The organism is Hylemonella gracilis ATCC 19624, assembly GCF_000211835.1.
GTDB lineage: Bacteria > Pseudomonadota > Gammaproteobacteria > Burkholderiales > Burkholderiaceae_C > Hylemonella > Hylemonella gracilis.
The window spans coordinates 1-57671 of record NZ_AEGR01000109.1 but is presented as its reverse complement, the minus strand read 5'-3'; the positions used below and the strand labels follow the sequence as shown (position 1 = coordinate 57671).

Annotated in this window: 48 protein-coding genes (1 of these 48 running past the window's edge); 24 read left to right on the top strand and 24 right to left on the bottom strand. The window is 65.9% G+C overall.

The window, feature by feature from the left end:
- The 3 genes from HGR_RS16135 to HGR_RS16125 all read left to right on the top strand — a co-directional run.
- Nucleotides 1-606, top strand: the 3' portion of a protein-coding gene (locus tag HGR_RS16135) for an SDR family oxidoreductase (protein ID WP_006299453.1). 174 nt of this gene lie to the left of the window's left edge; 606 of the gene's 780 nt are visible here — the last part of the coding sequence; its start codon lies off the left edge, out of view; its stop codon occupies nucleotides 604-606.
- Nucleotides 607-691: 85 nt separating this feature from the next.
- Nucleotides 692-1693, top strand: coding sequence for a Bug family tripartite tricarboxylate transporter substrate binding protein (locus tag HGR_RS16130; RefSeq protein WP_006299452.1), 1002 nt, complete (start codon nucleotides 692-694; stop codon nucleotides 1691-1693).
- Between the two features lie 51 nt (nucleotides 1694-1744).
- On the top strand, nucleotides 1745-3007 hold the full coding sequence (locus tag HGR_RS16125) for a D-amino acid dehydrogenase (protein WP_006299451.1): 1263 nt from the start codon (nucleotides 1745-1747) through the stop codon (nucleotides 3005-3007).
- Nucleotides 3008-3052: 45 nt separating this feature from the next.
- Here the strand turns inward: HGR_RS16125 and HGR_RS16120 are convergent, their stop codons facing one another.
- The 3 genes from HGR_RS16120 to HGR_RS16110 form a co-directional block, all read right to left on the bottom strand.
- Nucleotides 3053-5344, bottom strand: coding sequence for a molybdopterin guanine dinucleotide-containing S/N-oxide reductase (locus tag HGR_RS16120; RefSeq protein WP_006299450.1), 2292 nt, complete (start codon nucleotides 5342-5344; stop codon nucleotides 3053-3055).
- A gap of 181 nt (nucleotides 5345-5525) precedes the next feature.
- Nucleotides 5526-8546 carry an excinuclease ABC subunit UvrA gene (gene uvrA, locus HGR_RS16115; protein WP_006299449.1) on the bottom strand — a complete coding sequence of 1007 codons (3021 nt, stop codon included), beginning with the start codon at nucleotides 8544-8546 and terminating at the stop codon, nucleotides 5526-5528.
- A 99-nt stretch (nucleotides 8547-8645) separates the two neighbouring features.
- Nucleotides 8646-10118, bottom strand: a complete 1473-nt coding sequence (locus HGR_RS16110; protein ID WP_006299447.1) for a chloride channel protein — start codon at nucleotides 10116-10118, stop codon at nucleotides 8646-8648.
- Nucleotides 10119-10384: 266 nt separating this feature from the next.
- Here HGR_RS16110 and HGR_RS16105 point away from each other — a divergent pair, with 266 nt between their 5' ends.
- Nucleotides 10385-11650: an MFS transporter gene (locus HGR_RS16105; protein ID WP_006299446.1), complete on the top strand. Its 1266-nt coding sequence runs from the start codon at nucleotides 10385-10387 to the stop codon at nucleotides 11648-11650.
- A gap of 137 nt (nucleotides 11651-11787) precedes the next feature.
- Nucleotides 11788-12342, top strand: coding sequence for a single-stranded DNA-binding protein (ssb, locus tag HGR_RS16100; RefSeq protein WP_006299445.1), 555 nt, complete (start codon nucleotides 11788-11790; stop codon nucleotides 12340-12342).
- Between the two features lie 75 nt (nucleotides 12343-12417).
- On the opposite strand, the gene msrA is transcribed toward ssb, so the two are convergent.
- The 3 genes from msrA to HGR_RS16085 form a co-directional block, all read right to left on the bottom strand.
- The gene (msrA, locus tag HGR_RS16095) at nucleotides 12418-12930 is read right to left on the bottom strand and encodes a peptide-methionine (S)-S-oxide reductase MsrA (RefSeq protein WP_006299444.1); all 513 of its coding nucleotides are present in this window, start codon (nucleotides 12928-12930) and stop codon (nucleotides 12418-12420) included.
- A 1-nt stretch (nucleotide 12931) separates the two neighbouring features.
- The gene (msrB, locus tag HGR_RS16090; RefSeq protein WP_006299443.1) at nucleotides 12932-13375 is read right to left on the bottom strand and encodes a peptide-methionine (R)-S-oxide reductase MsrB; all 444 of its coding nucleotides are present in this window, start codon (nucleotides 13373-13375) and stop codon (nucleotides 12932-12934) included.
- 196 nt (nucleotides 13376-13571) lie between these two features.
- Entirely contained in the window at nucleotides 13572-14204 is a 633-nt protein-coding gene (locus tag HGR_RS16085; RefSeq protein WP_006299442.1) for a pyridoxamine 5'-phosphate oxidase family protein, read from the bottom strand.
- Nucleotides 14205-14273: 69 nt separating this feature from the next.
- Between HGR_RS16085 and HGR_RS16080 the strand changes: the two genes are divergently transcribed.
- Nucleotides 14274-15206: a LysR family transcriptional regulator gene (locus HGR_RS16080; protein WP_006299441.1), complete on the top strand. Its 933-nt coding sequence runs from the start codon at nucleotides 14274-14276 to the stop codon at nucleotides 15204-15206.
- A gap of 162 nt (nucleotides 15207-15368) precedes the next feature.
- On the opposite strand, the gene HGR_RS16075 is transcribed toward HGR_RS16080, so the two are convergent.
- The 6 genes from HGR_RS16075 to HGR_RS16050 form a co-directional block, all read right to left on the bottom strand.
- Nucleotides 15369-16031 carry a YitT family protein gene (locus HGR_RS16075; RefSeq protein ID WP_006299440.1) on the bottom strand — a complete coding sequence of 221 codons (663 nt, stop codon included), beginning with the start codon at nucleotides 16029-16031 and terminating at the stop codon, nucleotides 15369-15371.
- A 173-nt stretch (nucleotides 16032-16204) separates the two neighbouring features.
- Nucleotides 16205-17929 (bottom strand): FMN-binding glutamate synthase family protein, encoded by a 1725-nt coding sequence (locus tag HGR_RS16070; RefSeq protein WP_006299439.1) that lies wholly within the window; start codon nucleotides 17927-17929, stop codon nucleotides 16205-16207.
- A gap of 31 nt (nucleotides 17930-17960) precedes the next feature.
- The gene (locus HGR_RS16065) at nucleotides 17961-18467 is read right to left on the bottom strand and encodes a CinA family protein (RefSeq protein ID WP_006299438.1); all 507 of its coding nucleotides are present in this window, start codon (nucleotides 18465-18467) and stop codon (nucleotides 17961-17963) included.
- 12 nt (nucleotides 18468-18479) lie between these two features.
- Nucleotides 18480-19091, bottom strand: a complete 612-nt coding sequence (locus HGR_RS16060) for a phosphatidylglycerophosphatase A family protein (protein ID WP_006299437.1) — start codon at nucleotides 19089-19091, stop codon at nucleotides 18480-18482.
- A 33-nt stretch (nucleotides 19092-19124) separates the two neighbouring features.
- A complete protein-coding gene (locus tag HGR_RS16055; RefSeq protein WP_006299436.1) occupies nucleotides 19125-19886 on the bottom strand; it encodes a class II glutamine amidotransferase in 762 nt (253 codons plus the stop codon).
- Between the two features lie 18 nt (nucleotides 19887-19904).
- Nucleotides 19905-21500, bottom strand: coding sequence for an MFS transporter (locus tag HGR_RS16050; RefSeq protein ID WP_006299435.1), 1596 nt, complete (start codon nucleotides 21498-21500; stop codon nucleotides 19905-19907).
- A 184-nt stretch (nucleotides 21501-21684) separates the two neighbouring features.
- Between HGR_RS16050 and HGR_RS16045 the strand changes: the two genes are divergently transcribed.
- The 5 genes from HGR_RS16045 to HGR_RS16925 all read left to right on the top strand — a co-directional run bounded on the left by HGR_RS16045 (nucleotide 21685) and on the right by HGR_RS16925 (nucleotide 30691).
- On the top strand, nucleotides 21685-21978 hold the full coding sequence (locus HGR_RS16045) for a KTSC domain-containing protein (RefSeq protein WP_006299434.1): 294 nt from the start codon (nucleotides 21685-21687) through the stop codon (nucleotides 21976-21978).
- Between the two features lie 90 nt (nucleotides 21979-22068).
- Entirely contained in the window at nucleotides 22069-25578 is a 3510-nt protein-coding gene (locus HGR_RS16040) for a BPTD_3080 family restriction endonuclease (protein ID WP_006299433.1), read from the top strand.
- Nucleotides 25579-25600: 22 nt separating this feature from the next.
- On the top strand, nucleotides 25601-26206 hold the full coding sequence (locus HGR_RS16035; RefSeq protein ID WP_138922574.1) for a hypothetical protein: 606 nt from the start codon (nucleotides 25601-25603) through the stop codon (nucleotides 26204-26206).
- A gap of 1 nt (nucleotide 26207) precedes the next feature.
- Nucleotides 26208-29180, top strand: coding sequence for a site-specific DNA-methyltransferase (locus tag HGR_RS16030; RefSeq protein ID WP_006299431.1), 2973 nt, complete (start codon nucleotides 26208-26210; stop codon nucleotides 29178-29180).
- Nucleotides 29181-29218: 38 nt separating this feature from the next.
- Nucleotides 29219-30691, top strand: a complete 1473-nt coding sequence (locus HGR_RS16925; RefSeq protein ID WP_006299430.1) for a S8 family peptidase — start codon at nucleotides 29219-29221, stop codon at nucleotides 30689-30691.
- A gap of 52 nt (nucleotides 30692-30743) precedes the next feature.
- Here HGR_RS16925 and HGR_RS16020 read toward each other — a convergent pair whose 3' ends face one another.
- From HGR_RS16020 to HGR_RS16010, 3 genes are all read right to left on the bottom strand, one after another.
- A complete protein-coding gene (locus HGR_RS16020; protein WP_006299429.1) occupies nucleotides 30744-31535 on the bottom strand; it encodes a DUF1624 domain-containing protein in 792 nt (263 codons plus the stop codon).
- Between the two features lie 71 nt (nucleotides 31536-31606).
- Complete coding sequence (locus HGR_RS16015) at nucleotides 31607-32215, bottom strand: class I SAM-dependent methyltransferase (RefSeq protein WP_006299428.1); 609 nt, start codon at nucleotides 32213-32215, stop codon at nucleotides 31607-31609.
- Nucleotides 32216-32356: 141 nt separating this feature from the next.
- A complete protein-coding gene (locus HGR_RS16010; RefSeq protein ID WP_006299427.1) occupies nucleotides 32357-34633 on the bottom strand; it encodes a malate synthase G in 2277 nt (758 codons plus the stop codon).
- 185 nt (nucleotides 34634-34818) lie between these two features.
- Here HGR_RS16010 and HGR_RS16005 point away from each other — a divergent pair, with 185 nt between their 5' ends.
- On the top strand, nucleotides 34819-35886 hold the full coding sequence (locus HGR_RS16005; RefSeq protein WP_006299426.1) for a LysR family transcriptional regulator: 1068 nt from the start codon (nucleotides 34819-34821) through the stop codon (nucleotides 35884-35886).
- Nucleotides 35887-35996: 110 nt separating this feature from the next.
- Here HGR_RS16005 and HGR_RS16000 read toward each other — a convergent pair whose 3' ends face one another.
- From HGR_RS16000 to HGR_RS15990, 3 genes are all read right to left on the bottom strand, one after another.
- Nucleotides 35997-36293 carry a hypothetical protein gene (locus HGR_RS16000; protein WP_006299419.1) on the bottom strand — a complete coding sequence of 99 codons (297 nt, stop codon included), beginning with the start codon at nucleotides 36291-36293 and terminating at the stop codon, nucleotides 35997-35999.
- A gap of 153 nt (nucleotides 36294-36446) precedes the next feature.
- Entirely contained in the window at nucleotides 36447-37103 is a 657-nt protein-coding gene (locus HGR_RS15995; RefSeq protein WP_138922573.1) for a dioxygenase family protein, read from the bottom strand.
- A 141-nt stretch (nucleotides 37104-37244) separates the two neighbouring features.
- The gene (locus tag HGR_RS15990; RefSeq protein ID WP_006299417.1) at nucleotides 37245-37892 is read right to left on the bottom strand and encodes a LysE/ArgO family amino acid transporter; all 648 of its coding nucleotides are present in this window, start codon (nucleotides 37890-37892) and stop codon (nucleotides 37245-37247) included.
- Nucleotides 37893-38054: 162 nt separating this feature from the next.
- Between HGR_RS15990 and argP the strand changes: the two genes are divergently transcribed.
- The 5 genes from argP to xdhC all read left to right on the top strand — a co-directional run bounded on the left by argP (nucleotide 38055) and on the right by xdhC (nucleotide 43380).
- Nucleotides 38055-38972, top strand: coding sequence for an HTH-type transcriptional regulator ArgP (gene argP / locus HGR_RS15985; protein ID WP_006299416.1), 918 nt, complete (start codon nucleotides 38055-38057; stop codon nucleotides 38970-38972).
- Between the two features lie 292 nt (nucleotides 38973-39264).
- Complete coding sequence (gene argS / locus HGR_RS15980) at nucleotides 39265-40950, top strand: arginine--tRNA ligase (RefSeq protein ID WP_006299415.1); 1686 nt, start codon at nucleotides 39265-39267, stop codon at nucleotides 40948-40950.
- Nucleotides 40951-41037: 87 nt separating this feature from the next.
- Nucleotides 41038-41631 (top strand): SPOR domain-containing protein, encoded by a 594-nt coding sequence (locus HGR_RS15975; RefSeq protein ID WP_006299414.1) that lies wholly within the window; start codon nucleotides 41038-41040, stop codon nucleotides 41629-41631.
- A 76-nt stretch (nucleotides 41632-41707) separates the two neighbouring features.
- Complete coding sequence (locus HGR_RS15970) at nucleotides 41708-42376, top strand: thiol:disulfide interchange protein DsbA/DsbL (RefSeq protein WP_006299413.1); 669 nt, start codon at nucleotides 41708-41710, stop codon at nucleotides 42374-42376.
- A 119-nt stretch (nucleotides 42377-42495) separates the two neighbouring features.
- Nucleotides 42496-43380 carry a xanthine dehydrogenase accessory protein XdhC gene (gene xdhC, locus HGR_RS15965; protein ID WP_006299412.1) on the top strand — a complete coding sequence of 295 codons (885 nt, stop codon included), beginning with the start codon at nucleotides 42496-42498 and terminating at the stop codon, nucleotides 43378-43380.
- A 37-nt stretch (nucleotides 43381-43417) separates the two neighbouring features.
- Here xdhC and lpoB read toward each other — a convergent pair whose 3' ends face one another.
- From lpoB to HGR_RS15950, 3 genes are read right to left on the bottom strand one after another with little or no spacing between them, the layout of a single operon-like run.
- A complete protein-coding gene (lpoB, locus tag HGR_RS15960) occupies nucleotides 43418-44050 on the bottom strand; it encodes a penicillin-binding protein activator LpoB (protein ID WP_006299411.1) in 633 nt (210 codons plus the stop codon).
- Nucleotides 44051-44058: 8 nt separating this feature from the next.
- Entirely contained in the window at nucleotides 44059-44466 is a 408-nt protein-coding gene (locus HGR_RS16920) for a YcfL family protein (protein ID WP_006299410.1), read from the bottom strand.
- Nucleotides 44467-44477: 11 nt separating this feature from the next.
- Entirely contained in the window at nucleotides 44478-45872 is a 1395-nt protein-coding gene (locus tag HGR_RS15950) for a COG3014 family protein (protein WP_006299409.1), read from the bottom strand.
- 245 nt (nucleotides 45873-46117) lie between these two features.
- Between HGR_RS15950 and HGR_RS15945 the strand changes: the two genes are divergently transcribed.
- The 6 genes from HGR_RS15945 to HGR_RS15920 all read left to right on the top strand — a co-directional run bounded on the left by HGR_RS15945 (nucleotide 46118) and on the right by HGR_RS15920 (nucleotide 50317).
- A complete protein-coding gene (locus HGR_RS15945) occupies nucleotides 46118-46663 on the top strand; it encodes a DUF6622 family protein (RefSeq protein WP_006299408.1) in 546 nt (181 codons plus the stop codon).
- 54 nt (nucleotides 46664-46717) lie between these two features.
- Nucleotides 46718-47011, top strand: coding sequence for a 2TM domain-containing protein (locus HGR_RS15940; protein ID WP_006299407.1), 294 nt, complete (start codon nucleotides 46718-46720; stop codon nucleotides 47009-47011).
- A complete protein-coding gene (locus HGR_RS15935) occupies nucleotides 47008-48066 on the top strand; it encodes an alpha/beta hydrolase family protein (RefSeq protein ID WP_006299406.1) in 1059 nt (352 codons plus the stop codon). Before HGR_RS15940 ends, HGR_RS15935 begins: the two co-directional genes overlap by 4 nt.
- 31 nt (nucleotides 48067-48097) lie before the next feature.
- On the top strand, nucleotides 48098-48388 hold the full coding sequence (locus HGR_RS15930; RefSeq protein WP_006299405.1) for a 2TM domain-containing protein: 291 nt from the start codon (nucleotides 48098-48100) through the stop codon (nucleotides 48386-48388).
- A complete protein-coding gene (locus HGR_RS15925; protein ID WP_006299404.1) occupies nucleotides 48385-49452 on the top strand; it encodes a sensor histidine kinase in 1068 nt (355 codons plus the stop codon). Before HGR_RS15930 ends, HGR_RS15925 begins: the two co-directional genes overlap by 4 nt.
- 64 nt (nucleotides 49453-49516) lie before the next feature.
- A complete protein-coding gene (locus tag HGR_RS15920) occupies nucleotides 49517-50317 on the top strand; it encodes a LytR/AlgR family response regulator transcription factor (RefSeq protein WP_006299403.1) in 801 nt (266 codons plus the stop codon).
- Between the two features lie 56 nt (nucleotides 50318-50373).
- Here HGR_RS15920 and HGR_RS15915 read toward each other — a convergent pair whose 3' ends face one another.
- The 3 genes from HGR_RS15915 to xdhA form a co-directional block, all read right to left on the bottom strand.
- Nucleotides 50374-51786: a hypothetical protein gene (locus HGR_RS15915; protein ID WP_006299402.1), complete on the bottom strand. Its 1413-nt coding sequence runs from the start codon at nucleotides 51784-51786 to the stop codon at nucleotides 50374-50376.
- 165 nt (nucleotides 51787-51951) lie between these two features.
- Complete coding sequence (gene xdhB / locus HGR_RS15910; protein WP_006299401.1) at nucleotides 51952-54384, bottom strand: xanthine dehydrogenase molybdopterin binding subunit; 2433 nt, start codon at nucleotides 54382-54384, stop codon at nucleotides 51952-51954.
- Nucleotides 54381-55973, bottom strand: coding sequence for a xanthine dehydrogenase small subunit (gene xdhA / locus HGR_RS15905; RefSeq protein ID WP_006299400.1), 1593 nt, complete (start codon nucleotides 55971-55973; stop codon nucleotides 54381-54383). Before xdhA ends, xdhB begins: the two co-directional genes overlap by 4 nt.
- 130 nt (nucleotides 55974-56103) lie before the next feature.
- On the opposite strand from xdhA, the gene HGR_RS15900 reads away from it, so the two are divergent.
- Nucleotides 56104-57671: ABC transporter ATP-binding protein (locus tag HGR_RS15900; protein WP_006299399.1), on the top strand; the 1568-nt coding region annotated here is incomplete at its 3' end.

Genomic DNA, 57671 nt, shown 5'->3' with positions numbered 1-57671 from the left:
GTGCGCTGGGTCTCGGCGGACATCACCACCGAAGCCGGGCGCGATGCGGCTCTGGCGGCCTGCCCCGCGCCGGACATCCTGATCAACAACGCCGATGGATTTCCTCCGGGCGACTTTCGCGACTGGACGCCCGCCATTTGGCATCAGGCCGTGGATGCCATGATGATCGGCCCCATCGAGATGATGCGTCGCACGGTCGACGGCATGATCGAGCGTCGCTTCGGGCGCATCGTCAACATCGTCTCGCGCAGCGTCAAAACGCCGCAGCTGGAGCTCGGCCTGTCGAACGGCGCACGCTCGGGCCTGGTGGGTTTTGTCGCCGGTCTGGCGCGACAGACCGTGCGCCACAACGTGACCATCAACAACCTGCTGCCCGGCGTCTTCGCCACCGACGCACAGCGTCAGCACATCCTGGGCATGGTGGAGTCCACCGGCAAATCGTTTGAGCAGCTCTGGCACGAGCGCGGCACGCAAAACCCCGCGGGTCGTTATGGAGAAGCGCACGAGCTCGCCGCGCTCTGCGGTTTCATCTGCTCGGCCCGCGCAGGCTACATCACCGGTCAAAACTTCCTCATCGACGGAGGCGCGTACCCCGGTACTTTCTAGATTCACTCCGAGCCGACGCAGATTGGCTGCTCATGGAGACATCCTTCATCCCTGTTTATCAAGCATCAACGACTTTAGGTATTCGATGACTCACCTCAACCGCCGCATGCTCGCCTTCTATGGCGCAGCCCTGGTCACCAGCCTGCTGCAGGCTCCAATCGCACACGCCCAAGCGGCTTGGCCCGCCGCCAAGACCATCACCATCGTGGTTCCTCATGCCGCCGGTGGCGCGGTGGACGGTGTGGCACGCTCCCTGGCGGAGCGCTTGAGCGCAGAGCTCAAACAGAGCGTGGTGGTGGATAACCGTCCCGGCGCTTCGGGCCTGATTGGCACCGCCCTGGTCGCACGCGCCGAACCCGATGGCTACACGCTGTACTTCAATGCCTCCATCCACGCGGCAGCGCCCCTGCTCTACAAGAGCCAGGTGAAGTTCGACCCGATCAAAGACTTCACTCCCATCGGCATGGTCGCGCAAGGCGCCTTGATCTTCAGCGTGAACCCGCAAGTGCCCGCGCACACCGTGCAAGAGCTGACGCAGCTTCTCAAGACGAACCCAAGCAAATACAGCTTTGCGACCAGCGGCTTTGGCTCCGCGGGTCACCTGGGTATCGCGCAGTTTGCAGCCGAAGCCGGTTTGAACGACAAGAACATCCCCATCGTGCTCTACAAGGGCGCGGCGCCTGCCTTGCAAGACCTGATTGGCGGCCAGGTGCACGCCATGATGGATCCCTTCCTTTCCTCGCTGCCGCAAGTGAAGAGCGGCAAGCTGCGCGCCATCGCGCAAACGGGCAGCACCCGCAGCGCCTTGCTGCCCGATGTACCCACCGTCAAGGAAGCCGGCTTCAAGGACTTTGAGTTCTATTCCTGGTATGGCATCTGGGCCCCGGCCAAGCTCCCTGCGCCGGTGCTCAAGGCACTGGAGAGCGCCACGGAGCAAGCCGTCAAATCAGAGCCCTTCAAAACCAAGCTCAACGGCTTGGGCTTCGACGCGGTCTTCCGCAATTCGGTGGACTTCAACAAGTACATCGTGAGCGAAACCGCCAAGTACCAAGCCATCATCGACAAAGCCGGCATCACCATTGAGTGAGTTGCATCGCCACCCAACGCGATCATTTCAAGCCCCCACGGAGGTTCATGCATGAAAGTGGTGGTGCTGGGAGCGGGTGTGGTGGGCATGACCACCGCCTATTACCTCGAGCGCGATGGCCATGAGGTGGCGGTGGTCGAGCGCCATGCGCGCGCAGCCAACGAAACCAGCTACGGGAATGCAGGCGGGCTGTGCCCCAGCTTCGCCGGCCCGTGGGCCGCGCCGGGCATGGTGTCCAAGGTGTTGCGGATGATGTGGCAGTCTCATGCGCCCATCCGCTTTCGCCCGCGGTGGAGTGCGCACCAGTGGCGCTGGATCGTGCGGTGGTTGGGCGAATGCAATGCCCAGAACTTCCGCCGCAACAAGCTGCGCATGCAGCGGGTGGCGCACTACAGCCTGGCCTGCCTGCGCTCGCTGGCCGAGCGCGAGGGGCTGCATGACTTTGATTTCCACGCCGATGGCACGCTTTGGCTCTTTCGAACACCGCAAGAGTTGGCCCATGGTCGGCTCGCCGCGTTGGCTCTGGATGAGTTCGGTGTGCCCTGGCGCTGGTTGGAGCCGCATGAAATCAACGCGCATCAGCCCGGTCTCGCCGCACGCAGCGCGGCGATCACGGGAGCCATCTTTCTCCCGGCTGATGCATCGGGTGACAGCCACCTCTTCACGCAATCCCTCACACGTCTCCTGAGCGCCCGTGGCGTGAAGCTGCGCTTCAACACCACGGTCGAGGGCTTCGACACCGAGGGCGATCGCATCATTGCGGTACGCACTTCGGCCGGACGCCTGACCGCCGACGCCTTCGTGCTGGCGCTGGGCAACCAAGCGCCCTTTCTGCTCCGTCCTTTGGGGCTGAACCTGCCGGTCTATCCGCTCAAGGGCTACTCAATCACCGTCCCCCTGGCGTCGTCGACAGCGCCCGACGTTCGTCCCGCGCTGATGGACGAGCACAACAAGGTCATGATCTCGCGCCTGGGCTCACGCATACGCGCCGCCGGCATGGCCGAGCTCGGCGGCTATGGCCTAGATGCCGACGTGGCCCAGCGCGACTTGCTGCTGCGCGTGGTGCGCGAATTCATCCCCACCGGGCTGGACGAGCGTCAAATTGAATTCTGGGCAGGCCTGCGACCGATGACACCCGATGGGCCGCCGATCTTGGGGCCGACCCGTTGGCGGGGCCTGTTCCTCAATGCGGGGCATGGATCGAATGGCTGGACGCAAGCCTGCGGCACCAGCCGCATCGTCGCCGACCTCGTGAGTGGGCGACGGCCCGAGGTGGGCCTGGAAGGTCTGACCGGGGAGCGCTACAAACTCTAGCGTGATCGGGTAAGTCCGCCGCGCTGATTGAGCTCGTGCCTCAGTTCACACCACCGGCGTCGCGTAAGCCCGCACCTCGGGCGCGGCATCGATCCAAGGCTCCACATCCACCAACGCCGACATGGCGGCGCAGCCCTGAGTGAGGCGCGAGGTACCCAAGTCGGCGGTCAGCACATTGGGGTTGCCGTGGCGTTCAAGCGCACCGACCTCGCCGTCGAACCACGCACCGGTCGACATCACGATCACGCCAGGCATCACCGTGTCGTCCACCACCGCGCCACCCAGGCAACCGCCCCGCTCGTTGTGTACGCGCACCAGTTGTCCGTGGGCAATGCCACGTGACTGGGCTTCAGAGGAATGCAGGCGCACCGCCTGCCGACCTTGCACCTTGGCCGCTCGCGAAAGCGTGCCCGCATCGAGCTGAGAATGCAGCTTGTCCGCGGGTTGCGAGCTGATCAGGTGCAGCGGCCAACGCCGAGCCGCAGGCGCACCCAGCCACTCATGCGGCGCCAGCCAGGCCGGATGCGGTGGGCAATCGTCGTAGCCAAAGCCCGCGATGGCTTGTGAATAAAGCTCAATGCGCCCCGAAGGCGTGGCCAGCGGCGCCTGCTCGGGCTGCGCGCGAAACGCTTCCATCAAGACCATGTGCCGCTCGGGCTCGGGCAAGACCACTTGCTCACGCGCCCAAAATTCTTCAAAGCTCGGCATGGCACAACCCGCGCGCTCCCAATCGACGGCAGTCTGCGCGTACAGATGGCGCACCCACGCGGCTTCGCTGCGCCCCTCGGTGAACACAGATTCGCAACCCAGGCGCGCAGCCAGCTCGCGGAAGATGTCGAAATCGTTGCGGCTTTGCGCCACGGGCGCGATGGCTTGCTTCATGGCGATCAAATACCGATCACGCGAAGAACCGCCCACATCGTCACGCTCCAGCGTGGTCGTGGCAGGCAGCACGATGTCGGCCCGGCGCGCGGTGGGCGTCCACCAGCTGTCGTGCACGACGATGGTCTCGGGCTTTTGCCAGGCACGCAGCAGGCGATTCAAATCCTGATGGTGGTGAAAGGGGTTGCCACCGGCCCAGTACACCAGCCGTATGTTCGGATAGGTATCGCGCTGGCCGTTGAACTCAAAAGCCTCCCCAGGGTGCAGCAGCATGTCGGCCAAGCGCGCGGCCGGGATGTTCCGGCGCAGGGGATTCGTTCCAGCGGACAAACGCGGCGCGGCCACATCGGGGCGTGGCGTGCCCGCGCCATTGATCGAGCCGTGCCCAAACGCAAAGCCACCCCCAGGCGAGCCGATCTGCCCCAGCACAGCCGCCAGCGCAATACTGGCCCAGTATGGCTGCTCGCCGTGGTGCGCGCGCTGCAGCGACCAGGTGCAGTTGATCATCGTGCGTTGGCGCGCGCAGGCGCGAGCCAGCTCAACAATGGTGGCTGCGTCAATGCCGCAGACCTTGGCAGCCCAGGCTGCGTCTTTCACCTGACCATCCACCGCACCATCGAGATAGCGTTTCCACGCATCGAAGCCGGTGCAGTGCGTGCGCAGAAACGCGGCATCGTGCAAGCCTTCCGCCACCAAGGTGTGGGCCATGGCCAGCATGAGCGCGGTGTCGGTGTTGGGGCGTATCGGTATCCAGCGCCCACGCACGCCCTCGGGCATGTCCGCACGGGTGGGGCTGATGACGACAAACTCAATACCCGCCTGCGCCGCTTGCGCGATCCACGCCGCACTGCTGTGCTCGCCCGCACCGCCGGAGGTCACCTGCAGATTGCGCATCGGCAAGCCGCCGAACGCCAGGAAGAGCTGGGTGTGCGCCAGCACATTGCGCCAATCGGTCACCCGCCCGGTCACCGGCGCAAAGGTGCCGATCACATGGGGCAAGAGAAACTGAGCCGCCCCCCAGCTGTAGTTACCTACCTGACCCACACAGCCGCCCGCGCCGTGCAAGAAGCGCTGCACCAGCGTGCGCGCGTGATGCAAGCCGCCCGCAGAGGACCAACCATACGAGCCGCCGAAGATCGCTTCGCCCCCATGCGCGCTGCGCACGCGGGCCAGCTCCTCGGCGACGAGTCCAAGCGCGGTGTCCCAGTCCACCTCGACGAAACGCTCAGACCCCCGCGCGGCGCGGTCGCTTTGCGCACGCTGACGCAACCAGCCCTCGCGAACCGCGGGCTTTTGAATGCGCAACGGTGAGTGCACCATGCCCGGCATGGACTGCAGGATGGGAGAAGGGTGCGTGTCGCCTGGAAAAGGATCGCAGCGCAGCAGCCGGCCGCTTTCAACCACCGCATGAAAAGCGCCCCAATGGGAGAGCGAGGGAAAACGTTGCTGAGACATGTGCGCAGGCTAAAAATCAGTATGCGAGTCTAGCGGGGGGCAAAAGCAGAGATGCCTCCAAGATTGCCTTCGAGAAGGCCTTGATCAATTGACCGTGGCTGTCGAGTCGCGCCACCCCTGAGGCGACGCGGCTTGTGCGACGAAGACGCTTGCATCTGCGCATCTGCTGTACTTTGCGCGCTCACTTGAGTAGCCGCGCCAAATACTTGCCCGTATGGCTGGCGGGGTTCGTCGCCAAATCTTCCGGCGTCCCCATCCCCACCACCATCCCGCCGCCCGAGCCGCCTTCCGGCCCCATGTCGATCAGCCAGTCCGCGGTCTTGATGACGTCGAGGTTGTGTTCGATGATGACGATGGTGTTGCCCGCGTCGCGCAGCTGGTGCAGCACCTTGAGCAGCAGTTCGATGTCGGCGAAGTGCAGGCCGGTGGTGGGTTCGTCCAGGATGTAGAGCGTGCGGCCGGTGTCGCGCTTGGACAGCTCGAGTGCGAGCTTGACGCGCTGCGCTTCGCCGCCCGACAGCGTGGTGGCGCTCTGGCCGAGCTGGATGTAGCTCAAGCCCACGTCCAGCAGGGTCTGCAGCTTGCGCGCGATGGCGGGCACGTCCTTGAAGAAGGCGTGGGCCTGTTCCACCGTCAGGTTGAGCACCTGCGCGATGTTCAGGCCCTTCCACTGCACTTCCAGGGTCTCGCGGTTGTAGCGCTGGCCATGGCAGACATCGCAGGGCACGTAGACGTCGGGCAGGAAGTGCATCTCCACCTTCACCACGCCGTCGCCCTGGCAGGCCTCGCAGCGGCCGCCCGCGACGTTGAAGGAGAAACGTCCCGGGCCGTAGCCGCGCTCGCGCGCCGTGGGCGTTTCGGCCATCAGGTCGCGGATGGCGGTGAACAGGCCGGTGTAGGTGGCCGGGTTGCTGCGTGGCGTGCGGCCGATGGGGGATTGGTCGACGTTGATGACCTTGTCGAAGCCATCCAGGCCTTCGATGGTTTCATGCGGCGCAGGTTCGTCGTGCGCGCGGTGGATCTGCTTGGCCGCCGCCGTGTAGAGCGTGTCGTTGACCAAGGTGCTCTTGCCCGAGCCGCTGACGCCCGTCACGCAGGTCAACAGGCCCACGGGAATCTCCACCGTCACGCCCTTGAGGTTGTTGCCCGTGGCGTTCACGATGCGCAGCACTTCCTTCGTGGCCTTGTGCCGTTCGGCGGGCACGGCAATGCCGCGCGCGCCGCTCAGGTACTGACCGGTCAGCGAGGCCGGGTTGGCTTCCACCTCGCCCGGCGTGCCCTGGGCCAGGATGCGGCCACCATGCACACCGGCACCGGGGCCGAGGTCGATCACGTGGTCGGCGGCGCGGATCATGTCTTCGTCGTGCTCGACCACCAGCACGCTGTTGCCCAGGTTGCGCAGGTGCTGCAGCGTGGCAATCAGGCGGTCGTTGTCGCGCTGGTGCAGGCCAATGCTGGGCTCGTCCAGCACGTACATCACGCCCGTGAGGCCGCTGCCGATCTGGCTGGCCAGGCGGATGCGTTGCGACTCGCCGCCCGACAGCGTGTCCGCGCTGCGGTCCAGGCTGAGGTAAGACAGTCCCACGTCGTTGAGGAACTGCAGGCGCAGGCGGATTTCGCGCACCACCTTGGCAGCGATCTCGGCCTTGGCGCCTTGCAGCTGCAGGGATTCAAAGTAGGTTTGCGCCTCGCGCAGGGTGGCGCGGCTGACCTCGTAGATGGCGCGAGATTGCTCGCCTTCGCCGATGCGCACGAAGCGTGCCTCGGTGCGCAGGCGCGTGCCCGCGCAGGCCGGGCAAGGCTGCATGCTGCGCAGCCGGCCCAGGTCCTCGCGCACCAGGGCCGAGTCGGTCTCGCGCCAGCGCCGCAGCATGTTCGGCAGGATGCCCTCGAAGGCGTGGGTCTTGCTGACCTTCTTGCCCGCGAAACTGCCGGAGCCCATGGTGTAGCTGAACTTGATTTCGTCCTCGCCCGAGCCGTGCAACAGCACATGTTGGACATGCGCGGGCAGTTCCTCGAAGGGCGCCTCGACGTTGAACTTGTAGTGCTTGGCCAGGCTTTCCACCATGGCGAAGGCCACGCTGTTGCGCCGGTCCCAGCCCTTGATGGCGCCACTCGCGAGGCTCAGGGACGGGAAGGCGACCACGCGTGCCGGGTCGAAGAACTCCTGCTGACCGATGCCGTCGCACTCCGGACAGGCGCCTTGCGGCGAGTTGAAGGAGAACAGGCGAGGTTCCAGCTCGCCGATGGAGTAGTTGCACAGCGGGCAGGCGTAGCGTGCGTTGAAGAGGTGCTCTTTCTGCGCCCCGTCCATCTCCACGACGATGGCGCGGCCCTCGGCCAGGTTGAGCGCCGCCTCGAAGCTCTCGGCCAGCCGCTGGCGCAGCGCCGCGGCTTCGCGGACCTGTTCGGCGTCATCGCCCTCCGCTGCCAAACGCACGCGCAGCCGATCGATCACCACGTCGATGTCGTGCTTCTCGGTTTTCTTGAGCGTGGGCAGATCGTTGAAGTCATGCACCTGGCCGTCGACGCGAAAGCGCACATAGCCCCGCGCCTGCATGTCGGTGAAGAGTTCGGTGAACTCGCCTTTCTTTTGCCGCGCGACGGGCGCGACCAACATGACCCTTAAGGATTGTTCGCCCCCACGCTCGGCACTGCCGTGTCCTCGCTGCCCCCCGAGGGGGCGCTCGTCGCTTGGGGCGGCCCGGCGCTCCTCGGGCGCCAGCCCCAGCACCGCGTCGACCATCTGGCTCACGGTCTGGGCCTGCAGCGGAAGGTTGTGCTCGGGGCAGTGCGGGGTGCCGGCGCGGGCGTAGAGCAGGCGCAGGTAGTCGTGGATTTCCGTCACCGTGCCGACGGTGGAGCGCGGGTTGTGGCTGGTGGCCTTCTGCTCGATGGCGATGGCGGGCGACAGACCTTCGATCAGGTCCACTTCCGGCTTGTCCATCATCTGCAAGAACTGCCGCGCGTAGGTCGACAGGCTTTCGACGTAACGGCGCTGGCCCTCGGCGTACAGCGTGTCGAAGGCCAGGCTGGACTTGCCCGAGCCCGACAGGCCGGTGATCACCACCAGCTGGTTGCGCGGGATGTCGAGGTCGATGTTCTTGAGGTTGTGCGTGCGCGCCCCACGGATGTGGATGGCCTGTTGCTGCAAGGCGCTGGCGAGGTAGCGCCCTTCATCGGGCGTGACAGGCTGGTTCATGGGGCGTGGGCGCAATTCGCACGGCGAACCGGGCGGTGGGTGGAGACGGCGAAACCCACCATGATAGAGACATCGCGGGCGCTCGGCACGCGCCGGGCTTCAACGGCGCGGCAGGTCCGCGCACGGGCGCGGTGGCGCCGAGGCCGGGGCGGCCGCAGTGGTCACAGTGTCCGGCGGCGGCCCCAGCACCGCCTTCACCATGTACTCTGCCAAGGCCAGGTAGAGCGAGCGGCTGATCAAGCGCGAAATCAGACTGGCCAGCATGGCCGCAGCCATCAGGCTGAGCACCATGGCGTGCCCGTCCACCATCTCCATCACGATGATGAAGGCGGTCAGCGGCGCTTGCGTCACGGCGGCCAGGAAGGCCGCCATGCCCATGGCGATCAGCGCCGGCGCCAAGCTGGTGGCGCCGTCCAGCGGAAACTGGGCCACGTTGTGGCCGATGCCCGCGCCGATGGACAAGGCCGGCGCGAAGATGCCGCCCGGCACCCCGGCCCAGGACGTGAGCCAGGTGGCGACGAACTTCAGCGTCACGTAAAAGGGCGCGGCCACGGCCTGCTCCTCGCCGGCTAGCATTTGGCGCACCGTTTCCGAGCCGGCGCCGAAGGTGGCGCCGCCGGTGACCAGGCCGATCACCGCCAGCACCAGGCCGAGCGCCATGCCGAAACGCACGGGCCAGCGCGCGCGCCAGCGGTTGAAGCGGCTGGGCGCGCCCGTGAGCGAGGCGATCAGCAGGCGGGCGAACAGCCCACCCAGCAGGCCACACGTCACCGTCACCAGCAGGCCGGGCAGTAGCATGTCCCAACCCTGGCGCGGCACGCGGATCACGCCGAAGTAGCTCAGGTTGCCGAAGGCCGACACGCTCATCAGCCCCGCCAGCACGATGGCCGCCAGCACCAAGCCGCTGCTGCGCGACTCCAGCTTGCGCGACAGTTCTTCGATGGCGAACACCACGCCGGCCAGCGGCGCGTTGAAGGCCGCCGCGATGCCGGCCGCGCCGCCCGCCACCAGAAGGGCCTGACGGTCGATGCCCGACCCCGGGCGCAACCACCGCTGCGCGTTCTGCATCACGCCCGCGGCCACCTGCACCGAGGGGCCCTCGCGGCCGAGCGACAGGCCGGCCAGCAGGCCTGCCGCGCCCAGTCCGATCTTGCTGATCGCCAAGCGGAGCGACACGAAACGGCGATGCGCGCCGGGCGGCAGCATCGGGTCCAGCGCCGCCATCACCTGAGGGATGCCCGAACCGGCCGCGCCCGGCGCGTAACGCCGGGTCAGCCAGACGATGCCGCCTGTGAGCAGCGGCATCCACAGCAGCACCGCCCAGGGCCAGGCGGCGTACAGGGCCTGAAAGAGGCTGAAGGCCCCGTCCGACAACAGCGTGAAGCCCACCACGGCCAGTCCCGCCACCACGGCGTGGGCCAGCACGATGGCGCGCTCCATCCACTGCCTGCCGTTGGACAGCTCGTTCTGGAAGTTCTGCAGGAAGTCGGTCTGCGGGTCGTGGTTCGGCGTGTCGTGCGCGCCGCTCAGGCGCTGGCCTGGGTTCGGACCGGGGGGCTGGGCGTCATGCATCGGGATCGGGGGAAACGGGCGAAATCGGATGGATGGGGGTGCTGCCGAGCCTCGGCGTCGATCCTCCGCGCAGGGCCCCTGCGCCGGTCCATTGTGACAGGCGAGATCATGGACAATGGCGGGCTGCGCTTTCGTCGCGCATCCGCGCCCCCGCTGTTCACCGTCTGCCCGTGTCGAGTTCTTCCCTGCCTCCCGTGTCTTCCGCGTCATCACCCGCCGCCTCCGTGCCAGCGGGCGATGCGGTGCCTGGGGCGGGGTCCAACGCCATGACGGCCACGGAGCGGCGCGCCAGCTTCTCACTGGCCGGCATCTTCGCCCTGCGCATGTTGGGCCTGTTCCTGGTGCTGCCCGTCTTCGCGCTGGAGGCCCGGCGCTATCCCGGCGGCGAGGACGTGGCCCTGGTCGGTCTGGCCATGGGCATCTATGGCCTCACGCAGGCCCTGCTGCAATTGCCCTACGGTCTGGCCTCGGACCGTTACGGTCGCAAGCGCGTCATCGTGCTGGGGCTGCTGGTGTTCGCGCTGGGCAGCTTGGTCGCCGCGTTGGCCGACCATTTGCTGGGCCTGCTGGTGGGCCGTGCCTTGCAAGGCGCGGGCGCGGTGTCGGCGGCCGTGTCGGCCCTGCTGGCCGACCAGACCCGCGACGCGGTGCGCACCAAGGCCATGGCCTTGGTCGGCGCCAGCATCGGGCTGATGTTCGCGCTGTCTCTCGTGCTGGCGCCGGTGCTCACGGCCTGGATCGGCCTGGGCGGCCTGTTCTGGTTCACCGCCCTGCTGGCCCTGGGCGGTGTGGCCGTGGTGATCTGGGTCGTGCCGCCCGAGGTGCCGGCTGTGCCCCAGGGCGCGCAGGCACGAGAAGGCGCGGCTGCCCCAGTGTCGTTGCGCGCGGGTCTGCGCGAGGTGTTGCGCCATCCCGGTCTGCTGAGGCTGGACGCGGGCGTCTTCCTCCTGCACGCCGTGCAACTCGCGATGTGGATGGCCGTGCCCGCCCTGCTGGTGCGCGCGGGCCTGGTGGCCGCTCACCATTGGTGGGTGTACCTGCCCGCGGTGCTGGCCTCCTTCTTCGTGATGATGGCCACCCTCTTTCCGCTCGAAAAACGCGGGTACCTGCGCGCGGTGTTCCTCGCCGCCATCGGCCTGATCGGCCTGACTCAATTGGGCCTGCTGGCGGCCGTCGCGGTGCTGCCCGAGTCCGTCTCGCTGGTCAGCGCCAGCGCCTGGCGCGAGTTGCTGGGCGTGCTCCTGCTGGGCTTGCTGCTGTTTGTTTTCTTCTGTGGTTTCAACGTGCTCGAAGCCACCCAGCCCAGCCTGGTCTCGCGCATCGCGCCGGCGCACGCGCGCGGCACGGCGCTGGGGGTCTACAACGCGGTGCAGTCGCTGGGCCTCTTCGTGGGGGGCGCGGGCGGGGGCTGGCTGGCCCGCCAGGGTGGGGCGTCGGCCCTGTTCATCGCCTGCACCGTGGCCATGGTCCTGTGGCTCTGGGTGGCCTGGCCCATGCAGGCGCCGGGGCGTGGCGACGCGGCAAACCGTTGAGGCCGCCGGCGCGGGCTCAAAGTGCGCCGAGTGTGAAACATCAGACCTGCCGGCCATCGGGCCGTTGGCGGGATAATCGCCCCCCATCACCCCAGACCCCGCATATTCAGGAATCCCGTAGGAATTAGGAGTTAGCCATGGCATCCGTCAACAAAGTCATCCTGGTCGGCAACTGCGGCCGCGACCCCGAAATCCGCTACCTGCCCTCGGGCGGTGCCGTGGCCAACATCAGCATCGCCACCACCAGCCGCCGCAAGGACCGCAATTCCGGGGAGATGGTGGAAGAAACGCAGTGGCACCGCGTCACCTTTTTCGAGCGCCTGGCCGAGATCGTGGGCGAATACGTCAAGAAGGGCACCCCCATCTACGTTGAAGGTCGCCTGACCTACCGCAAGTACACCGACAAGGACGGCATCGAGAAGAACGCCACCGACATCATCGCCAGCGAAATGCAGCTGCTCGGTGGGCGCCAAGGCATGGGCAGCCCGGACGAAGAAGGCGGGGGCGGGGGCTATGGTGGCGGCGCTAGCCGTGCACCCGCGCGCAGCGCGGCCCCGTCGGGGGGTGGTCAGCAGGGCGGCGGGTACCCCCGTCCCGCGGCCGCGCCCCAGCAGCGTCCGGCCCCCGCCGCCAAGCCCGCGCCGGCCGCGGGTTCGGGCTTTGATGACATGGACGACGATATCCCGTTCTAAGCCCAAGAGATCCGGCAGTTCGTCATCCGCCAAGCCCTTGCTCTGCACGAGCAAGGGCTTTTCTTTTTGACTGGCTCAGGCCGCTGCCGAGGTCCTGCGCGGCAGCACCCAGTCTGGCCGCGCGTAGTGGCAGGTGTAGCCCCCCGGGTGTTTTTCCAGGTAGTCCTGGTGCTCCGGCTCCGCTTCCCAGAAGTCGCCGACCGCTTCGACCTGCGTCACCACCTTGCCTGGCCACAGGCCCGAGGCCTCGACGTCCTGGATGGTGTCGAGCGCTTCGCGCCGTTGGGCGTCCGAGGTGAAATAGATCGCCGAGCGGTACGAGGTTCCGCGGTCATTGCCTTGCCGGTTGGGCGTGGTGGGGTCGTGGATCTGGAAGAAGAATTCCAGCAAGCGCCGGTAGCTCATCACGGCCGGGTCGAAGACGATCTCGATCGCCTCGGCATGCGTGCCGTGGTTGCGGTAGGTCGCGTTCGGCACGTCGCCGCCCGAGTAGCCCACCCGGGTCGACACCACACCAGGCATCTTGCGGATCAGGTCCTGCATGCCCCAGAAGCAGCCGCCAGCCAGCACCGCGCGTTCAGTCGCCATCTCAGATCTCCTTGACTTGGTTCAGGTAGTCGCCATAGCCCTGCGCTTGCATGTCGTCACGGTGGACGAAACGCAAGGAGGCCGAATTGATGCAGTATCGCAGCCCGCCGCGGTCTTTCGGACCATCGGGAAAGACATGGCCGAGATGGCTGTCGCCATGCGCCGAGCGCACCTCGGTGCGCACCATGCCGTGGCTGACGTCGCGCAGTTCGTTCACGTGCGCGGGAACGATGGGTTGTGTGAAGCTCGGCCAGCCGCAGCCCGACTCGAATTTGTCCGATGACGCGAACAAGGGCTCGCCCGAGACGATGTCGACGTAAATGCCCGGCTCGTGGTTGTGCAGGTATTCACCGGTGCCTGGGTACTCTGTTCCGTTGTGCTGGGTCACCCGGAATTGCTCCGGGGTGAGTCGGGCGATGGCTTCGGGTGACTTGGTGTACGTCATCTGGATTCCATTTCCTTTCGAGGTGGGGCGGAGTCTCTGCACATGGCCCCGCGCGGGGAATTTTCAAGCGGGTGTCTGGGGGTCTCTGCCTTGACGGGTGTGATCGTAGAACACGGCGGCGAGACACGCTCCGCCGTGCCGTGCTGAGCCCGACGCGCCAGTGTGAACAGGGGCGATCAAGCGTGATCAGGTGTGATCAGCCGCCCGGCGTAGAGCCCGCTTGGGCGAGCTGAGCCTCCAGCTGTGCGATGCGCTGGTCACGTTCGTCGAGCGCGCGCTGCACATCCTCGGCCTCGAATCGCTGCGGAATGTGCTGCGGGCAGTTCCAGTCGTAGGCCTCGATCCGGATCGTCATTTCGCGCCCGGGGTATTCTGGGTCCGTGGAGGCCTGCACGCTGAGTCGGCCCAGCAGTTTCAGGCGCCTGCGGCGCGTGTAGTCCATCAGCATCAGGGCCACGCGGTCATTGCGCGCGAGGTTGCCGACGCTGATGAACTGCCGGTTGCCGGGCACGTCGGTGAACACCAGGGTCCGCGCGTCGACCACGCGCAGGAAGCCTGGGCGGCCACCTCGGTGCTGCACATAGGGCCAACCCGTTTCCGACACGGTGGCCAGGTAGAAGCTGCGCTGGGCCTGGATGAAGGCGGCTTCCTGCGGCCCGAGTTCGGCATGGTCCAGCTCGCCGTCGGGCTCGAAGGCCCAAGCGTATTGCGCGCGGCTGCCGTCGCGGGCTTGGGCCGCGCGCACGGCGGGGGTGAACGTGATGTTGGCGTAGGCGTTGCTCATGTCGATCTCCAGGATGAATCCAGCAGGGGCGGGCGTCAGGAGCATTGTTTTTCATGCCGTCCAATTTGATAATTCGTCCAAATACAGAATCACTTTCTCATTACTTGGAAAGATATGGACCGCTTCGACGCCATCACCGCCTTTGTGGCGGTGGCCCGCAGTGGCGGCTTCTCGGCCGCGAGCCGTGCCTTGGGCATCCCGGTGGCCAATGTGAGCCGCAAGGTGGCCCTGCTCGAAGAGGCGCTGGGGGTGCGCTTATTCGTGCGGACCACCCGCCACGTGGCGCTGACCGACGGCGGCAAGCGTTACTTCGAGACCTGCAGCCGGGTCATCGATGCCATGCGGGAGGCCGACGAGGAGGTGAGCGGCGAGTACCGGGAACCCAAGGGTGATTTGGTGATCACGGCGCCGCTGGGCTTCGGCCAGCAGCATCTGCAGCCGGTGGTGCACGAGTTCTTGCGTGCCTACCCGCAGGTGAATGTCCAACTGCAATTGGATGACCGTGTCCTGCCGCTGGTGGAGGAGCATGTGGACTGTGCCTTGCGCATCGGCACCCTGGCCGACAGCAGTTTGGTGGCGCGCGAACTGGGCAGTATCCGGCTCGTGGTGTGTGCCGCGCCCGCGTACCTGGAAGCGCGCGGAACGCCGCTGGAGTTGTCAGCCCTCGCGGTCCACGACGGCATCAGCTGGACGGGCCTGGGCTTGCACAAGAGCTGGACGTTCACGCTGCGCCAGGGCGGCCAGCTCAGGGAGCAGCAAGTGCCGGTGCCGGTGCGCCTGGCCACGAGCACGCCGGAGTCCGCCCTGCAAGCCGCCATCGCCGGTCTGGGCCTGGTGCAGGCCACCAGCTACCAGGTGGCGCCGCACGTCGCGGCCGGACGTCTGGTGCCAGTGCTGACGGCCCATGACAGCGAGCCGCTGCCCGTGAGTTTGGTGTATCCCAGCAAACGGCTGATACCGCTGAAGTTGCGCGCCTTCCTGGACTTTGCCGCGCCGCGACTCGAACAACGTCTGACCGAAGTCAATGCCGTGATGGGTGGGCGCTGAGTCGCGGCCACGCGGCTCAGTGGCCAGTCGCCCTGCGGCACGACGGGACAGCACCACAGGTCAGCACGTCACTTCCACACGTCCATACGTCCACACACGTCTGATCGGCACCCGCGCTTGGGATGGAGGAGCGCACGAGAACGTGATGCCCCACGCGGGCCGTCACACACCCAGATAGCGCCCGGGCTTGTGGTTCAAGGCCAGGAAGGCCCCTAGCGCCAGCGCGCCCAGCACGGACTGCACCACGCGCTCGGGCGTGACGACGAAGAAGGCCATCAGCACGACGGGCAGGTCCACCGCGAGCTGCACCTTGCCGGCCGAGAAGCCGTGCTTCTGTTGCGCCCACTGGGCCAGGATGTTGACGCCGCCCACGCTGGCGTGGTGGCGCAGCAGGGCCAATAGGCCGAAGCCGATCAGCAGGCCGCCCAGCACGGCGGCCAGCCAGGGATTGATCTGGTCGAACTGCAGCACCTTGGGCGCCAGCGCCGTGAAGATGGACACCGCCGCCACCGAGCCCAGGCTCTTGAGCGTGAACTCCAGCCCCAATTGCTTCCAGGACAACCAGAAGAAGGGCAGGCTGAACAGGAAGAAGCACAGACCCAGGTTCCAGCCAAAGGCATAACTGGCCAGGAAGGCCAGACCGGCCACGCCGCCGATCAGGATGCCAGCGTGCTTGAACATCACCAGCCCCAGGGCGACGAAGAGCACGCCCGTGGTCAGGGCGATGGCGTCTTCCAGCCAGGTGTGGGGCACGGCGGGCAGGGGGCTGGGGGCGGCGTTGGGGGCCGAGCCTGGGGAGGCCGGGGACGCAGGGTCGATTTTCATGACGGGTTCGTGAGCCTGGGGCAGCTGCGGGATAAGCAACAGGGTGCGGCCGGGTGGGCCGCAGGTCGGACAACGGGGCACCCGTCCTGGGTTGCAGGGCGGGCACGGACGAAATTAGACACCGAAATCGCCGAGCCCGAAGGGTGCCCGCCCTGTACCGTCGCCGCGGCGTGTCAGAGCGTGAACCGGTCCGAGCGGGCGCGCGGCCAGTAGTAGCGGTAGACGTTGTGCAGTTTGTCCAGCTTGGACGCGTCCAGCAGGGCGCCCTCTTCCAGCTGGGTGACCAGGTTGGACAGCAGGCGCACGTCGTTCTCGTCCACCCGGCGCACGATGTGGTGGGCCGTGATTTCGTTGGGGTGCCGCAGCCCGGCGGCCTGCACCAGCTCCTTGAGCGCGTGCATCGTGTTGTGGTGGAAGCGGTAGACCCGCTCGGCCTTGTCCGGCACCACCAGGGCGCGCTGGCGCAGCGGGTCTTGCGTGGTCACGCCCGTGGGGCAATGGCCGGTGTGGCAGGCCTGCGCCTGGATGCAGCCCAGCGCGAACATGAAGCCGCGCGCCGCGTTGCACCAGTCCGCGCCCATGGCCAGGGTGCGCGCGATGTCAAAGGCGCTGACCACCTTGCCCGCCGCGCCCACGCGGATGCGCCCGCGCAGGCCCGCGCCCTTGAGTGTGTTGTGCACCAGCAGCAGGCCCTCTTGCAGCGGCGCGCCCACGTGGTCGGAAAACTCCAGCGGCGAAGCGCCCGTGCCGCCCTCGGCGCCATCGACCACGATGAAGTCCGGCAGGATGCCCGATTCCAGCATGGCCTTGACGATGCCGAACCACTCCCAGGGGTGGCCCACGCAGAACTTGAAGCCCACCGGCTTGCCGCCCGAAAGTTCACGCAACTGCTCGATGAACTGCAGCAGCCCCAGCGGCGACGAAAACGCGCTGTGCGACGGCGGTGAAATGCAGGCTTGGCCTTGTGGCACCCCGCGCGCGGCAGCGATTTCCGCCGTCACCTTGGCCGCCGGCAGGATGCCACCGTGCCCGGGCTTGGCGCCTTGGCTGAGCTTGACCTCGATCAGCTTCACCTGCGGGTCGCGTGCTTGGGCCGCGAAGCTCTGCGGGTCGAAGGTGCCATCGGGGTGGCGGCAGCCGAAGTAGCCCGAGGCGATCTGCCAGATCAGGTCACCGCCATGCACGCGGTGGTGCGCGGAGATGGAGCCCTCGCCCGTGTCGTGCGCGAAGCCGCCGCGCTGGGCGCCCGCGTTGAGCGCGAGGATGGCGTTGGCCGAGAGCGAGCCGAAGCTCATGGCCGAGATGTTGTAGACGCTGGCGTTGTAGGGGCGCTTGCGCCCCTCGCCGATGAGCACGCGGAAGTCTTGGCCCTCGATGCGCGTGGGCGCCATGGAGTGGTTGATCCACTCGTGCCCATTGCGCGACACGTCCAGCAGCGTGCCGAAGGGGCGGTTGTCCGGCACGCCCTTGGCGCGCTGGTAGACCAGGGAGCGCTGCGCGCGCGAAAAAGGCGCCGCCTCGTTCTCGCCCTCGATGAAGTACTGGCGGATCTCGGGCCGGATGAACTCCAGCAGAAAACGCAGATGGCCCAGCAGCGGGTAGTTGCGCAACACCGCGTGGCGCGTCTGCACCAGGTCGCGCAGGCCGATGGCCGACAGCACCCCGCCCACGATGGCGAGCCACAGCGGCCAGCCCAGCAGGCCCAGCACCTGCAGCCAGCCCAGCGCCGCCGCTCCGCTGCCCAGGCCCGCGTTGCCGGGGGCCTCGGCGCTGAACTCCATGAAAGCCGCCCAGTCCCGCGCGCACAGCCCCAGGCCGATCAGCAGGGCCAGCAGGCTCAGGCCGAGCGTGGCATGGCGCAGCAGCAGGCGGATGTGCTCGTTGATCGCTTGGCGCATGGCCATCTCCTTGCGCGTTGGGTGGGTGTTCTCAGGCAAATTCAGCCAGGGTGGCGAGCAGGCCACGCAAGGCGTGTTCGGTGGCGGCGGCGCGCACGGCGGCGCGATCCCCGGGCAGTTGCCGCCGCTCGGTGCGCAGCAGCAGGGGCGTGTCGGTACCTAGCCGGGCGCCCCAGCCGAACCAGACCGTGCCCACCGGCTTGTCGGCGCTGCCCCCCGTGGGGCCAGCAATGCCCGTGATGGCGACGGAGAGTTGGGCGCCCGAACGGGCCAGGGCCCCCGCCGCCATGGCCCGCGCCACCGGCTCGCTGACGGCGCCGTGCGCTTCGATCAGCGCCGCGTCCACGCCCAGCAGTTCGGTCTTGGCCGCGTTGGAATAAGTGACGAAGCCGCGTTCAAACCAAGCGCTCGACCCGGCCAGGTCCGTGCAGGCCGCGGCCACCAAGCCCCCGGTGCAGCTTTCCGCCGTGGCCAGCATCCAGCCGCGCGCCTGCAGTTGCGCCGCGACTTGTTCGACCAAGGTGGGCGGCAGGCTCATGCGTTCAGCCGTTCAGAAAAAGTAACGCCAGAGCGCCAACAGCATCAGCGTGCAGAAGGCCGCCACCAGGTCGTCGAGCAGGATGCCCCAGCCCACCTTGGTCCAGCCCCAGCGCGCCCGCGCGGGCTTGAGGTGCTCGTACAGGCGGTCGGCCCAGCCCACGGGGCCGGGCTTGACCGCGTCGAAGAAGCGGAACAGCCCGAAGGCCGCCAGTTGTTCCCAGATGTTGGCGGGCATCAGTAGCCACAGCACCAGCCAGAAGGCCACGATCTCGTCGATGACCACGCAGCGCGGGTCGCTGTTGTGCAGGTGCTTGGCCGTGAGCGCGCCCGCCCACCAAGCCACCGGCAAGGCAATCGCCAGCAGCAGGGCCCAGCGGGCCTCGGTCATCCAGGGCTGCAGCACCAGGAAGGCCGCCCAGGCCCAGAGCGTGCCCACCGTGCCGGGCGCCTTGGGCGACAAGCCCGAGCCCAGGCCCAGCGCCAGCACGTGGGCCGGGTGTGTCAGCAGAAAGCGCCCATTGGCGCGCACCGCGCGCAGTTGCGCGCCTTCATGCCAGTTCGGCAGCGTGGGCAGGGAATCTTGGAAGTCCGAATCCGGCGCGGATTCTTGGGGTGTAGCCATGGGGGTGAATTATGAAAGCGAAAACGGCCGTCTTCACACCGGTGCGCCGTCCACGAACACTTTCAATTCGCCTGGGGTCAGGGGTATCCAGGTTTCGTCCTGGGTCAGCGGCGTGGTCGCCACCACGGCCACCCGGTCGGCCGGCGTGGTCAGCTCGGCCAGGTTCAGGCTCAGGTCGTCGTCGCTCAGCGTCACGCGCCCGAAAGGGTGCTGGCGCAGCGCGTAGCAAAGCTTGGTCGAGGCATGCGCCCAGAGCGCTTCGCCGTTGCTGAACAGGAAGTTGAAGACGCCGTGGCGCGCGATGCGCGGCACCAGCTCGCCCAGGGTCAGGGTGAGGTCGGCCACGCTGGGCACGGTGGCGTGCGCCTTGGCCAGTTCCTGCATCAGCCAGCAAAAGGCGCGCTCGCTGTCGGTCTCGCCCACCGGGCGAAAGCCGCCGTGCAGGCGCGGCGCGTAGTCCTTCAGGTCCCCGTTATGGGCGAACACCCAGTAGCGGCCCCACAGCTCGCGCACGAAGGGGTGGCAGTTTTGCAGCGTCACCGCGCCCTGGGTGGCCTTGCGGATGTGGGCGATGACGTTGCGACTCTTGATGGGGTAACGGCGGATCAGCTCGGCCACGGGCGATTCGGCCGCGGCTTGATGGTCCACGAAATGGCGCACGCCCTTGTCTTCGAAGAAGGCGATGCCCCAGCCGTCCTTGTGGTGGTCGGTGCGCCCGCCGCGCTCGGCGAAGCCGGAAAAGCTGAACATCACGTCCGTGGGCGCGATGCAATTCATCCCCAAGAGCTGGCACATGGCGGACGGGTCTCGGTCTCAGTTCGCGCCAGATGGCGAGGTGGGTGTGGGCGGGGGTGCGGCCGGGCGCGGCGTGCTCTTCATGCGCCAGGCCGCCACCATGGCCACCACGCAGAGCAGGGCCAGCATCAGAAAGGCTTCGTCGAACGCCGCCAGCCGGGCCGGGCTGCTGCCCGCCTGCTTGAGGCTGTCGCCGTGCACGGCGATGCGCCACTCCAGCACGATGCCGCACAAGCTGACGCCGATGGAGCCGCCCAGCATGCGGATGAAGTTGATGGCGCTGGACGCCTGCGAGATCAGCTTGGGCTCCAGCCCGGACATGGCGCCGTTGTTCAGCGAGGGCAGGATGAAGCCCAGGCCAATGCGCCCCAGCACCGCCCAAGTCACCAGCGAGAAGATGGCCGCGCCCATGCCCAGCGTGAGCATCAGCGCGAAAGACGCCGCCAGCAGGCCCAGACCCGCGCAGATCAGCACGCGAATCGGCACGCGGTCCGACAGGCGCCCCGCCAGCGGAATCGTCACCGCCAGCACCAGACCTGCCGGCAGCATGATGGTGCCCACGTAGGCCGCCGACAGGCCCTGCGCCATCTGGATGTAGAGCGGCAGCAAGTAGGTGGAACCGAACAAGGCCGTGCCGTAGATGAAGGCCACCAGGCTGCCCGCCGCGAAAGAGCGTGAACTGAACAACGCCGGGTGCATCAGCGGTTGGCCACCGCCCTTGCCGCCACCCGCGCCGCCCGTTGTGGCCCCCGTTGCGCTACCTGTCGCGCTACCCACGGCGTCCCCCTGCGCGGCGCTCCGCACCTGCCGGTGCTGCCAAGCCCAAAAGACACTCAGGCAGACCGCGGCCAGGCCCAGCAGCGTCCAGGCCTGGGTGTGGTCCGTGCCATGCAGCGCCACCATGCCGTTGATCAGCGCCACCGTGCCCACGCCCGACACCAGCAGTCCCGGCCAATCCAGCCGGTTGCCGTGCCGGTCCGGCGCCACGCCGCCCGGCGCCGAGACGGGCACGTAACGGTAGGCCAACCACAGCGCCGCGATGCAGAAGGGCACGACCATGAAGAAGATGGAACGCCAGCCGAAGCCGCTGACCAACAAGCCGCCGATGCTGGGGCCAATGGCCGGCGCCAGCACCACGCCCATGCCGAAGATGCCGCCCGCTCGCCCGCGTTCGTGCGGCGCGAAAGCACGCATGATGATGATGGGTGGAATCGGCTGCACCACGCCCGCCGCGATGCCTTCCACCACGCGCGAGGCCAGCACCAGCTCAAAGGTGTTGGACAAGCCGCCCACCACGCCTCCGCCCAGCAGCATCACCATCGCGACCACGTAGGTGCGCCGGTAACCGAACGCCGAGAGCAGCCAGGGCGTGCACAGCATGGACACCGTGGTCGCGATCATGAAACCCGAGCTGGCCCATTGCGCGCGCTCCTGCCCCAGGTGGAAGTGGTGGCTCAGATCAGGAATCGCCACGTTGATGATGGTGGACGACATGATGGACGCCATCGTCCCGATCATCACGGCCAGCAGCAAGCGCCAGCGGTAGTTCTCGCCGTAATGGGCTTGCATCTCGGCCAGCGTGGCCGGGCGTGGGGTCGTTGGGGTGGTGCTCATGTGCAAGCCTCGGTTGCGCCGCCGCGGCCGATCCGCGCCTGCGGGGGGCGGTGTGGTTCGTCGTCACGGCGGGCCATGGTGGGGCGAGAGTTTGCCATGGCGGCGGAGAATGGCGGCCAAGTCCGATACAGCCCCTTTCAGCACCGCACAGCTTGCGCTCGACATCTAAACCCCTACACACCTCATGACCCTGCACACCCGCACCTTCACCAGCGGCCGCATCCGACGGGCCGATTACGACGACACCAGCCAGCAACTGGACCTGCACCGCGACGACAAGACGGTGCTGGTCTACAAACAAGTGCCGAAGGAAGTCTTCCGCCGGCTGTGCAGCGCGCCGAACCCGACCACGTATTGGGAGGACCGGATTGCGGAGGAGTATCCGAAGGAGGTGGCGATGGGGAGGAGTGACGGCAAGGGAGGTAGCGGCGAGGAATCGGAAGTGGCGCAGAAACTCAGAGGGTTGTTTGGGGAGTAAACGTAGGTCGTTTACTTAGAATGGAAAACAAAACAAACGATCTCATTTGGCGTCCGGGGTGGCGGCAAACTTTAAGGGAGTCAAATTCGCGTGTCGTCAGAATTCTTCAACAAGCCCATCCTCAACTCGCCGTACGCCTATCCTGGGCGGCATTGGGAGTTGGACGCCAGTGGGCAACCTACCCAGCGCATCAAGGATTCCCGGCGTAGGGCTGAGTTCATCACCCCCATTCCCAAACCCAAAAAGCTGAAGGGCCAGGCCCAGCAGACCGAGCTTGGGCTGGGCAGCGAGGTTTCGGATGAGCATCAGCAATATCACTCGGCCATCATCAACGGCGTGCGAGCCGAAGTGGACAAATGGCGCGCCATTCCCAATCCCGCCGATTGGGGTGTGACGCCCGAAACCGCCCGCCTGCTCCAGCACTGGCGGAGCCATCCATTCAGCGGGGTGCGGCCCTTCTTCTGCCAGGTGGAGGCGGTGGAAACCGCGATTTGGCTGACCGAAGTCGCCCCCAACCGGGGGAAGGCCGGGCAGACCTTTCTAGACCATCTGCAAGGCGCCAACGCCGACGCCAACCCAGGTTTGATGCGACTCGCGCTCAAGCTGGCCACCGGTGCCGGCAAGACCACGGTCATGGCCATGCTCATCGCCTGGCAGACCGTCAACGCCGTGCGGCGCCCCACCAGCAAGAAGTTCACGCGCGGATTCCTGGTGGTGGCTCCGGGACTCACCATCAAGGATCGGCTGCAAGTCCTGCAGCCGCATGACCCGAATAGCTACTACGCCAGCCGCGAACTCGTGCCCAGTGACATGATGGCCGACCTGGGCAAAGCCAAGATCGTCATCACCAACTACCACGCCTTCAAGTTGCGCGAGCGCATGGAGTTGTCCAAGGGCGGGCGCCTGCTGTTGCAAGGCCGAGGTGGTGAAGAGCTCAATACGCTGGAGACCGAGGGCCAGATGCTGCAACGTGTCATGCCTGAACTCATGGGCTTGTCCAGCGTCATGGTCATCAACGACGAGGCCCATCACTGCTACCGCGAAAAGCCTAAGGCGGAAGTCGCCGAGACGGACGAGGAACTTTCTGGCGACGAGAAGAAAGAAGCCGAGGAGAACAACGAAGCCGCTCGCCTGTGGATTTCCGGTTTGGAAGCCGTGAACCGCAAGCTGAGCGTCACGCGTGTCATGGACCTCTCGGCCACGCCCTTCTTCCTGCGCGGATCGGGTTATGTGGAGGGCACTCTTTTCCCCTGGACCATGAGCGACTTCTCCCTCATGGATGCCATCGAATGCGGCATTGTCAAACTACCCCGCGTGCCCGTTGCCGACAATCTGCCCGGTGCCAGCAAGGATGATCTGCCGGTGTTCCGCAACCTTTGGGAAAACATTCGCAAGGACATGCCCAAAAAGGGCCGGGGCAAGTCCGAGGGGCTGGACCCGCTCAAGTTGCCCACCCGCCTGCAGACCGCGCTGGAAGCTCTGTACGGCCACTACCAACTGACTTACGAGTTGTGGAGCAAGGCGGGCATCACCGTGCCCCCTTGCTTCATCGTGGTGTGCAACAACACGTCCACATCCAAGCTGGTCTACGACTACATATCTGGCTTTCAGCGCCAGAACGCCGACGGCACCCCCACTGTGGTCAACGGTCGCTTGAGCCTGTTCCGCAACTATGACGATGCGAACCGGCCACTGCCGCGTCCGCGGACACTTCTGATTGATAGCACGCAACTGGAATCCGGTGAGGCCTTGGATGACAACTTCCGTGCCATGGCGGGGCCGGAGATTGAGCAGTTTCGTCATGAAATCTTGGAACGCGGCGGCAAACTGGCCGATGAGTTGAAGAGCGGCAAGGAACTGGACGACGCGGCCATCCTCCGCGAAGTGATGAACACGGTGGGCAAACCCGGCAGGCTGGGCGAATCCATCCGCTGCGTGGTCTCCGTCTCCATGCTCACCGAGGGGTGGGACGCCAACAACGTGACGCATGTCTTGGGCGTGCGTGCCTTCGGCACCCAGTTGCTGTGTGAACAGGTGATTGGCCGCGCCTTGCGCCGTCAGTCTTACGACCTCAATGACGAGGGGCTGTTCAACGTCGAATACGCCGATGTGCTCGGCATCCCCTTCAACTTCAACGCTGAGCCGGTCGTCGCCCCGCCGCAACCGCCGCGCGACACGGTGCAGGTCAAGGCTGTCAAACCTGATCGGGAGCATCTGGAAATACGGTTCCCTCGCGTGGAGGGTTATCGGGTGGAGTTGCCCGAAGAGCGCATCACCGCGCATTTCACGGAAGACTCCATGCTCAGACTCACGCCTGAGCTGGTGGGGCCGTCCCGCGTACACAACGCCGGGATCATCGGGGAAGGTGTTGATCTGGATCTGAGTCATCTAGAAGGTATGCGACAGCCCACGCTGCTCATGCACCTCACCAAGCATCTGCTCAGCACCCAGTACCGCGATCCCAATGGTGAGTTGAAGCTGCACCTCTTCGGTCAACTCAGGCGCATTGCCAAGGAGTGGTTGGACCAGCACCTTGTCTGCCTGGGCAATACCTTCCCAGCCCAGCTGATGTACTTTCAGTTGGCCGATATGGCCTGCGAGAAGATCACGGCAGCCATCAATCGGGCGCACATCGAGGCGGGTGACAGCCGCATTCGTGCCCTGCTTGACCCGTACAACCCGGTGGGCACGACTCGTTATGTGAACTTCAACACTTCCAAGACGACGCGCTGGGACACGAGTGGGATGTCGGTGGGTGGCCCCAAGTGCCACCTCAACTGGATCATCACCGACAGCGACTGGGAGGCCGAGTTCTGCCGCGTCGCCGAGGCCCACCCTCAAGTGCTGGCCTATGTGAAGAACCACAACCTTGGTTTTGAAGTGCCCTACCTCATGGCGGGCGAGGCACGCCGTTACCGGCCGGATTTCATTTTGCGTGTGGACGATGGCCATGGGCCGGACAAACCGCTGAACCTCATTGTCGAAATCAAGGGCTATCGGGGCGAAGACGCCAAGGTCAAGAAAGAGACGATGCAGGTCTATTGGCTGCCCGGCGTCAACGCCCTGGGCACCCATGGCCGCTGGGCGTTTGCCGAATTCAGCGAGGTCTATGCGATGGAGCAAGACTTGGCTGAGAAATTGAAAGCCGAACTTGCCAGGATAGTTGACCAGTTGTCCGAAGGAATATCCTCTGAACTGGAGATGTTGCGCAATCGATCCAGTGCACTAATTCAACAAAGTTTCGGTGCACTTCCGATTCCCACCGGTGTGAACCAAGCCATCTGGAGCATTCTCTCTAAGACCGATAACCATGAATTACGGATCAGTGATTTGCGGCGCATTTCGCAAACCGTTGGTTGTTCAGAGGGGGATGTGCTTGCGGTCCTGGCAGCGCTCACAAGACAAGGCGCTGGCACACTTGCTTTGGGGCTGGTTGCGCAGTCGACCAATACGCCGGTTCCACTGAAAGAGTTCATTGACAAACTCACGGCCTGGCACAGGAAAAAGACGTTGTCGGACGAAGAATGGGATCAATGGGCTTCCACTGTAAGTATGCGATGGAAGCCGAGCGTGGGAAAGGGGGGGCCTCGTGGTGAATAGAGTCGACAGTGTTGCAGGATATGTGGAAGCTTTGCAGAGAAAAGCGCCCGAGTATTTGGCCCTCCTGACAGCCAGGAACGACGAGGAGTTTGATGCCGCCCTCGATGTTCTCTTGGCGCAAGCGATTGCAGGGCTTGAAGCGAACAGCAGGAATTTTGCAGGGCTTGGCGAAGTGGGGCTGACCGGTGTGCTTGCAATGGCCCTGTCGATTCCAGGGCTGACAGTCACACAAGAAGCAAATTCCAATGGTCACGTCGATATGACCATTGTTGCGGATCACTCCTATCCAATGCGCAAGCGGCTGGGAGAAGCCAAGATTTATGACGGGCCTCAGAAGCACTTCGATGGCTTGGAGCAATTGCTCGTCAGGTATACGACGGGGCGTGAGGGGCGTGGCTTGCTGATTGCCTATTTTCTGAGCCAGAACATTGCAGGCCTGGTCGACAGACTTCGTGAACGTATGGACGAGGAATTGCCGCTGCAGCAGCAAGGAGCGACGATCGATCACCCAATCAGGTGGTCGTTCCTTTCCAAGCATCTACATTCCTGTGGAGAAGCGTTGGCTGTTGAACATGTCGCATGCAACCTTCACCCGGGCCGCAACTCAAACAACTCCACGCAGATCTGAAATGGCCACCCGCAAACCCAAAGCACCGCTTCAGGTCGAAACCCTCAAGCACGACGACGCCACGCGCAAGAACATTCCCACGGCGGAATACCAGAGCATCCTGCGCGACGAGGACAAGGCCCCCATCCGCGTGGCCTACGAGCGCCGCAACCAGGACCTGGACCCGCAGCTCGTCTGGCGCGGCAAGGACGTGCAGGACTGGAGCGATCTGGTCGTCCATGCCCCGCCGCTCTACATCCAGGAAAAAGTCCACCCCAAGGTGCTGATCGACGACCTGAAGCGCCAGACCGAGGCGGCCCAGGCCGCGGCCGCCACCCAGCAGCAGGGGTTCGTGGCGGATTTGTTTGCCGACTTCAACGGCCTGCCCAGCAACGAGGCCAAGACCGAGTTCTACCAGCACGACGCCCACTGGGCCAACCGCATGATCCTGGGCGACAGCCTGGCCGTCATGGCCAGCCTGGCCGAGCGCGAGGGTCTGCGTGGCAAGGTGCAATGCATCTACTTCGACCCGCCCTACGGCATCAAATTCAACAGCAACTTCCAGTGGAGCACCACCAGCCGGGACGTGAAAGACGGCAACGCCGGTCACATCACCCGCGAGCCCGAGCAGGTCAAAGCCTTCCGCGATACCTGGCGCGATGGCATCCACTCCTACCTCACCTACCTGCGCGACCGCCTGACCGTGGCGCGCGATCTGCTGACCGACAGCGGCTCGATCTTTGTGCAGATCGGGGATGAGAACGTGCACCGGGTGCGGGCGGTGATGGATGAGGTGTTTGGGGATGAGAACTGTATTACTGAGATTCTGGTGAAGAAAAAAGGGAGCCAGAAGGGCGGAACATTGGACCCTGTAAATGACTTCATTCTTTGGTATGGCAAGCAAAAGAAATCATCGAACCAACTCAAGATTCGACCTATCTATGAGGTGCGTAGCCAATTCGAGCTTCTTGAGGATTTCCCTTTCATTGAGTTAAGCGATGGCCGAAGGCTTCGATTGACTGAGCTCGAAGAGCTGGATGGATTTAAGTACAGCGATGATCTCGCCGCTCTCGAAAGGCGGTATCCGGCCTCGAAGTTATTTGCCGCTAATCCGCTGAAGAGTGGAGGAAATCGGCGGCAGCAGTCACATGACTTCAAGTTCCGCGGGCGTACTTTCCCGATCAAACCAGGGCAGTGTTGGAAGCACACGGTGATTGAAGACGATGGAAGCACGCCAGGTATGGAGCGGCTCGGGCGAGCAGATCGACTTCATCCTCAAAACACGGACGTGCGGTTTGTTCGGCACTCACCGCAGCCATCAATACGCGAAATTTCGAATTGGTGGGATGGCTTCGGAGGCGCGTCGAATCAAATCTACGTTGTCCAGACAAATGAACGTGTCGTACAACGATGCTTGCTTTTGGCGACTGACCCAGGTGACCTTGTTCTTGACATTACTTGCGGATCAGGAACGACGGCCTACGTTGCCGAGCAATGGGGGCGTCGCTGGATCACTATCGATACCTCACGTGTTGCACTTGCCTTGGCTCGCGCCCGCATCATGGGTGCCCGCTACCCCTACTATCTGCTTGCAGACAGCCGCGAAGGCCAACTAAAGGTTGCTGAGGTAACGCAACGAGCGCCTGCGTCTTCCCCCGTGCGCAGCGATGTGAGGCTTGGATTCGTCTATGAGCATGTCACAAACACAACTTCGGGAGATATTGCCAACAACATCGAGATCGACGTGATCTGGGAAAAGTTCCAAGCTGTGCTGGAACCGCTGCGCTTCAAACTCAACGAATTGACCGAGCAGCAATGGCAGGAGTGGGAGGTGCCTCGCGACATCGAGCCTCATATTCCCACCTGGTTGACCAGTGGCTTCCAGCAACGGGTCACGACAACACCGGTGGACCGCAACGCACGCGTACAAGAAATCAGGAAGCTGCACGCCGACTGGTGGGCGCAGCGCATCGCCCGGCAAAAGGAAATCGACGCCTCGATTGCAGCCAAGGCCGAGTTCGAATTTCTCTACGACAAGCCGTACGAGGACAAGAAGAAGGTGCGCGTGGCCGGCCCCTTCACCGTGGAAAGCCTCTCGCCCCACCGCACCCTGGGTGTGGACGAAAACGGCGATGTGATGGACGGCAATAAAGCCGCCGAACCCGAAGCCGGCTACGGCGGCACCAGCGTACGCGACTTCGCCGCCATCATCCTGGAAAACCTGCGCACGGCGGGCGTGCAGCAGGCGCACAAGCAGGACCGCATCAGTTTCACCGCCCTCACGCCCTGGCCGGGCAGTTATGTGTGTGGTGAAGGCCGCTACACCGAAGGTGAAGGCGGCGCCGAAAAGCGCGCTGCCATCTTCATCGGCCCCGAGTTTGGCACCGTCTCGCGGCCTGATCTGGTGAGCGCAGCCAAGGAGGCGGGTGACGCCGGTTTTGACGTGCTGGTGGCTTGCGCCTTCAACTACGACGCGCACAGCAGCGAGTTCGAGAAGCTGGGTCGCATCCCCGTGCTGAAGGCGCGCATGAACGCCGACCTGCACATGGCCGAAGACCTGAAGAACACGGGCAAGGGCAACCTCTTCGTGATCTTTGGCGAGCCAGACATCACCATCCTGGATGCCGCCACCGACCAGCCGTTCAAGGCCGGTGAGCGGGCCACCGGCGAACTGAAAGTCAAGGTCAACGGCGTGGACGTGTTCGACCCCAGCACAGGCGAAGTGCGCAGCGACGGCGCCGACGGCATCGCCTGCTGGTTCATCGACACCGACTACAACGAAGAAAGTTTCTTCGTCCGCCACGCCTACTTCCTCGGCGCCAACGATCCCTACAAGTCGCTCAAGACCACACTCAAGGCTGAAATCAACCAGGAAGCCTGGGATTCGCTCAACAGCGACGTGTCCCGCCCCTTCGACAAGCCGAGCAGTGGGCGCATCGCCGTGAAGGTCATCAACCATTTAGGGGATGAGGTGATGAAGGTGTTCAGGGTGTGAGGACGCAAGGTCGTTGATTGCCGCTGGAGGTTCTTGTCATGAATGACCAATTCAGTAGCCTGTCGGAAAGCCAAATCACCACGGTGACTTTGTCGGACGACACGATGAAACAGCGTGAGTTTCACCAGCAATTGCAAGCGGTTCTAGAGTCCTCAGACACACTCTCTGCCTTGGAGGGAGTGGTTTCTTCGAAGCAGTTTTTGATACCGCATGGCGTGGAGCAGATCGTGCGAGCGAAACTGGGCCTCGCTGCGCCGGATGAATGGATCAAAAAACTCTCATCCTGGGGCGCTGCATCCGTTGGCGTTCTTTCATTGAAAGAGTATGTTGAGTGGATGACAAGCGGCGTGCATGTTGACGCGCCATCAGCAGCCTTGTCGCAGTTGATACCCGGGCAAATACCAGAGCAATTGGAAGACAAGTCTTTGGGATTTCTGCCGGGGTCTTTTGCTGGACCTTACGACTGGCACATTGATGAAAGAGGGGTCAATGCCGTTGCAGCCTGGCGCATGTTCGCCGGGCAAGAGAAGTTTGCAAATGCGCTCCCGTGGAAAGATGTGCGCATCGCCCACATCGATACGGGGTACACAGAGCACAAAGCCTTGGGATGGAGCGGGGGATCCAGCGGGACGGTCTTTCCAAACGAAGGCGCTGATCTCCTGGATGGCCTCAAAGACACGGATGGTCCACGTGATCCATTTCTGCCTGGATTTCCAGGGCACGGGACTCGCATCAGCGCAACGATTGCGGGGTACGACCCGACCGCGCAAGGCGGCCCTTTCTATGGCGTGGCGCCTGGCGCGCAGATCATCCCATTCCGCGTGACCGATTCAGTCATCATTGACCATGTCAAGGAGCACGTTCATGACGCGGTGATTCTGGCGATAGAGCAGCAGTGTCACGTCGTCAATATTTCTCTTGGTGCGCTATTTCCATCGGACCATTTGTCCACGGCACTCGATATCGCGTATGAAAAAGGGTTGATCGTGGTCTGTGCCGCAGGCCAGGGTTGGGGGGAAGTCATTTACCCGGGCCGTTTGAATCGATGCGTCACCCTGGGCGGTGTCGGTCCTCGACTCAAGCCATGGCGCCGCGCTGCCAAGGGCCCGTACGTGGATCTCTGCGGCCCGGCGGACGGCATTCGACACGTTCGTGCCGAGCCGTGGAAACCGGGTGGCGTGACCCCAGCAAGCATGGCCGCGGAAAGCGGACATGGCACTTCCCATGCAACAGCGTGCTGTTCCGGCGCGGCGGCGTTGTGGCTGGCTTGGCATGGTGTTGACGCACTCCATGACAAGTACGCGCAGACGGGGCTCTGGCAAATTCCCAAGGCGTTCAAATACTTGGCGATGAAAAGCGCGAAACCGGGGAAGTGGTCTGGTGAAGAGAAGGGCAACTACGGATCGGGTGTTCTGGATGTCGCCGCTTTGCTGCAAATGCCACTGCCAAGCGCGGGCAGCATGCGCAAGGAAAATCCTGCGGCCGCCGCTTTTGACGCAGGCGGTTTGTGAGGGCTGAGTCAGCACCGCGCTGTTTTACTCACGGGCCGGGACTGCCCTCTCTTCACCGGCCCCACACCGCCGCCACCCCCAGCATCACCCCCATCAACACCGGCTGGTGCAGCATGTAAAAGCTCAAGGACCAGCGCCCCAGCAGCGCCAGCGGGGTCAGTCCTTTAGGCACCGCGCCGCCGAGGATCGGCGCGGTGCGCTTGCCCTGCGTGCGCGCCAGCAGCCAACGACCCAGCCCGTAACCCCAGAGCATCACGCCCAGCCAGGGCAGGACGGGCACGTAGTCTTCGGTGATGGGTTTGCGCGTCACCAGGCCCAGCCAGTTGGTCCAGCGCGTGTCAAAGAAGGGGTGCTGCACGAAATGCGGCAGCAGGACGGCCAGCAGGCCGAGCAGGGCGCAGTGCCAGGGCCGCAGGCGCGGCCCGACCCAGCGCAGGATCAGCAGCATCACGGCCATGCCGTGCAGCACGCCGAAGCTGATGTAGCTGCCCGGGAACATGAACCATGACCCCAGAGACACGAGCAGCGCGCAGCCTGCGATCTGCGCCCAGCGTTTCCAGAAGCGCGGCCAGCCGATGTTTTGTGTGTGGGCCAGCGCCTGCCCCAGGCCCGCGCACAGCAGGAAGAGGCTGACGATCAGCGTGCGCTGCGTGGTCCAGAACGGGTCGCGGTAGAAGTCGGCTTGCAGCCAGCCGAAGTAGGCCAGGTCAAAGCAGACGTGGAACGCTGCCATCCACAACAAGGCCGCGCCGCGCAGAGCGTCCAGGCGCGGCAGGCGCAGCGGTGATTTGGAGGAAGACGCGGTGCGCGATGAGGCAGAGGCGGATGAACGTGCTGGCTTCATGCGCGCACTGTAGCGCGCGGCATTCCGTGTCGCGGCATCACGCAGCGGCCGTCATCGTCAGGCCGCCGCGCTCAGCGCCCGCTCGCGTATTCCAGTTCAAACAGCGGCGTCGTGGTCTGTCGACTGAGCCAGACGCCGCCGCCCAGCTCGGTGAACCCTTCGAGCAGGCCGCGCCGGTAGAGCTGGGCGCGGTGGCGAAACAGGCGCGGGTCGGTCAGCGTGTCGTCGACGATGTCGCGCTCATAGTCCTCGCGCGTCACGGCCTCCAGGTACAAGGCGCCGCGGCTCAGCGTGGCGAGGTTGTGCAGCGCCAGCTTGAGGTCGGCGGCGCTCAGGTAGGGCAGCACGCCCTGGCAGATCACCAGGTCAAAAGGCTCGGTGCTGCGGTAGTCAACCACGGAGCCGCGCTCCCAGCCGTAGCGCGCGCACAGGTACTCGCTGTACTCCACGCCGTGGTAATGCGCTTCAGGGTAGTGCCGGGCCACCACGTCGCGCCACAGGCCGACGCCACAGCCCACATCCAGCACGCGCCGCACCGGCACGCGCAGGTACTTGAGGTAGCTGCACACAAAGGTGCCCAGCCGCTCAAGATGGCTGGGGTCCACCACGCGGGTCTTCTTGTCGAAGTAGTAGCGTTGGTAATAGACCTCGTCGAACCATGTTTCACTGGCAGATTGCACGCTCGTTCCTTGTTGCCGCTGCGCCCGAAGGGGCGCCAACGGCGAGTATGACCCAGGGGCGCGCGTACGCTTCACGTTGGCGAGGTGCAAAAAAACGGCGCCCGCGGGCGCCGTTTTCTCCTCAGGTCGCTTCTTGTGGGATCAGGCCGCGGCCTTGACCTTCAAGCGCCACGCATGCAGCAGTGGCTCGGTGTAGCCGTTGGGCTGTTCCAGGCCCTTGAACACCAGGTCGGTCGCGGCCTTGTAGGCCATGGACGTTTCAAAGTTGCCGGCCATGGGCTTGTAGAGCGGGTCACTCTTGTTCTGCTCGTCCACCACGGCGGCCATGCGTTCAAACGCGGCGCGCACTTGGTTCTCGGTCACCACGCCGTGCAGCAGCCAGTTGGCGATGTGCTGGCTGCTGATGCGCAGGGTGGCGCGGTCTTCCATCAGGCCGATGTTGTGGATGTCGGGCACCTTGGAGCAGCCCACGCCCTGGTCGATCCAGCGCACCACGTAGCCCAGGATACCCTGGCAGTTGTTGTCGATTTCCTGCTGGATCTCGGTGGCGGTCCAGGGGGCCTTCATGCCGGGCTTGCCGGCCACGGGCACGGTCAGCAGGCGGGCCAGTTCCTTGGCTTCGGTCTGCTTGAAGTTCTTGGCCTGAGCTTGCTTTTCCAGTTGGTCTTGAATAGCGGCCACGTTGACCTGGTGGTAGTGCAGCGCGTGCAGGGTGGCGGCGGTGGGGCTGGGCACCCAGGCGGTGTTGGCACCGGCCAGCGGGTGCACGATCTTCTGCTTGAGCATGGCGGCCATCAGGTCGGGCATGGCCCACATGCCCTTGCCGATCTGTGCGCGGCCCTTGAGGCCGGTGGCCAGCCCGACCAGCACATTGAGTTTTTCGTAGGCGTCGATCCAGGCGGTGCCCTTCATCGCGGCCTTGCGGATCATGGGGCCGGCGTGCATGGCGGTGTGCATCTCGTCGCCCGTGCGATCGAGGAAGCCGGTGTTGATGAAGGCCACGCGGCTCTTGGCGGCGGCGATGCAGGCCTTGAGGTTGACGCTGGTGCGGCGCTCTTCGTCCATGATGCCCAGCTTCACCGTGTTCTCGGGCAGACCCAGCAGGGTCTCGACACGGGCGAATAGCTCGGAAGCGAAGGCGGCTTCCTCGGGGCCGTGCATCTTGGGCTTGACGATGTAGATGCTGCCGGTGCGCGAGTTGCGGATGCCGTTCTTGGTGAGGCCTTGCAGGTCGTGCAGCGCAATGGCCGTGGTGATGACCGCGTCCATGATGCCTTCGTGCATGTCGCTGCCATCGGCGTAGCGCATGGCCGGGTGCGTCATCAGGTGGCCCACATTGCGCACGAAGAGCAGGCTGCGGCCGTGCAGCTTGATCTCTTCGCCGTTCGCGCCCTGGTAGACGCGGTCGGCGTTGAGGCGGCGCGTGAAGCTCTTGCCGCCTTTGTTGACCGTTTCGGTCAGCGTGCCCTTGAGGATGCCCAGCCAGTTCTCGTAGGCCAGCACCTTGTCTTCGGCGTCCACCACGGCCACGGAGTCTTCCAGGTCGAGGATGGTCGAGAGCGCGGCCTCGACCAGCAGGTCGCTCACGCCCGCCGGGTCGGTCTTGCCGATGGGCGTGCTGCGGTCGATCTGGATCTCGATGTGGATGCCGTTGTTGCGCAGCAGGATGGCGCTGGGCGCGGCGGCGCTGCCCTGATAACCGATGAACTTGCCCGTCTCGGCCAGCGTGGCCTGCCGGCCGTCCTTCAGCGTGACGATCAGCTTGCCGCCCAGCACGGCATAGCCCTTGGAGCCCACGTGCGACGCGGGCTTGCCTTGCGCTGCGGCCAGCGGGGCCACGCGGTCCAGCACATGGCGCGCGTACTCGATCACCTTGGCGCCGCGCACCGGGTTGTAGCCCTGGCCGTCCGGGCCGGTCTTGGTGGCGCCCTTGTAGCCGGGGCCGTCCTCGGGCAGCGCGTCCGTGCCGTAGAGCGCGTCATAGAGCGAGCCCCAGCGTGCGTTGGCCGCGTTGAGCGCGTAGCGCGCGTTCAGGATGGGCACCACGAGTTGCGGGCCGGCTTGCACGGCCAGTTCGGCGTCGACGTTGGTCGTGTCGCAGTGCACGTCCTTGGGCGCGGGCACGAGGTAGCCGATTTTTTCCAGGAAGGCTTGGTAGGCCTTCATGTTTTTCCCGGCCGTGATGGGCCCGGGGTTGGCTTTGTGCCAGGCATCCAGCTCTGCTTGCAGGCGGTCGCGCTTCCTCAGCAAGGCCGCGTTCTTGGGGCCGAGGTCGCGCGCGATGGCGTCGAAACCGGCCCAGAACTTGGCGCTTTCCACGCCCGTGCCGGGCAGCACTTTCTGTTCAACGAAACGGTGCAGCGCGGTCGCGACCTGCAGGCCGTGGACACGGGTGAATTCGGGGGCGGGCGTCGTCATGGCGGACCTCCAGGGGGCAAAGACAGAAAGGGGGTGGACAGGGCGCAGCGCGCAGGGAGCGCCTTTTTTGGGATGACGAACTGTATTTGATACTTCGTAATCCATTAACCAATAAATAATCTCGATATTCGGAACAAAAAGTATCGAATCAGGCGTGTTGAGCGCGAAGCGGGACTGAGGCGGGCATGGACAAACTCAAGCAGATGGAATCTTTCGTGGCGGTGGCCACGCGCGGCAGCCTGACGGCGGCGGCCCGGGCCGAGGGTGTGGCGCCGGCCATCATGGGGCGTCGGCTGGACGCGCTGGAAGAACGCCTGGGCGTCAAGCTGCTGCTGCGCACCACACGAAGGCTCTCGCTCACGCACGAGGGCAGCGCCTTTCTGGAGGATTGCCAGCGCCTGCTGGCCGACATCGCCAATGCCGAGGCCGGGGTGTCGGCGGGGGGCGTGAAGGCCAGCGGTCATTTGCGCGTGACGGCCCCGGCGGGTTTCGGGCGCCGGCATGTGGCGCCCCTGGTGCCGCGCTTTCGTGAGCTGCACACCGACGTGACGATCTCGCTCAACCTGAGCGACCGGGTGGTGGACATGGCGCGCGAGGGTTACGACTGCGCCGTGCGCGTGGGCGATCTGCCGGATTCATCCCTGGTCAGCGTGCGCCTGGCGGACAACCGGCGGCTCTGCGTCGCCACGCCGGAATACCTGAAGCGCCACGGCACGCCGCAGACGCCGCAGGACCTGGCGCGTTTCGATTGCCTGGTGCTGTCCAGCGAGGCCTCGCAGACGCGGGGCTGGGCGTTCCGCGTTCCACGCAAAGCCCAGGGACTGCATCAGGAGGAGCTTCTGGACAGGCCGGAGGGCGAGACAGTTCTGAACGCAGACCTCACTGGCACGGGCTTGGCAGGCGCAGACCTCGCGGGCGCGGGCCTGTCGGACACGCCGCTCGTGAACGGGGCGCAGGCCGAAGGAGAACTCATCTACTACCGCCCCCAAGGGCCACTGGATTGTTCCGACGGGCAGGTGCTGCACGACTGGTGCCTGGCCGGTTACGGCATTGCCTGGCGCAGCACCTGGGAGGTGGAGGAAGACGTGAGCGCGGGCCGCCTGGTACCGGTGCTGGAAGACTACGCCGCGCCGCCCAACGGCATCTACGTGGTCTTTCCGCAGCGCAAGCATCTGCCGCTGCGCCTGCGCCTGTGGCTGGACTTCCTCAAGCACCACTACGGCCAGCCCGCGTTCTGGCAGTCGCGCCGCTGAGCGAGGGCTTGTTGAGCGTGAACCGGCCCCAGGTCTCGGCGCGCGCCCAAAAAAACAAACCCCGACCGCTCACGCGGCCGGGGTTTGTGCCGTGAGAGGCAGCGGAACGCTTACTTCTTCGCGGGGGCGGCTTGCTGGTCGGCCAAGCACTTCTTCACATGGCTGGTCTTCGCGGCGCCCGCCAGCTTCTTGTCGGCGGCGGACTTTTCGCAGACCGCGTTGGCATTGGCTTCGGCGGCGGCTTGCTGGTCGGCCACGCACTTCTTCTCGAAGCTGGTCTTGGCGGCACCGGCCAGTTTCTTCTCGGCGGACTGGGCTGCGCAGGTGGCGGCGGCGTCCTGGGCCTGAGCGGCGGTGCCGAAGCTCAGGGCCAGACCGAGGGCGAGCAGGGAGAGCAGTTTTTTCATGGTGTCTGTTGTCTCAAGGAATGGATGCTGGGGGCATCCGGGATGGATACCCGGGGCGGGAGTCTAGCGCTTCGCCATGACAGGCCGCCAGCGGCAATGCTGCGATGCAGCGGTGCGCCGCGCTGCGGGGATGGGTCGGGTGGTGCTGCCCTCTCAGGCGGGCACGATCAGCGGGTGCCGCGCCAGCCAGCGCAGGCCGCTGGCCTCCGGTGCGGGCTGCAGCTGCATCGCCGCAGCCTGGCGCGCCGCCGCATCGAGCTGGCGCCAGAGGAAATCACCTGCGTTGCCCGGATCACCCGCGACGAAGAGCTGCGTTGTCAGCGTGCCGAAACTGGTGTGCGTGATCTTGAGGTGGATGTGGGGCGTGCGCCCGGGGTAGGCCACGGGGCGGATGGTGCGAAAGCGCAATTCGCCGCCTTTGCCGCTGACGGTGGCGCCGTACCCCTGGAAGCCGGGGTCAAACCGGCCAGTGGTGGCGGGCACGCTGGGGTGGCGGTAGGCGGCGAGCGTGTCGCATTGCCAGATCTCGATCTCAGCGCCATCGATGGCGCGGCCCGCGCTGTCCAGCACCTGGGCTTCCAGTCCCAGCCCCTCGCCTTGCGCGCGCGACACGCCGTCCTTGCGGCGCACGGTGGTGAGGTCGGCGTCCTGGTCGGGCCAGAGGGCGCTGTCGGCGCGCCAGCTGCGAGGCGGATAAAACGGGCCTTCCGTCATGCGGGGCAAACGCGTGCGCGCAGGTGAGGCCAGCGCGGGCGCGGCCACGCTGGCAGCAGCAGTCAAGGCGGAGCTGATGAGGAGTCGGCGGCGCATGCGCGGCATTGTGCGCATGCGGCCTTTTCCGTGGCGGGCTAAGCCCTTGCGAGAGTCGGTGGCTGCTCGCCAGCGCGGCCCCCCGTGGCGGTGGCCGATGTCGCACCGCAACCGGGGCACAGTCCGGTCACGTTCAGGCCATCAGAACAGGCTGAGCACCAGCCACAGCGCCGTGCCCCACATCATCAGCGCCACCAGGCCATCCAGCGCGCGCCAGACCGCCACGGAGTTCAAGCGCCGGCCGAGCCAGAACAGGGCCAGGCCCAGACCCGCGAACCAGAGCAGCGACCCGGTGGCGGCGCCCAGGCCAAAGACCGCGCGACCGGGGCCGCCGTCCAGGCCGTAGGCCAGCGAAGCTGTGCCGATCAGCACCGCAGTGTCCAGCCAAGCGTGCGGGTTGAGCCAGGAAAAGGCCAGCGCGGACAGCACGGCTTGGCGGCGCGTCATGGTCGGGGGCTGGAGGTTGGCCGCCTCCAGGTTCACTGGGGCTGGACGCAGAAAGCGCCGCAGCGCTTGCCAGCCATAGACCGCGAGGAAGAGCACGCCCGCGCCGATCAGCGCCCCGTGCAGCTTGTCGGACAAACCACCGAGCTGGGCCAGGCCCGCCACGCCCAGCGCGATCAGCACCACGTCGGCCAGCACGCAGACGGCGACGGTCAGCGCGAGGTGTTGCCGCTGCAGGCCCATGCGCAGCACGTGCGCGTTCTGCGGGCCGATGGCCATGATGAGAGACAGGCTCAGCACCATGCCGGACAGAAAGGCGGGGGAAACAGGCAGGGCGAAAGACATGAGAGCACCTGGAAGAAAAACCGGCGCCAGGGCGTCGGGGACACGATGGCTGGCAGTATGCCGGTGGCCTTTGTTTTGTTTAATACTTTTGATTTAAATTAGATAAACTCAAGAATTAATTGATCTTTTGCGGCGTTCGGCCGCCTTGCCCGGAACCGGACCATGCTGGACGCGAAACAACTGGATGCCCTCGCCGCCGTGGTCGAACACGGCGGCTTTGGCCCGGCCGCTCAGGCCTTGCACCTGACGCTGGCGGCCATCTCCCTGCGCATCAAGTCGCTGGAGGCCGAGCTGGGCCGCCGCCTGCTGGTGCGCGGCAAGACCGTGCGCGCCACCGCTGCGGGGCAGGCATTGCTGGCGCATGTGAAGCAGGTGCGGGCCATGGAGGCGGACCTGCTGGCCAATTTGCAGGGCGCAGGCAGCGTGGACGGCGGCGCTGGCAGCCGCGCCTGGCAGACCTTGCCGGTGGCCATCAACGCCGACTCGGTGGCGAGCTGGTTCCTGCCCGGCGTCGCGCCGGTGCTGGCGCGCCACCGCTTGCTGCTCGACATCGTGATCGACGACCAGGACCACACGCACGACGCGCTCAAGAGCGGAGACGTGCTGGGCTGCGTCACCACCCTGGCCGAGCCGCTGCGCGGCTGCCTGGCCGAACCGTTGGGCGTGCTGCGCTACCACGGCGTGGCCGCGCCCGCGCTGGCGCGCGAGTGCCGTGACAGTCAAGGACGACTGTCCATCCACCAGCTGTTGGCGCAGCCCGCCATCATCTTCAACCGCAAGGACGCGCTGCAGGACACTTACCTGGAGCAGCACTTTGGCCTGCGCCAGCCACCCTACCCGCGCCACTACGCGCCCTCGGTCGAAGCTTTCGACACGGCCATCGCCCTGGGCCTGGGCTGGGGCATGGTGCCCGCGCACACCCTGGCGGCGCGGCGGGACAAGGCCGAGGGCGCCTTCGAGGAACTGCTGCCAGGCGCCACGGTGGATGTCGCGCTGTACTGGCAGCACTGGGCACGTGAATCGCCTTCGGCGCAGATGCTGACCGCTGCCGTCAAGCAGGCGGCGGGCAAGCTGGATTGAGCGAGGAGGGCCCCAAAAAATCCCCGCCGGGCTGGAGGAGGAATGGGAGGAGCGCCGCGGCGGGGGTCAAGGACAGAAGCGGTTCGAACCTCGCTCAGGGAGGGAACGGGCTCAGAACCGCGACTCAGCATAGGCATTTGGCGTTCCGCCGTAAGGGTCGGCCAGTTTTGATTGTGTGCCCTTTGGCGACCCTCCATGCTTTCTGCGTCCAAGCGTAAATTTGGTGTGCGTTGGGCACAGGCGTGCTGCCCGAGCAGGGCGCGTGGAGCCCGGTCAGTAGAATCGGCCCACTATGTTGTCCGTCAAAAACGAGCTGCTCCAGACCTTGTCCATCGTGCTGGAACAGTTGTTGCCCGGTGCGGGCGCCCGCGCCGCGTTCGAATCTCCCAAGTTGGCCGAACACGGCGATCTGGCCACCACCGCGGCCATGCAGATCGCCAAGCCGCTCAAACAACCTCCGCGTCAGGTCGCCGAGGATCTGCGCCGCGCGCTGCTGGCCATGCCCGCCTTTTCCATTTGGGTCGATGCGGTGGAAATCGCTGGCCCCGGCTTCATCAACATCCGACTCAAGCCCGCCGCCAAGCAGGAAATCGTGCGCGAGGTGCTGGGCGCGGGTGAGCGCTATGGGCGCCAGACGCCCAAGGGCCAGCGCATGATGGTGGAGTTCGTCTCTGCCAACCCGACCGGGCCACTGCACGTGGGCCATGGACGCCAGGCCGCCCTGGGCGACGCCATCTCCAACCTCTACGCCACCCAGGGCTGGGAGGTGTACCGAGAGTTTTATTACAACGACGCGGGGGTGCAGATCCAGACCCTCGCGGTCAGCGTGCAGGCACGCGCGCGCGGCCTCAAGCCCGGCGACGCGGGCTGGCCCGAGAGCGCCTACAACGGTGACTACATCGCCGACATCGCGGCCGACTTCATGGCGGGCAAGACCGTGCAAGCCGATGACCGCAGCTACACGGCCAGCGGCAAGGTGGATGACCTCGATGGCATGCGCCTGTTCGCCGTGGCTTACCTGCGCCACGAGCAGGACCTGGACTTGCAAGCCTTCAACCTGCGTTTCGATAACTACTACCTCGAGTCCAGCCTCTACACCAGCGGTCGGGTCGACGCGGCGGTCGAGAAGCTGCGTGCCGCCGGTAAGACCTACGAACAAGACGGCGCGCTCTGGCTGCGCAGCACCGACTACGGCGATGACAAGGACCGCGTCATGCGCAAGGGCGACGGCACGTACACCTACTTCGTGCCGGACGTGGCCTACCACATCAGCAAGTGGGAGCGCGGTTTCCAGAAGGTCGTCAACATCCAGGGCACGGACCACCACGGCACCATTGCCCGCGTGCGCGCCGGCTTGCAGGCGGCGGGCGTCGGCATTCCGCAGGGCTATCCCGACTACGTGCTGCACACCATGGTGCGCGTGGTGCGCGGCGGCGAAGAGGTGAAGATCAGCAAGCGCGCGGGCAGCTACGTCACGCTGCGCGACCTGATCGAATGGACCAGCAAGGACGCTGTGCGCTTCTTCCTGCTTAGCCGCAAGCCCGACACAGAGTACACCTTCGACGTCGACCTGGCCGTGCAGAAGAACAACGACAACCCGGTTTACTACGTGCAGTACGCGCACGCGCGCATCTGTTCCGTGTTGGCGGCCTGGCGCGAGAAGGACGGCGGCGATCCGGTGACCCTGCGCGACGCCGACCTGACTGCGCTGGACACGTCAGCCGCGCACACGCTGATGCTCAAGTTGGCCCAATACCCCGACATGCTGACGGGAGCGGCGCGTGATTTCGCCCCGCACGATGTGGCTTTTTACCTGCGCGATCTCGCCTCCAGCTACCACAGCTACTATGATGCCGAGCGCATTCTGGTGGACGACGAGGCCGTCAAGCGTGCTCGCCTGGCCCTGGTGGCCGCCACCGCGCAAGTGCTGCGCAACGGCCTGGCCGTGCTGGGCGTGAGCGCCCCTGAGAAGATGTGAATGCCTGCGCGACCGACCTTGATGGGCTGGTCGCGCCTGCCCTGCGTCTGACGCTCCTTTGAATTTTCTGCAACCCATTCCTGCGATATGAACAAGCAACGCGGCAGCACGCTCCTCGGTTTCATCATCGGCGTCGTCGTCGGCTTGGCCGTGGCGCTGCTGGTGGCGCTTTACGTGACCAAGACGCCCGTGCCCTTCATGAACAAGGGCCAGAACCGCACGCCCGAACAGGACGCGGCCGAGCTGGAGCGCAACAAGGACTGGAAGCCTAACGCCCCCCTGGCGACCAAGACCCGGCCCGCGCCGCCGCCCGCCGAGCCCGAGGCCCCCGTGCCCGCGCCGGTGACGGTGCCCGCCAAGTCGGCCGATCCCCTGGGTGACCTGGCGCGCGCCAAGATCAGCGAAGACAACAAGGCGGCCACCAACACCAACAACCCCAACACGCTGGCCTATTTCATCCAGGTCGGTGCCTATTACAAGCCCGAGGACGCCGAAGCGCAGCGCGCGCGCCTGTCCTTGTCGGGAGTACAGGCGCGCGTGCTGCGGGCCGAGGATGCCTCGGGCCGTCTGATCTACCGCGTGCGCGTGGGCCCCTACGAACGCAAGGAAGACGCCGACCGCGCCGAGAGCCAACTCAAGGCGTCCGGCCAGCAGACCGCCCAGGTCCGTGGCCAGCGCTGAGACCGCTCGCCTCAGTCCACGCGCCCAGTCCGCGCCTTAACCCGCCAACCCCATTGCGACCAGGAGTCCCCTCACCATGCAACGCCGTGAATTCAACCGCGCCTTGACCGCCGCTGGCCTGGGCAGTGCCGTCGCTTTGCCGGCCACGTTTCCACTGAACGCCGCGGCCCAGGGTCCGGGTTTCGAGAGCGGCCGTGACTACCTGCCGCTCAAGCAGCCCGCGCCCGTGGAAACGCCCGCGGGTCAGGTTGAGGTGGTTGAATTCTTCTCGTACTACTGCCCGCACTGCAACGCCTTCGAGCCCACGTTGGAGGCCTGGAGCCGCCGCCTGCCCAAGGACGTGGTGCTGCGCCGCGTGCCCGTGGCCTTCGTGGGTCCGCGCCCGGAAACTCGCCAGCGGCTGTATTACGCGCTGGAGGCCCTGGGCCAGTTGAACCAGCTGCATGCCAAGGTGTTCCGCGCCGTGCATGTGGACCGCCAGCGCCTCGAAGATCCCGCCGGCATGGCCGACTGGCTCGCGACCCAGGGCGTGGACAAGAAGCAGTTCACCGACGCCTACAACTCCTTCAGCGTCGCGGCCAAGGTCGGGCGGGCCAATCAACTGGTCAGCGCTTACCAGGTGGATGGTGTGCCGGCCTTGGGCGTCGCCGGCCGTTACTACACCGATGCCTCGCTCACCCGCAGCATGGAGCGCTCGCTCCAGGTGGTCGATTACTTGGCCGGCGAGGTCAAGAAGGGCCGCTGACGCGGCCCGTGCCCGAGGCGGGTGCGCCAATGTCATCGTCATTCAGCCGTGGCGGGGTGACCTGGGTTCTCGCGTGCCCCGTAGCCGCCTCGCGGCGGATCTGACCGGCGGCACCGCGCATGGCCACGGTCTTGAATGACGCCGCAGTGCGGGTGCGCATCGTGCGCACCGAGGGCTCAGCCCCGCGCGAAGTGGGCGCCTGGATGTTGGTCGAGCCAGTCCCCTCCGCTGCCCTGGCACGTGAGCTGAAGGTGCCGAAGGACGGCCCGCTGATCAACACCAAGGTGACGGGCACCATCGGCGGGGGACACCTGGAATTCGAGGCCATCGCCCACGCCCAGGCCTTGCTGTCCGGCCAGACCGCGCTTTCTGAACTTGACCAGCGCAAGGCATTGGGCCCCAGTCTGGGTCAATGCTGCGGGGGGGTGGTTTGGCTGCGGTACGACGTGTTGGACGCCAGCGAGGCGCAGGCCCTGGCCGCTGGACCGCGCACCGACGCCGTGTCCGCCTTGCCGGTGGCCCTCTTCGGCGGTGGCCATGTGGGGCAAGCCTTGGCCCGCTTGCTCGCGGATCTGCCTTTCGCCTTGCACTGGATCGACAGCCGGGAAGGCATCTTTCCAGCCGACATCCTGGCGAGCACCGGGCGCTTGCGCTGTGAACATTCGGAGCCCGTGCAGGCCGCCGTGGGCGATCTGACGCCAGGCAGCGCCGTGCTGATCATGAGCTTCAGCCACGCGGAAGACCTGGACATCCTGGCTGCCTGCTTGACGCGCGCGCGGCGTCAGAACGATCTGCCCTACATCGGTTTGATTGGCAGCCGCAGCAAGTGGGCGACCTTCCGACACCGTTTGGAGGCACGTGGATTTGGCGAACAAGACTTCGCCCGCGTGACCTGCCCCATCGGGGTGCAGGGCATCGCGGGCGAATTCCGCAAGCAGCCTGAGGTGATCGCGGTCGCGGTCGCCGCGCAACTCCTGCAACTGCCTGCGCAGGGGCCGCGCTGAGCGCGCGCCCCGGACCGGGGGCGCGCTCAGGGGAGGATCAACCGCCGAACAAGCTCTTCGTGCGGGTCTTGCGGATTTCCTTCTCGCTCTGGAACTCCACGATGCCGCTCTCGATGTTGGACAGCTTGAGCGTGAACTTGTAGTAGATGTCCTTGGTCGAGCCGGCCGACTTGGTGATCGAGGCCAGGTTGCCGTAGAGCATGAACTTCGCGCCCAGTTGGCGACCCATCTGCGCTGCCTTGGTTTCATCCACCAGGCCGCTGTTCTTCTGGTAGTCCAGTTGCTTCTGCACCGCATCCATGCGGGTCATGTCCACGAAGCGGAAGCGGCGGGAGTTCAGCAGCTTGGTCGAGATGGTGTCGGTGATCGACTCGGTGTCGATGTGCTCGACGGTCTTGTTCTTGATGCTCTCGATGAAGAGGATCGGGCGCTCACCATTGGGCGCGATGTCGCGCATCGCGGGCGAGGAGAGCAGGTCGTCCACCATCTTCTCGGCGATCATCTGCAGATCGCTGGAGCCGAAGTCGGTGTTCACGGTTTCCACGCCGGTGGCGTCGCCGTACTGAACCTTGGAGGCGCAGCCAGACAGGCCGAGCAGGCCCAGCGCTGCGGCGGCCAGCAAGACCGTGGACGTGGAGGTTTTGATCGTGTGGGAAAGGCTGTGGTTCATGTGAAGTCTCACTTCTTGATTTCCTGCGGTTCGCGGATCTGGATCTGGAAACGGCGGGCGCGGTCAAACGGTGCCGTGCCGGTGACGGTCATGCGGTCCTTGCCGGACAGCTTGGCGGGCCGCCAGGGACGGTCGGTCTCGTCGAGCGGCACGCCTTCGGTGTCGAGCCAGACAAACTTGTATTCGAACTTCAGGTCCTTGCTGGTGTCGTTCTTCAGAACGGCGCGGGCTTGGGGCAAGCCGCCTTCGACCAGCGAGAGGGAGGTCTTTTCGACTTCGATGTCGTCCTCGAACGCGCCACCGCGGTAGTCGATCAAGGAGGACGAGCTGCAAGCGGCCAGCACCAGGCTCAGGAGCAGGGGCACGCCGAGGCGCGCGGCGCCCGCGGGGGTGAGGTAGGACAAGACTTGTTTCATGAGGAACTCCATCACAGAGGATAAACCCGGCTGTAGATACTACCCGGCAAAACGGTCAGGTGCAGCAAGGTCGGCTTGCCCTTGCGAATCTGTACCGTGATCGGTGCCTGCCCCGGCCGGTTAGGCAGGGCAATTTGGTGTTCGCCTTCGGCGAGGGACAGACGCATCACCTGCGCGCTGCCTGGCAGGGTAAGCCAGGAACGTAGGTCGGCCTGGTCGGTGGCCACGGTGAACAGCATCGTCGCGAGGCCCAGTATCAAGGCCTCGTCGCTTTTCTGGCTCTTGCGCGCGGCATTGCGTTGCAGTTCCTGCTTGGCGATCAAGCGCAGGAAGGAGTGCACCAGCAGATCCCACACTTCGTCCTTGAGCGTGCGCACGGCCAGCGCGCGCGTGTCGGTCAACAGCTGGGTCTGGTGCGTGACACCGTTCACGGCCAGGGAATAGGCTTGCGGCGCCGGTACCGAGCGGTACACAGGGAAGCTGACGTAGTTGGCCGTGTTGACGGTGTAGACCGGGATGGTCACGGGCTGCTTGACCGGTGCCAACCCTTCTTCCAAATAGACCACCAGTTCACCCTCGCCCTCGGCCGGGGCGACCGCTGCCGCCGTGGTCGGTAGCTTGAGCTGCTGGGCCAGCTTCTTGGCATCGTCCATGCCGGACCGCAGGCCCGTGCGCACCACGTCTTTTTGCAGGTAGGGGTTGTCGGGTGCGATTTCGAGCGCCTTGCGGTAGTCAATGTAGGCGTCGTTGGTCTGGCCCGTGGCCTCGTAGATCAGGGCCGACAGGTAGAAGGTGGCCGCGTTTTGGAAACTGGACTTGACGCGGCCGGCCGCGAGGTCCATCTCGTTGAAGAACTTGTCGTAGTTTTCGGGGTTGAGCCCCTTGGACCGGGCGTCCCGTTCGGATTTTTCCCGCGCTTCGTCGACCGCGTCCGCCTTCTTGGCCAGCGCCTCCACCTGCACGAGGTTGGCCCTGCGCACTTCCACCAGCGCACCTTGCACGTCGCCCTTGGCCAGGTAATTCAGGGCTTGGTACTGGTGGACAAACACCCGTTCATAGGTGCGCCCCTGGTAAGGCCGAGCGTTGTCGTTGCTGTAGAGGCTGAGCCCCGAGGCCGCCAGGGCCGAGGCCGAAATGGTGGCGCGTTCGTCCTGGGCCTGGAAGCGCGCGATGGCGGCGTCGAAATCGGTCTTGCTGCCATCGGTGCGACCTTCCAGCTGCTGGATGCGCGCGCGCTCTAGCAGGTAGAGCATGCCGTCGGCACTTTGGGTCTTGCTGCCGATGGCTTTGACACCGTTTTCGGGTTTACCCGTATCCAGGGCTTGCCGGTAGGCCTGCGCCGTGTTGGGGTAGGGGATGAAGATCGAACTGCCCGCGCAGCCCGCGAGCAAGCTGGCCAGCAGCACGAGGGGAAGGAGCCTCCCGCGCCAGCGGGTGGCCGGTGTCTCCCCTACTGAATCTGAATCACGTCCCTGAATGCTTTTTTCTCGCATGTGCACCATTGTGCAATATCAGGGGCACCGCACCTCCCTCACCTTCCGCACCGCGTGGGCTGCATTTCACTCCTCGCTTTCCGCGTTTGGTCACAGTCCGTTTGTATTCCCGCAGCTGGCGCTGCACAGTGCCGCCATCAACCCACCAGGAGTACGTCATGCTGATTCAACTGCTCTCTCAACACCCTGAAGCCTTGCCATCGGTCGTTAGCGCCACGCCGGGCTGGGTTTGGGGCATTGCTGCTGGCCTGGCTGTCCTCGGCGCCAGTCAACTTAAGGATCGCCAGGCCAGTCTGGCCCGCGTTTCCGTGACCCCGTTGGCCATGACGGCGTTCTCCATCTGGGGCACGGTGTCTGCCTTCGGCGCGTCCACCCTGCTGGCCGAGGCCCTGGCGGTCTGGATCGTGACCGCCCTCGCGGTCTTTGCCGTCGTGGCGCGCTTGCCGGCACGAGCGCGCTATGACGCTTCCACCCGCACTTATGCCATTCCCGGCAGCGTGGTGCCCCTGCTGCTCATGCTGGGCATCTTCTTGGTCAAGTATGGGGTGGGTGTGGACCGTGCCATGGCCCCGCAGCTCATGAACGAGTCGTCCTATGCGCTGACCGTCGCCGTACTGTATGGCGCCTTCACCGGGCTGTTCGTCGGTCGTGCTGCCCGGCTCTGGAAATTGGCCCTGAGGAGCCGGCCCATCCTCGCCGCCTGAGTTCGACGGGTCACCTCATCTTTCCCTTCCATGCTCGTCTCCAGGAGAAGCACCATGCGATTCCATGACACTGAAACGCACGACCTCGAACGCCGGGCCCGCCGCCGCGCCGGCGCCAAGCTCGGTTGGTACATCCACGCCACCGTCTACGTTGCCGTCAACCTGTTGCTGATGATCTTGTCGGCGCAGAGCCCGCGCGGCTGGGCCATCTATCCCGCGATGGGCTGGGGCATCGGTCTCGCGATCCACGGCGCGGTGGTGTTCGTGCTCACCAGCGGCGTGCACGAGCGTCTGGTGCAGCGGGAGCGTCGCCGGCTGCAGGCGCAGCGCGGAGGCACGCCCTCATGAGCTTCCCATCCTGGCGCCGAGTGCGAGGCATCCTGCCCGGTCTCGCTGTCCTCACGGCCATCGCGGCGCAAACCCAACTCCACGCCCAAGCCCAAGTGGGCCTGCGTGAGTTGCCCGGCCTGTCGGGCGACGGGCCGGTCACGGTCTTTTACCCCAGCGATGCACCGGCCCAAGCCACGGTGCGCGGGCCCTTCACCTTGCACGTCGCTCCCGATGTCGTGCCGGTGCGTGGCAATGGCCGGCTGGTGGTGCTCTCGCATGGCTCTGGTGGTTCGCCCTGGATCTACAGCGACTTCGCGATCCGACTGGTCCGTGCGGGTTTTGTCGTCGCGCTGCCCGAACACAAAGGGGACAACTGGCACGACCACGGCATGATCGGTCCTCCGTCCTGGAAGCGGCGTCCGCACGAGGTGTCCCGCGCCATCGACGCCGTGGGCGCCGATCCGCAGCTGGCCCCGCTGGTGCGGCTGGATCGCGTGGGCATGTGGGGCATGTCCGCGGGCGGGCACACCGCGCTCGCGCTGGCGGGCGGGCGCTGGTCGCCTTCCGCGTTGCGCGCGCACTGCGAGGCCCACATCGACGATGATTTCACAGCCTGCGTGGGTCTGACGCTGGAACTCAAAGGCAACTGGGCCGATGGCATGAAGAAATCGGTGGCGCGTTTCTTCATCGGCTTCTTGCTGGACGACACGCAGTGGTACGGTCATACCGATCCGCGCATCGCGGCCACCGTGGCCGAAGTGCCTTTTGCCGCGGACTTCGACCCAGCTTCCCTGGCGCGGCCCGCCGTGCCGCTGGGCTTGGTGCGCAATGGCCAGGACGCTTGGCTCAAGCCTGTGTATCACGTTGAGCCGGTGTTGAAAGCCTGCGTCTCTTGCACACTGGTGGTCGACTTGCCGATGGCTGGGCATGGCTCGCTCATCTCTCCGCAAGTCCCAGATCTGAGCGGCCAAGTGGCGCGCTTGCTGGCCGATCCGCCCGGTTTTGACCGCGCTCAAGTGCCCCAGGCCCACGAGCGCATCATTCAATACTTGGTTAACCATTTGCTGCCCTAGAACCTGGTTTCCAAAACCTAGAATCGCCACGATGTCCACCCCTCTCAGCCCCGAACAGATTGAACGACTCGCTCGCCGCCGCGCCGGCGCCAAGCTGGGCTGGTACGTCCATGTTGGCGTCTACCTGCTGTTCAACGGCGCCTTCTTTGTCCTCTCCGAGTTGGGCGTGGGTCATCGGCATTGGAGCATCTACCCCGCGCTGGGCTGGGGCCTGGGCGTGGTGCTGCATGGCATCGCCGTGTTCGTGCTGGGTGGCGGCAGTGGCGTGCGCGAGCGTTTGATCGAGCACGAGCGTGAGCGCCTGCGGCGCACCGGTCGATGAGGGGGATCGATCCGGTCGCGAAACTGCGGCACCTGTTGCAGGTGCTGGCTTTCTGCCTGGCGATCGCGACCATTCAATACGCCTTTCTGCCTGAACGCGGCTATGGCGCGCAACTCGTCTATTCCTTGTGCGTTGGCCTCATCACCTGGGCCTGCGTCGATTTTCCGCGTCATCTCTTGCCTTCGTCCGCCGAGACCGGCTGGCCCAAGGGGCTGGCGGGCGTGGCGCTGGTGGCCACGGCCATCGCGATCGGCTACTTCGCTGGCACGGCGCTGGGGGACATCCTTTGCAGGACGCTCGGCTTGCACACGGGGCCGCGGCCCGACCCCGTGGTGCTGGCGCGCCAGTCGGTGCTGATCACCGCCCTGGCCGGCATCGCGGGCAGCTACTACTTCTACAACGCGGGGCGACGCAGCCACCTCGAACGCAGGATGGGTGAGGTGCAACGGCATGCCAACGAGGCACGCTTGAAGCTGCTGGAAACACAGCTGGAGCCGCACATGCTGTTCAACACGCTGGCCAATTTGCGCGCGCTGATCGCGCTCGATCCGCCGCGCGCCCAGCAAATGCTGGACCACATGATCGCCTACCTGCGCGCGACGCTGGACGCTTCCCGCGCCACCACCCATGCCTTGCAGTTCGAATTCGACCGCCTGCGCGACTACCTCGCTTTGATGGCGATCCGCATGGGGCCGCGCCTGAGCTACGAGCTGGTGCTGCCGCCGGAACTGGCCGCACAGGCGGTGCCGCCCTTGCTGTTGCAGCCCATCGTGGAAAACAGCATCCGGCATGGGCTGGAGCCCCAGGTGCGAGGCGGACGCATCGAAGTGCGGGCGAGCCGGGAGAGCGCGTGGCTGGTGCTGGAGGTCAGCGACAGCGGCGTCGGACAGACTGAGGCGGCACAAGGTGCTGCTGGTGGTCCTGACGGTGGAAGCGGCGGCTTTGGGCTCGCGCAAGTGCGCGAGCGCCTGGCAACTCAGTATGGCGAGTCGGCCCGGTATGAATTCGAGAGTGCCCCAGGCATGGGCGCACGCACCCGGATCACCTTGCCTCTGAGTGCATGAATCGGCGCATGAATCAGCACAAGAGTCCGCCCAAGAGTCCACGCATCACAACCCGTACCACCCCATGACCCGGCCCACCGCCCTGATCGCCGAAGACGAACCCCTGCTGGCGCAGGCGCTGCAAGCGGAACTGGCCCGGGCCTGGCCCGAGCTGTCCATCGTGTCCATCGTGGGCGATGGCGCGGCGGCGGTTCAGGCCGCCTTGCTGCACCGTCCCGATGTGCTGTTCTTCGACATCCGCATGCCGGGCCAGGGTGGCCTGGAGGCCGCAGCCGACCTGGCCGAGGCCTGGCCACTGGAATGGCCTTTCCCGGCGCTGGTGTTCGTCACCGCCTACGACCAGTACGCCGTGCAGGCCTTCGACGCGCAGGCGGTCGACTACGTGCTCAAGCCGGTTCAGCCTGAGCGTTTGCGCAAGACGGTGGAGAGGGTGCGCGGTCTGCTGGCTCGGCGCGCCACACTGCCGATGGACGCCACGCTGGAACAGCTGCGCCAGTTGCTGGCCTCCAGCTCGTCGGTGCCGGCGGGTGCCGCGCAGGCGCCGCTCAAGGTGATCCAGGCCAGCGTGGGCAACTCTCTGCGCCTGGTGCCGGTGGAGGACGTGGTCTATGTCGAGGCCGCGGACAAGTACCTGCGCGTCGTGACCGAGGCGGGCGAGGTACTGATCCGCACGCCGCTCAAAGAGTTGCTGCCGCAGCTGGACCCTGCTGTCTTCTGGCAAGTGCACCGTGGTACCGTGGTGCGCGCCACCGCGATCGAGAGTGTGTTGCGCGATGAGGCGGGCAAACTGTCCCTGGCCTTGAAGACGCGACCGGAAAAATTACCGGTCAGCCGCCTTTACGCGCAGTTGTTCAAGGCCATGTGAGCACCGCTTGCGCTTCGGTGTCGGGCCGCACAGGTGCGCGCCAGGCCTCGAATCATTCAGTACGTCAGTTCCAGCACCGACACATGGCCCGCCGCCGCGGGCCAGACACGGCCCGCGAGCCGCTCGCCGTTGAACTCGGCCGTGATCGCGCGGTCGGCCGCGTTGTCCAGGCGCAGGCGTGAACTGGACACACCCGCGCCCGCGGGCGGAACGCCCGGCGGCGGAGTCCGCCCATCGAAGCGCAGGGTGTCGCGCTGGGCGTCGAAGTAGCCACGCGGGCGCGTGAAGATCACCAGCGCCTGAGCCTCTTTGTCGGCAGCAGCCGTCACGCGTTCAGGGCGCAGATTGAGGATGCTGCTGGAACGCGGGAAGGGGCTACGGTAGAAGTGTGTGGTGGCGTATCCCGTGGCCTTGAGTTCGAATTCATGGGTCACACCGGCGCGGGGGCTGAACGGCCCCCAGCGCCCGTCGGGTCCGGTCTTGCGGGTGTAGACCGGCGCACCCAGACGCTGGCCCGTGGCGGCATCGGTTTCGTAGATGCTCAGCTCAGCGCCCGCAAGCGGCAGGTTGTTCACATAGTCACCGCTGGCGGGGTCATTGGGGTTCAAGCCCAGGCCGGTGACGACACCGCTGAGTGCCACCTGGGCCTCGGGCACGATGTCCACCTTGGGCGCGCGGCCGGTCAGGAACTCGAAGGCCGCTGCGAACGCCGTGGGCGCAAACGACGTTTCCCGATGGTCCAGGCCCGCGATGACCACGTTGCGCGCGCCCATCAGCTCGGGGCCGTCGTAGCCCACGTTCGTTGGCGTGCCCTTGGCGCCGATCCAGAGGCCGTCCGGTTGCGCGTACTTGTCGTTCTTGTCGCTGCGCACGGTCATCCAGCGCACCGGGCTCGTGACCTCGTCGCCGTTGGCGTTCTTGGGCGCGTTCAGGCCTTTGAGAAATGCACCCGTGCCCGAGAACTCGCTGCCTTCGTTGTAGCCCTGGATGGCCCAGACGCCGTGGTTGGGCGTGCCGCCCAGGACCGCGTGCGAGACCGTGGCGGCGCCGCCATTCTGGATGTAGTTGCGGATGGCGTAACCGCCGCGTGAATTGCCCATCAGCACCACCTGCGAGGCACCGTTGCTGCGCAGCACCCGCTCGACTTCGCCCTTCAGATAGGCCATGTGCTCGGCGGTCCCGCTGCGGCCCGGCTGGGCCTTGCTGTCGTTGTCGCGCGCCAGCGGGTAAGGCAGCTCGATGACATGCAGGCGCTCGCGCGGCCAACCGTTGGATTCAAAGCGCCAGAGCGTGGTCAGCCACAGCGCGGCGCTGTCGCCGTTGCCGTGCACGAAGACGATGGGCGGGTAAGTCGCGGAGGAGTCTGACATGGAGGACTTGGCGCTGGGCGCGGCGCAGCCGGTAAGCAGGCTCAGGGCCGTGGCCAGCATGAGGGCCGCGGCGGTGACGGCACGGCGTGTGAACAGCATGGGACGCTCCTGGTAACGAGGCGGGTCCGCGATGGTATGCGCCGCATTTGACCGTTGGATGTCGCGCAGTTGACGAGTTTCCTCAGGTGTTTGTCCCAGGTTCTCCGCATGCCCGTCCGCGCTAGCACTTGGATGGGTTGGGACAGCGTGTCGCGACGGGGCCGCTCAGGCACGCAGTGCCTTGAACACGCGCTCGGGCGTCGCCGGGGCATCGATGGGCACCTGGGCATGCTGGTCTGAGCGGGCGGAGTCGCCGTCCGGTCGCGCCATGGGCTGGCCCCGTGACGCATGGCGAGCCGCCGCGATCGCATCGCGGATCGCTTCCCACACGCTGATGGCCAGCATGAAGGGCGGTTCGCCCACGGCCTTGCTGCCATGCACATTGTCTTCGCGGTTGGCCTCGGGCCAGAAGTCCACGCGCCAGCGCGGTGGCAGGTCCCCAGTGGCGGGGATCTTGTAGGTGCTGGGCGCGTGCGTGGCCAGTTTGCCGCTCTGGTCCCACACCAGTTCCTCGCTCGTGAGCCATCCCATGCCCTGAATGAAGCCGCCTTCCACCTGGCCCAAGTCAATGGCCGGGTTGATGCTGCGGCCTACGTCGTGCAGGATGTCCACGGCCAGCACGCGGGTCTCGCCGGTGTGGGTGTCGATGGCGACCTCGCTGCACGCGGCGCCATAGGCGAAGTAATAAAAGGGACGGCCGGTCAACGTGGTCTTGTCGTAGTGGATCTTGGGCGTGCGGTAGAAACCGTCGCTCCAAAGCTGGATGCGGTTGGCGTAAGCCACCTTGACCACCTCGCGGAAATCGCGCGTCGACGGCTGACCGTCACGGCCCGGGCCCAAGACCCGCCCACCCATGAAACGGATCTCGCCCGCGCCGCAATGGTCCAGCCCGGCGACGAAGGCCGCCAGGTTGTCGCGCACCTGCCTCGCGGCGAACTGCGCGGCGCGGCCGTTGAGGTCGGTGCCGCTGGACGCCGCCGTGGCGCTGGCGTTGGGCACGCGCGCGGTGTCGCTGGCCGAGAGCCGCACCCAGTCGTTCGGCACGCCCAGTTCGTCGGCCACGATCTGCCCGATCTTGGTGTGCAGACCCTGGCCCATCTCGGTGCCGCCGTGGTTGACCAGCACGCTGCCGTCCGCGTAGACATGCACCAGCGCGCCGGCCTGGTTGAAGAGCGTGGCGGTGAAGCTGATGCCGAACTTCACGGGCGTGAGCGCCAGGCCTTTCTTGATCACCGCGTGCGTGCGGTTCCACGTGGCGATCTCGGCGCGGCGCTCGCGGTAGCGCGAGGTCCTGGCCAGCTCGTCCATCAGGGGCTGCAGGATGTTGTCTTCCACGCGCATCTGGTAGTGCGTGGTGTCGCGGCGCTGCACAGGCTCGGTCGCGTTGCGCGGCGGGATGACTTCGTCGCTGTACAGATTGCGCAGCCGCACGTCCAGCGCGTCCAGCCCGAGGTGGCGCGCGATGTCGCCCAGGATGGTCTCGATGGCGATCACGCCCTGCGGCCCGCCGAAGCCGCGAAAGGCCGTGTGGCTCTGGGTGTTCGTCTTGCAGCGGTAGCTGCGGATGCACACGTCGCTGAGGTAATAGGCGTTGTCGCTGTGGAAGATGGCGCGGTCGGCCACGGGGCCGGAGAGATCAGCGGAGAAGCCGCAGTTCACCAGCATGGTGAGCTTGAGCGCCGTGAGGCGCCCGCTGCCGTCAAAGCCCGCTTCGTAGTCGTAGGCGAAGGGATGGCGCTTGCCGGTGACCATGAAATCATCGTCTCGGTCCAGCCGCAGCTTGACCGGCGCGCCCGTCTTGCGCGCGGCCAGCGCGGTCCAGACGGCGAGGTGCCCGGCCTGGGTTTCCTTGCCGCCGAAACCCCCGCCCATGCGGCGGCAGACCACCTGCACGTCGTGGCCGTCGAGGCCCAGCGCATGCGCCACCCAGTGCTGCACCTCGCCGGGGTGCTGGCTGCTGCTGTGGATCAGCCATTGCCGGCGGCCGCGCTCGCCCTCCTGCGGCTGGGCGTAGGCGATTTGGCCTTCGAGGTAGAAATGCTCCTGGCCACCGACCTCGAAGCGACCGCTCAGGCGGTGCTCGGCCTGGGCCAGGGCTTCGTCGGGTGCGCCGCGCTGCACGGTCACGGGCGGCAGCACATAGCTTTGCTGCGCGTGCGCGGTGCGCGCGTCCAGCACGGCGGGCAGGGCCTCGATGCGGCTGGCCAATTGCTGTTGAATAGCGCGGGCCGCGCGGCGGGCCTGCATCACGGTGCGGGCCACCACCAGGCCCACGACTTGGCCGACGTGTTGCACGGTGTCGACGGCGAAGATGGGCTCGTCGTGCGCGGGGGTTGCCAGGTAGCGGTCACCGGGGATGTCTGCCGCCAGCACCACGTCGACCACGCCGGGCATGGCCAGCGCGGCTTGGGGGTCGATGCCGCGCAAACGCCCATGCGCGATGGGCGACAGGATGGGCGCGGCGTGCAGCGTGCCGCGCAGCTCGGGCAGGTCATCAATGTAGGGCGCCAGGCCCTGCACCTGCAGGCGCGCGCTCTCGTGGACCAGCGATTGGCCGCTAGCGGTGACCTGGAGGTTCAGCATGTCGTGGGCGCTCATGACAGATCCTCCAGGCGCACGGGCTCGCTGACCTCGAATTCCTCCCAGTAGCGCAGCGGCAGTTGCGCCAGCAGGCCGCGCCGGTAGTCGGCGCTGGCGCGCATGTCGGAGATCGGGGCGAATTCCTGGGTCAGCACCTGAGCGGCTTGTTCCAGGCTGGCCCGCGACCAGGGCTGGCCTTCCAGGGCAGCTTCCGTTTGCCAAGCGCGCGCCGGCGTGGCCGCCACCCCGCCCGCGCCGATGCGGGCTTGTGTGATCAGGCCGTCCCGCACGCTCAGGTTCAGCGCCAGGCAGACGGCGGAGATGTCGTCGTCTTGCCGCTTGGAAATCTTGTAGACCTTGAGATATTCAGCCCCCACGCTCGGCGCGGCGCTCGTTGCGCCAGCGGTAGGCAAGGGCACCTTGATCCAGGCCAGCAATTCATCCGCCGCGAGTTGGTTCTTGCGGTAGCCGGTATAGAAACTTTCGAGCGGCAGTTCGCGGGACACGAGGCGGCCCTGGCGCGCAGCCATCAGCACGAGGCTGGCGCCCAGCGCGATCAGCAAGGGCATGGAGTCGCCGATGGGTGAGCCGTTGGCGACGTTGCCGCCCAGGGTGCCCGAGTTGCGCACCGGCAGGCCCGCGAAGCGCTCGGCGAACTTGCGCAGTTGCGGCCGGTCGGCCACCAGCGCGGCGTAGGCGTCTTGCAGGGGCACGGCCGCGCCGATGGCGATGTGATGGGGGTAACGCTCGATGCGACGCAGCTCGGCGGCGCGTGTCACGTCCAGAACCCGTTCGAATTGCCGATGCTGCTTGGTCACCCACAGGCCCACGTCTGTCGTGCCCGCGACGATCTGCGCCAGGGGAACCGCGGCGCGCGCGGCCAGCAGCTCGGCCAGCGTGGCGGGGGCGAGGTAGTCCGGGTTCGACCCCGGGTCCAGGGCCGGTTCCGTCGGGATCGACTGCAGCTGCCGCAGCACCGCCGCCTCGTCCACCCGCACGCGCGGCAGCTCGGCCATGCGCTGTGCCGCGTCGAGGATGGGGCGGTAGCCCGTGCAGCGGCAGAGGTTGCCCGAGAGGTCGGCCTGGGCGGTCGCGCGATCCATCGCCGCGCCCTTCAGCACCTTGCCTTGGTACATGCCGAACAGGCTCATCACGAAACCCGGGGTGCAGAAGCCGCACTGGCTGCCGTGGCAGTCCACCATGGCCTGCTGGCAAGGGTGCAGGGCAGGGCGGTCTTGCCCAGGTGCCGGTGCAGACGCTGGTGCGGGCTCTGATGCAGATGCCGGTTGAGATGCAGCCTTGGGCCGGGCCGCAGTCGCCACCGGCACCATGCCGGTCGTCAAATCGTCGGCGGTCCAGACCGCCTGGCCCTGCACAGAATGCGCCAGGCGGATGCAGCTGTTGATGGCGCGGTAGCGCAGCGTGCCGTTGTCGGTCTCGCCCAGCACCACGGTGCAGGCCCCGCAGTCGCCCTCGCCGCAGCCTTCCTTGACGGCGGTGCACTGCAGGTCTTCGCGCAGCACTTCCAGCAGGGTGCGGCTGGGGGGGACGTCGCTCAGGCGGACGATGTCGCCGCGATGGACGAACTGCAGAACGGGGTGTTTCATGGCGGGGACGGGATGCAAGCCTCGTACCATACCAGCCTTCCCGAGCCTTGCGCAGCCCGCCGCCACCCCTGCGGCTGCGTCTGAATTGGCACAGATATCGCTTAAGCTAAGGCCTCTTTTCACCGACGTCATGCCGCTGCCTCCGCCTCCCCGTCTTGAACTCCAGGGCATCACCAAGCGCTATCCCGCCGTGGTGGCCAACGACGGTGTGTCGCTCACCGTGCAGCCGGGTGAAATCCACGCCTTGCTGGGCGAGAACGGCGCGGGCAAGTCCACGCTGATGAAGATCGTCTACGGCGCGGTGCAGGCCGACGAGGGCGAGGTCCGCTACAACGGCCAGCCGGTGCGCATCCGCAATCCGCAGGAGGCGCGTGCCCTGGGCATCAGCATGGTGTTCCAGCACTTCAGCCTGTTCGACACCTTGAGCGTGGCGGAAAACGTCTGGATCGGCCTGGACAAGCGCCAGACCTTGGCCGAGGTGACGGCCCGCATCCGCGAGAAAGCGGCCGAATACGGGCTCGAGATCGACCCTCAGCGCCCGGTGCACACGCTCTCGGTGGGCGAGATGCAGCGGGTGGAAATCATCCGCGCGCTGTTGGGCGAACCGCAGTTGCTCATCCTCGACGAGCCGACCTCGGTGCTGACACCCCAGGCGGTGGAGCGCCTCTTCGTCGTGCTGCGCCAGTTGTCGGCGCAGGGCTGCAGCATCCTCTACATCAGCCACAAGCTGCACGAAATCCGCGCCCTGTGCACCGCCTGCACGGTGCTGCGCGGGGGCAAGGTTACGGGCGTATGCGACCCGCGCCAGGAGAGCAATGCCTCGCTGAGCCGCATGATGATCGGCGCGGAGCCGCCCGCACTTGAGCACCGTGCGCGCGTGCCCGGCGAGGTGGTGCTGCGCGTGTCGGGCCTGAGCTTGCCGCGCGAAGACCAATTCGGCGTCGACTTGGACGGCGTGGGTTTCGAGCTGCGCGCGGGCGAGGTGCTGGGCATCGCGGGGGTGTCGGGCAATGGCCAGAAGGAGTTGCTGTACGCGCTGTCCGGTGAAGACCGTCGCGCCGTGCCGCACGCCATTCAGATCTTCGGCCGCGCCGCAGGTGCCTTGGGACCGGACAAGCGCCGTGGGCTGGGCTTGCATTTCGTGCCCGAGGAACGGCTGGGACGGGGCGCGGTGCCCGTGCTCAGCCTGGCGGACAACCTGCCGCTCACCCGCCGCGAACACGTCAGGGGGGGCTGGTTGCGCCATGGCGCGCTGCGCGCCCAGGCGGCCTCGGTGATCGCGCGCTTCAAGGTGAAGGCCGGTGGTCCTCATGGTGGCGCGGGTGCTGCCGCCAAGTCGCTGTCGGGCGGCAATCTGCAGAAATTCATTGTCGGACGCGAGATTGACGCGGCCCCGAAATTGCTGATCGTCTCGCAACCGACTTGGGGCGTGGATGTCGGCGCGGCGGCGCAGATCCGCGCGGAGCTGCTGGCCTTGCGTGACGCGGGGTGCGCGGTGCTGGTGGTCAGCGAGGAGCTGGACGAGCTGTTCGAAATCTGCGACCGCCTGGTCGTCATCGCGCAGGGGCGCCTGAGCCCCGGCCTGCCGACCGCGCAGGCCACGCGGGAGCAGATCGGCGAATGGATGTCGGGGCTGTGGCCGGAAAATAAGGCCCCCACGCTCCCCGCTGCGCGAGGTTCGCTGCCCCCCGAGGGGGC

Coding starts and splice junctions, on each gene's coding strand:
- HGR_RS16130 (WP_006299452.1), top strand. CDS start 692: ATGACTCACCTCAACCGCCGCATGCTCGCCTTCTATGGCGCAGCCCTG.
- HGR_RS16125 (WP_006299451.1), top strand. CDS start 1,745: ATGAAAGTGGTGGTGCTGGGAGCGGGTGTGGTGGGCATGACCACCGCC.
- HGR_RS16120 (WP_006299450.1), bottom strand. CDS start 5,344: ATGTCTCAGCAACGTTTTCCCTCGCTCTCCCATTGGGGCGCTTTTCAT.
- uvrA (WP_006299449.1), bottom strand. CDS start 8,546: ATGAACCAGCCTGTCACGCCCGATGAAGGGCGCTACCTCGCCAGCGCC.
- HGR_RS16110 (WP_006299447.1), bottom strand. CDS start 10,118: ATGCATGACGCCCAGCCCCCCGGTCCGAACCCAGGCCAGCGCCTGAGC.
- HGR_RS16105 (WP_006299446.1), top strand. CDS start 10,385: ATGACGGCCACGGAGCGGCGCGCCAGCTTCTCACTGGCCGGCATCTTC.
- ssb (WP_006299445.1), top strand. CDS start 11,788: ATGGCATCCGTCAACAAAGTCATCCTGGTCGGCAACTGCGGCCGCGAC.
- msrA (WP_006299444.1), bottom strand. CDS start 12,930: ATGGCGACTGAACGCGCGGTGCTGGCTGGCGGCTGCTTCTGGGGCATG.
- msrB (WP_006299443.1), bottom strand. CDS start 13,375: ATGACGTACACCAAGTCACCCGAAGCCATCGCCCGACTCACCCCGGAG.
- HGR_RS16085 (WP_006299442.1), bottom strand. CDS start 14,204: ATGCTCCTGACGCCCGCCCCTGCTGGATTCATCCTGGAGATCGACATG.
- HGR_RS16080 (WP_006299441.1), top strand. CDS start 14,274: ATGGACCGCTTCGACGCCATCACCGCCTTTGTGGCGGTGGCCCGCAGT.
- HGR_RS16075 (WP_006299440.1), bottom strand. CDS start 16,031: ATGAAAATCGACCCTGCGTCCCCGGCCTCCCCAGGCTCGGCCCCCAAC.
- HGR_RS16070 (WP_006299439.1), bottom strand. CDS start 17,929: ATGCGCCAAGCGATCAACGAGCACATCCGCCTGCTGCTGCGCCATGCC.
- HGR_RS16065 (WP_006299438.1), bottom strand. CDS start 18,467: ATGAGCCTGCCGCCCACCTTGGTCGAACAAGTCGCGGCGCAACTGCAG.
- HGR_RS16060 (WP_006299437.1), bottom strand. CDS start 19,091: ATGGCTACACCCCAAGAATCCGCGCCGGATTCGGACTTCCAAGATTCC.
- HGR_RS16055 (WP_006299436.1), bottom strand. CDS start 19,886: ATGTGCCAGCTCTTGGGGATGAATTGCATCGCGCCCACGGACGTGATG.
- HGR_RS16050 (WP_006299435.1), bottom strand. CDS start 21,500: ATGAGCACCACCCCAACGACCCCACGCCCGGCCACGCTGGCCGAGATG.
- HGR_RS16045 (WP_006299434.1), top strand. CDS start 21,685: ATGACCCTGCACACCCGCACCTTCACCAGCGGCCGCATCCGACGGGCC.
- HGR_RS16030 (WP_006299431.1), top strand. CDS start 26,208: ATGGCCACCCGCAAACCCAAAGCACCGCTTCAGGTCGAAACCCTCAAG.
- HGR_RS16925 (WP_006299430.1), top strand. CDS start 29,219: ATGAATGACCAATTCAGTAGCCTGTCGGAAAGCCAAATCACCACGGTG.
- HGR_RS16020 (WP_006299429.1), bottom strand. CDS start 31,535: ATGAAGCCAGCACGTTCATCCGCCTCTGCCTCATCGCGCACCGCGTCT.
- HGR_RS16010 (WP_006299427.1), bottom strand. CDS start 34,633: ATGACGACGCCCGCCCCCGAATTCACCCGTGTCCACGGCCTGCAGGTC.
- HGR_RS16005 (WP_006299426.1), top strand. CDS start 34,819: ATGGACAAACTCAAGCAGATGGAATCTTTCGTGGCGGTGGCCACGCGC.
- HGR_RS16000 (WP_006299419.1), bottom strand. CDS start 36,293: ATGAAAAAACTGCTCTCCCTGCTCGCCCTCGGTCTGGCCCTGAGCTTC.
- HGR_RS15995 (WP_138922573.1), bottom strand. CDS start 37,103: ATGCGCCGCCGACTCCTCATCAGCTCCGCCTTGACTGCTGCTGCCAGC.
- HGR_RS15990 (WP_006299417.1), bottom strand. CDS start 37,892: ATGTCTTTCGCCCTGCCTGTTTCCCCCGCCTTTCTGTCCGGCATGGTG.
- argP (WP_006299416.1), top strand. CDS start 38,055: ATGCTGGACGCGAAACAACTGGATGCCCTCGCCGCCGTGGTCGAACAC.
- argS (WP_006299415.1), top strand. CDS start 39,265: ATGTTGTCCGTCAAAAACGAGCTGCTCCAGACCTTGTCCATCGTGCTG.
- HGR_RS15975 (WP_006299414.1), top strand. CDS start 41,038: ATGAACAAGCAACGCGGCAGCACGCTCCTCGGTTTCATCATCGGCGTC.
- HGR_RS15970 (WP_006299413.1), top strand. CDS start 41,708: ATGCAACGCCGTGAATTCAACCGCGCCTTGACCGCCGCTGGCCTGGGC.
- xdhC (WP_006299412.1), top strand. CDS start 42,496: ATGGCCACGGTCTTGAATGACGCCGCAGTGCGGGTGCGCATCGTGCGC.
- lpoB (WP_006299411.1), bottom strand. CDS start 44,050: ATGAACCACAGCCTTTCCCACACGATCAAAACCTCCACGTCCACGGTC.
- HGR_RS16920 (WP_006299410.1), bottom strand. CDS start 44,466: ATGAAACAAGTCTTGTCCTACCTCACCCCCGCGGGCGCCGCGCGCCTC.
- HGR_RS15945 (WP_006299408.1), top strand. CDS start 46,118: ATGCTGATTCAACTGCTCTCTCAACACCCTGAAGCCTTGCCATCGGTC.
- HGR_RS15940 (WP_006299407.1), top strand. CDS start 46,718: ATGCGATTCCATGACACTGAAACGCACGACCTCGAACGCCGGGCCCGC.
- HGR_RS15935 (WP_006299406.1), top strand. CDS start 47,008: ATGAGCTTCCCATCCTGGCGCCGAGTGCGAGGCATCCTGCCCGGTCTC.
- HGR_RS15930 (WP_006299405.1), top strand. CDS start 48,098: ATGTCCACCCCTCTCAGCCCCGAACAGATTGAACGACTCGCTCGCCGC.
- HGR_RS15925 (WP_006299404.1), top strand. CDS start 48,385: ATGAGGGGGATCGATCCGGTCGCGAAACTGCGGCACCTGTTGCAGGTG.
- HGR_RS15920 (WP_006299403.1), top strand. CDS start 49,517: ATGACCCGGCCCACCGCCCTGATCGCCGAAGACGAACCCCTGCTGGCG.
- HGR_RS15915 (WP_006299402.1), bottom strand. CDS start 51,786: ATGCTGTTCACACGCCGTGCCGTCACCGCCGCGGCCCTCATGCTGGCC.
- xdhB (WP_006299401.1), bottom strand. CDS start 54,384: ATGAGCGCCCACGACATGCTGAACCTCCAGGTCACCGCTAGCGGCCAA.
- xdhA (WP_006299400.1), bottom strand. CDS start 55,973: ATGAAACACCCCGTTCTGCAGTTCGTCCATCGCGGCGACATCGTCCGC.